Origin of the sequence: Leifsonia sp. 563, from assembly GCF_040545055.1 — a bacterium.
Taxonomy (GTDB): domain Bacteria; phylum Actinomycetota; class Actinomycetes; order Actinomycetales; family Microbacteriaceae; genus Leifsonia.
In genome coordinates this window covers 57,672-115,342 of the sequence record NZ_JBEPLE010000007.1, presented here as the reverse complement: position 1 = coordinate 115,342, position 57,671 = coordinate 57,672, and the positions used below count along the sequence as shown (strand labels likewise).

Genomic DNA, 57,671 nt, shown 5'->3' with positions numbered 1-57,671 from the left:
GCGGCCGCGCGGCGCTGGTAGCCCATGAACAGCCCGGCGGTGATCGTGCCGCCGGAGCGGGAGACGCCGGGGATGAGCGCGAGCGCCTGCGCGAGCCCGAAGATGATGCCGTCGCCCCAGGTCAGCTCGCGCAGCCGCTTGCGCTTCGACCCCACCCAGTCGGCGATGCCCAGCAGGATGCCGAACACGATGAGCGTCGTCGCGACGATCCACAGCGAGCGGAACGTCGTCTCGATCTGGTCCTGGAAGAACAGCCCGAGGACCACGATCGGGATGCTGCCCAGGATGACGAGCCACCCCATCCGTGCGTCGGGGTCGTTGCGCGGGATACGCCCGAACAGCGCGCGGAACCACTGCGCGATGATCCGTGTGATGTCGCGCCAGAAGTAGAGCAGCACCGCTGCTTCGGTGCCCAGCTGGATGATCGCGGTGAAGCGCGCCCCCGGGTCGGCACCGGTGCCCAGCAGTTCGCCGACGATGCGGATGTGCGCAGACGACGAGATGGGGAGGAACTCGGTGAGCCCCTGAACGAGGCCGAGGATCAGGGCGTTGATGAAGTCCATACGAAGCGTCGAATCCCGGGGTCAGTAGGCGCGGAGGAGGTCGCGGAGCACGGTCCTACCGAACACTAGCGCGTCGAGCGGGACCCGCTCGTCCACCCCGTGGAACATGCCGGGGAAGTCGAGATCGGCGGGCAGCCGGAGCGGCGCGAAGCCGTATCCCGTGATGCCGAGTCTGCTGAGCGCCTTGTTGTCGGTGCCACCCGAGAGGAGGTACGGCAGGACGGGCGCGCCCGGGTCGTGCTGCTGCAGTGTGCCGGTGATCGCCTCCACCAGGCCGCCGCCGAACTCGGCCTCGAGGCCGATGTCGCGATGCATGACCTGGATCTCGACGTCATCGCCGATCAGCTCGCGGACGCGCGCGAGCACGGCGTCCTCCTCGCCCGGCAGCGTGCGGATGTCGATCAGAGCCTCCGCGGTGTCCGGGATGACGTTGTGCTTGTAGCCGGCCTCGAGCAGGGTCGGGTTCGTCGTCGTCCGCAGGGTCGCCAGGATGAAGCCGGCGGCCGTGCCGGTGCGGATCACCACCTCGTCCGGTCCGATCCGCTGCGGGTCGACGTCGAGCAGCCGGCCGAGCTCGCCGATCAGCCGGGTCGTCGTGGCGGTCAGCTGGATCGGCCAGTCCTCCCGACCCAGGGCGACGACGGCCTCCGCCAGCCGCGTTATCGCGTTCTCGCGGATGAGCCGCGAACCGTGCGCGGCCCGGCCGCGTGCGATGAGCTTGATCCAGACAAGAGACTTCTCCCCCGTCTGCAGAAGGTACGCACGGCGGCCCGCGAGGTCGATCGAGTAGCCGCCGACCTCGCTGATCGCCTCCGTCGCGCCCGCGAACAGCTCCGGATGCGAGTCGACCAGGTGGTGGGATCCGCGACGGCCGCCGTCCTCCTCGTCGGCGAAGAACGCCACGACGAGGTCACGTGCCGGACGCTGCCCCGCACGCAGGATGTCGCCGATCGCGGTCAGGATCATCGCATCCATGTTCTTCATGTCGACGGCGCCGCGGCCCCAGAGCAGGCCGTCTTTGATCTCGCCGCCGAACGGGTCGACGGACCAGTTGCGCGGGTCGGCCGGAACGACATCGAGGTGACCGTGGACGACGAGGGCCGGCTTGCCCGGGTCGGCGCCCTCGACACGGGCCACCACGCTCGCGCGGCCCGGATCGGACTCGAACACCTGCGGCCGGAGGCCCAGCTCGGACAGCTTCGCCTCGACATAGGCGGCGGCCTCCGCCTCGCTGTTCGAGCGGCCCTCGCCGTAGTTCGTCGTGTCGAACCGGATGAGGTCCCGGGCGATGATCGCGGTCTCGTCGAGGTCGGGCTCGGTCGCGCGGAGTTCGTCGGTCATCCCTCCACGCTACCTGCCGAATCCGACGACCGCCCCGCCACGCCCGAGGTGTGTGGACGAGTGATCCTCTGTGGAGAATCCGTGCTATCGTCTTTCTTCGGCAGCCGGAGCAGTTCGGCGGTCATCTCACCTCGTCCGGGTGGCGGAAATGGCAGACGCGCTAGCTTGAGGTGCTAGTGCCCGTATAGGGCGTGGGGGTTCAAGTCCCCCCTCGGACACAGAACCGCGAAAGCGGACGGAAGGCCCCGGTCACAACGACCGGGGCCTTCTGCATTCCCGCTCTGCCGCAGGACTATGGTGTCGCCATGCCCCGCAGCAAACGATCCTCGAGTCTGTTCACGGTGCTGCTCGCCTTCGCAGCGAACATCCTCGTGGCGATCGCCAAGACCTTCGCCGCCATCCTCACCGGATCCGCCTCCCTGGTCGCCGAGGCCGCGCACTCGTGGGCGGACGCCGGCAACGAGATCTTCCTCATCCAGGCCGAGCGTTCCGCCGTGCGGCCGCGCGACGCGTCGCACCCCGGCGGGTACGGCCGCGACGCCTACGTCTGGAGCCTGTTCGCGGCCGTCGGGCTCTTCACCGCTGGGGCGGTGGTGTCCATCATGCACGGCGTCCAGGCGCTCGGCGCAGAAGAGGCGGACTCGGACTACCTCGTCGGCTACCTCGTCCTGGCGGCGGCCTTCGTCTTCGAGGGCATCTCGTTCATCCAGTCGTACCGGCAGGCGCACGCGAAGGCCGAGTCCTCGGGCACCGGCACGTTCGAGCACGTGTTCAGCACCTCGAATCCCACGCTGCGGGCCGTGTTCGCCGAGGACTCCGCGGCCCTCGTCGGCCTGGTGATCGCCTTCCTCGGCCTGCTGCTGCACGAGCTCACCGGCAACCCGTTCTGGGATGCGCTCGGCTCCATCCTGGTCGGTGTGCTCCTGGCGATCGTCGCGGTCGTGCTCATCGAGCGCAACCGGCGGTTCCTGGTCGGACAGCCCGGCTCGGACCGCGCCTCGGAGGCCGCCCTCGGCGCCCTGCTCGCGCATCCCGAGGTCGAGACGGTCACCTATCTGCACCTCGAGTACGTCGGTCCCGAGCGGTTCTACCTGGTGGCGGCCGTCGACCTCGTCGGCAACGACCGGGAGTCGGACGTCGCCGCCGACCTGCAGGCGGTCGAAGCCTCGCTCGAGGAGTCGGAGTGGATCACGGAGGCCGTGATCACGCTCTCGCGGCCCGGCGCCGCGCCCTTGCGTCCCGCCGCGAGCGGCTCGGGTCCGGAGGCTGCCGTACGCAGCTAGCGGTCAGTTTCCGACCGCAAGGATGTGCACAATGGATGCATGGCAAGTACCGGCTCCCGCTCGCTCCAGCTCCTCTCCCTCCTCCAGACGCACCGCTACTGGCCAGGACAGGAACTCGCCGACCGCCTCGGAGTCTCGCCGCGCACCCTCCGCCGTGACGTCGAACGACTGCGCGACCTCGGGTACCCGGTCGACGCCACCCGCGGGGTCTCGGGCGGCTACCAGCTGGCTGCCGGCGCCTCCCTCCCTCCCCTGGTCGTCGACGACGACGAGGCCGTCGCGCTCGCCGTCGGCCTCCGGACCGCGGCGCAGAGCGGCATTGCGGGCGTCGACGAGGCGTCCGTCCGGGCGCTCGCCAAGGTCGTCCAGGTGATGCCGCCCAGGCTCCGGCGCCGGGTCGACGCACTGCGGATGACGACGCTGTCCACCACGCTCGGGCCGACCCCGATGACCGATCCCGGCATCCTCACCGCCTTCGCCCAGGCGTGCCGCGACGAGGAGCGGATCGAATTCGCCTACGTGGCCCGCGACGGCCAGGCCTCCAACCGGACGGTCGAGCCGCACCGGCTGGTCTCCATCGAACGCCGCTGGTACCTCGTCGCCTACGACCTCACCCGGTTCGACTGGCGCAGCTTCCGCCTCGACCGCATCGCCGAGCCGCACCCCACCGGCGTGCGGTTCCGGCCGCGAGCGCTGCCCGCGGAGGACGCGGCGGAGTACGTGCGCGCGTCGCTGCACAGCGCGGTCGAGCCGATGGTCGTCGAGGCCGTCATCGAGGCGCCCAACGACCGGGTCGTCGAGGTGCTCGGACGCTGGGCGACGGTGGACGACCGCGGCGACGGCACGTGCGCGGTCCGGATCACGGCCGACAGTGCCGAGTGGGCGCTCTTCGGGCTCGCCGCTGTCGACGCGCCCTTCCGCATCCTCGGTCCGGAAGAGGCCATCGTCGCCGCCACCGAGTGGGGCGAGCGGTTCACCCGGTCGACCCTGGCCCTCGCGATTGAGGCCACCGCCCCGAGAGAGCCCGCCGCCACCTCATAGACTTGAGGGGATGACGACAGCAGCCCGAACCCCGAGCCCCGCCGACATCAGGCGGTGGCGTCGCTACCTGGCCGACGAGCGCGCTGAGGCCTCCGTGTACCGCGACCTCGCCGGCCGACGTGAGGGCGAGGAACGCGAGATCCTGCTCGCACTGGCCGAAGCCGAACGACGCCACGAACAGCACTGGGTCGATCTGCTCGGCGACCAGGCGGGCCGCCCCCTGAAGGGCGACGTCCGCACGCGCTTGCTCGGCTGGCTCGCACGGCGGTTCGGCTCGGTGTTCGTGCTCGCTCTCGCGCAGCGGGCCGAGGCCCGTTCCCCGTACGCTTCCGACTCCGACGCGACGCCGCAGATGGCGGCGGACGAACAGGTGCACGAAGAGGTCGTCCGAGCCCTTGCGGCCCGCGGGAGGCAGCGGCTCTCCGGCACCTTCCGCGCAGCGGTCTTCGGGGCGAACGACGGCCTCGTCAGCAACCTGGCGCTCGTCCTCGGCGTCAGCGCCAGCGGCGTCCCGACCCACGTGGTGCTGCTCACCGGCATCTCCGGACTCCTCGCCGGAGCCCTCAGCATGGGCGCGGGAGAGTACGTGTCGGTGCGGTCGCAGCGTGAACTGCTGGAGGCATCCACCCCCAACCCGGCCACCGGATCGGCGTTGCCGCACCTCGACGTCGACGCGAACGAGCTCACCCTGGTCTACCGCGCACGCGGAATGACGGCGGAGGAGGCGGCCGAGCACGCACGCGAGGTGCTCTCCGGCCTGCAGGCGGTGACTTCGCCCATCCCGATCACTCCCGCGGTCGCGGAGGACGAGCACGAGGCGATCGGGACCGGATGGAACGCCGCGATCTCGAGCTTCTGCTTCTTCGCCTCCGGTGCGCTCATCCCGATCCTGCCCTTCCTCTTCGGGCTGACCGGGACGGCCGCGATCATCGTCTCCGCCCTGTTGGTCGGGATCGTCCTGCTCGGCACGGGAGCCGTCGTCGGGCTGCTCTCCGGAGCATCACCGCTGAAGCGCGCCATCCGACAGCTGCTCATCGGATACGGAGCGGCGGCCGCCACGTACCTCCTCGGACTGCTGTTCGGCGCCACCGTCGGCTGAGGCTCGGCTCGGCGGCTCCGCGGCTAGCGCCGACGCCAGCCTTCGGTGCCGTATGCGATCGCGCCGACCAGCGGGATCAGCAGGAACCACAGCCACGAGTACTGGTATCCCCATGCCATCCCGGTCAGGAAGAACAGGATGACCGAGACGAACGGGATGATCGAGACCGCCAGGAGACCCCAGCGGGACGACGGCTCGCGACCCGTCACGCCCGCGCCGGCTGGAACGGAGGGCACCGCCTGGGGATGACCCGCGAGCTGCAGTCCGCCGGGGAGGTCCGTGAAGAGCGGTGCGAGATCTCCGCGTGTCACGGCGGATCGGGCCGCAGCCGACCGCGTCTGCAGCTCGACGTCGGTGAGCCGCCCCTCTGCGGCGTGCGACTGCAGAGCCGCGACCGCGCGTTCGCGCTCGTCGTTGCTGAGGCGCAGGGAGGCGCCGGAAGGGTCTGTGATGTCCGACATAGACGCCAGTATGGCAGCGGCCCGCGCGTGATCGCACTGGTTCGGATGCGCCTGGAGCGCACGCCTCGCATGGAAAGACCACCTTGCTTGCATTGGATCGCGCATCCCGTAACGAACGTCACCTCACCGTGTCCTCATAAATGAGGGCAACCGTGCTCTCGACCACGTGACCGGGGCTGACTCCTCCCGGCATGTCCTGAGAGGAAGTGCTGCACATGGCGCGTCGTTCCGGATCCGCTGCTCGCCGAGCCCGCCGCTGGCGAGTCGCGCTGTCATTCGGGGCGTGCGTGACCGTCGGCGCGCTCGTCGGCGTGCTCCTGCTGCCGCAGCACTACTCGGACGCCGCGACGACCGCCGTGTCGACGGTGTTCACCACCGGGAAGAACGCGGCCAACGGGTCCACTGCGGCCTCGGACGATGCTCCGGGCGGCCCCTCCACCGGCACTGCCCGACCGGGCGACGTGATCGACTGGGTCGTCGAGTCGCAGAACAACACCAGCGCCAACGCGGTCGTGGATCTCAAAGACGACATCAGCACGGCGGGCACGTACGTCCCCGGCTCGCTCCGGTTGCCCCCGAACCAGAACCCGGCCGGCTCGGTGACTCCCCAGTACCGCGCGGGCGGACCGGGCTGGGTCACCGGCACGCCCCCCGCCGACGCCACGGGAATCGGGTTCGTGGCGACACCCGTCCCGCAGGGCACACAGCAGCTCTCGCCGCCGTTCGTCGTGCCCCCGTCGAAGGTCATCGCCATGGGAGGCGGAGACGCGTACAACGTGGTCGCGCGGAAAGACCTCCTCTACGCGATCTACCACCACGCCAAGGGGGCGGTCGTCTTCTGCGCACAGCACGACGGGACGACCTGCCCGGGCTGGCCGACCGGCAGCAACGTCCAGACGTGGTCGTCGGTACCGGGCACACCGATCGGAACGGGCACGTCCTTCGCGGGGATCACCCCGCAGCAGGGCGGCACGTGGCTCGCGGGCGACAGGCTGTACTGGTACGCCGGACTCACCGACGGCAGCAGCAACGGCATCGCGTGCCTCGACCTGTCGACCAAGACGCCGAGCAGCTGCGGCTACACCGCCCGATCGGGAGCGGCCGTCAGCAACACCGCGTTCGCCGCCCAGATGAACGGGACCGGGCTTCCTTCCGATGACGGCAACACCTATAGCGTCGTCGTCAGCCGCAATCAGGCCGCCCTCGTCTGCACGACGCCCGACATGGGCTCGTGCCCGGGCGTCACCCTGATCGCGAGCGGCGTCACGACCACGTCGATCTACACCTCGTCGAGTTACGGCCCCTACGTCTTCGCGAGCATCCAGCAGACGTCGACCAGCGCATGGAAGAACTACTGCTACAACACCAACACCAAGGCGCTCTGCACCGGCAGCTGGCCTGTGAACGGATCGGCGGCGAACACCAAGGCCGGATCGCCGATGGCGCCCATCCTGTCCCGCACGGGCGCGGTCTCCGGTGTCTGCACCATCACGAACGGCCCCGGAACGGCCTCCAACTGCGTCACCGTCGCGGGCGCCGCTGCCGCCAACCCCTACGCAGGAACTGGCGCGAACTACGCCGCCGGCGGCAACGGCGCCGGCGAGGCCTACGTCATCGGCACCCGCGTGTACCTGTCGAACGGCAACCAGGTGATGTGTCGCGACTTCGGACAGTGGTCCGGAACCGGCACGGTCCCGCCGTGCGCCGGATTCAGCAACGTCAACAACGGCCTCAACTACACCATCCGGCCCGCGACGGATGTCGCGACGAACTGCCTGGTGGCCACGGGAGACGCCGCCCAGTTCGTGCTCTTCGACGCGACGACGGGCAAGGAATGCGCCGGACCGACGGAGCCGCGAGAGGTCACCGTCACGCCGAGCGGGTACTACTGCGGCACGGGAGCGACGTCCTTCCGCGGCTGGCGTGCGCTGACGCTTCCGGGGCTCACGGACGGCTCGTATGCGAACGCCACGGTGTCGCTGCGCGACCAGAACGACGCGGTCATCTCCGGGTTCGAAGCGGTCACGGTCAATCCCGGGGCGTCCGTCGACCTGTCGGGGATCCCGACGACGGTGACCTCCATCACCGCGACCGTCACGGTCAACGCCGTCACCGACCCCGCCGGTGTCGAAAGCGCGCAGGTGGGCATCACCTGGTCCGGCGACGCCCCCCAACTCTGCTTCCAGACCACGGCTCCCCCGGTGTCCTGCGACGCTCCGACGCCCCTGATCCTGACCAATACGGCGAACGCCGTCACGACCTCCCCCGCCGGGACCGACGCACCGAACGGCAACACGTCCGGCGGCGCGCGCTTCACCGTGGAGGCTGATCCCGCATCCTGTTCCCTCGCGATCACCAAGGACTCGTCGGTGCAATCGGCCCGACCAGGAGACACGGTGACCTACACGGTCACCGTCAAGAACACGGGCACGCAGGCGTACGACACCGCCTCGCTCACGGATGACCTGACCGACGTCCTCAAGGACGCCAACTACAACGGCGACGTGACCGCGTCGCAGGGTGCCGTCGCCTACACGGCCCCCACCCTGGCGTGGTCCGGTCCTCTCGCGCCCGGTGACACAGCGACGATCACCTACTCGGTGACGGTGAAGAATCCGACTCCCGGGGACCACTCCCTCCGCAACACCGTCGTGTCTCCCACCGTCGGGAGCAACTGTGCAGCCGGTTCGGCCGACGCGAAGTGCACGTCTACGGTGCCTGTATCCGATCTGACGGTCACCAAGGTGGCGGACGACTCAGCCGTGACGAAGCCGGCGAAGGTCGGCGACACGATCACGTACCGCTTCTCGGCGAAGAACACCGGCCAGACCACGTTGACGGGCGTCACCATCAGTGACCCCCACGTCGGACTGTCCCCGTTGACATACAGCTGGCCAGGTACCTCTGGAACTCTGCAGGTGGATGAGACGGTCACCGCGACAGCCACCTACAAGCTGACGCAGGCCGACATCGACAACGGGCTCGTGCCGAACACCGCGACCGCATCCGGCAACCCGCCCACAGGCCCGTCGGTGAGTACTCCTCCGGCCGCTGCCGATGTTCCGTTGACGCAGGGTCCGGATCTGACGTTCACGAAGGATGCGGTGAGTTCGGGGGTGTCGTCGCCGGCGAAGGTGGGTGATGTGATCACCTACGTGTTGAAGGCGAAGAACACCGGGAACACGACGTTGACCGGGGTGACGATCACGGATCCGAAGCCGGGTCTGTCGAACCTGGTGTACACCTGGCCGGGCGTGGCGGGGGTGTTGCAGCCGTCGCAGGAGGTCATCGCGCAGGCGCAGTATGTGCTGACGCAGGCGGACCTGAATGTGGGCATGGTGTCCAACATGGCCACCAGTTCCGGCAACCCGCCCACCGGTCCTCCGGTGACGCCGCCGCCGGCGACCACGGACACCCCGTTGACGCAGGGTCCGGGCCTGGCGTTGACCAAGGGCGTCAACAACTCCCAGGTGAAGATCCCGGCCGCGGTCGGGGATGTGATCACCTACACGTTCATCACCGAGAACACCGGCAATGTCACGATGACCGGGGTCACCATCACCGACCCCAAGCCGGGCCTGTCCGCGCTGACCTACACGTGGCCGGGCACCCCGGGCACCCTGCAGCCGAAGGAGAAGGTCACCGCGACCGCGAGCTACCGGCTCACCCAGGCCGACCTGGACGCCGGTGAGGTGAACAACCAGGCCACCACCTCCGGGAAGACCCCGGACGGGACCACCGTCACCCCACCCCCCGCCGCAACCGACACCCCGCTGGTGGCGAACCCCACCCTGAACCTGATCAAGACCGCGAACGCGTCCGCGGTGAAGAACCCGGCGACGGTCGGGGACACGATCACCTACACCTTCACCTCCACCAACACCGGCAACGTCACCCTCACCGGGGTGAGCATCACCGACCAGCTCCCGGGCCTGTCCGCGATCAGCTACACCTGGCCCGGAACCCCCGGCACCCTCACCCCCGGCCAGACCGTCACCGCGACCGCGACCTACCAGCTCACCCAGGCCGACATCAACACCGGCCAGGTCATCAACCAGGCCACCGCCACCGGCACACCACCCACCGGCCAAAACGTCACCACACCCCCCGCCACCGTCCCCGTCCCCCTCACCGCCGGCCCGAAACTCACCTCCACGAAGACGACCGATCCCCTGCCGGCCGGCACTGCCTCCACGGTGGGAGACACCCTCACCTACCGGTTCTCGGCGAAGAACGAGGGCAACGTCACCCTCACCGGTGTGACGATCACCGACACGCTCCCGGGACTGTCCGCGCTGGCGTACACCTGGCCGGGAACTCCGGGCACGCTGCTGCCCGGCGAGACGGTCACGGCGACGGCGACATACACGCTGACGCAAGCCGACATCGATACCGGCCACGTCGTCAACACGGCCACCACGCGCGGCACTCCCCCGGCCGGGCCCGATGTGACGCCGCCTCCCTCCGTGACCGACACACCACTCGTCGCCAACCCCGACATGACCCTGGTCAAGACGGCCGATCGTGATCGGCTCAACAGCCCTTCCCGTGTCGGCGACCAGATCACGTACCACTTCACGGCGCACAACTCCGGCAACGTGACGCTCACGAACGTCGACATCGTCGACCCGCTGCCCGGGCTTTCGCCACTGACCTATTCCTGGCCCGGAACTCCCGGCACGCTCCTTCCGGACCAGAAGGTCACGGCCACCGCCGTCTACACGCTCACCCAGGCAGACCTCAACACCGGTCACGTCGCCAATGCTGCGACAACCACCGGAACGCCGCCCACGGGTCCAGCGGTGGTTCCGCCACCTGCGCTCAACGACGTCCCGCTCACAACCGGCCCGGGACTCGACCTCACGAAGGTCGCTCTCACCGACGGCCTGTCCCGTCCCGCCCAGGTCGGCGACCTCGTCACCTTCCGCTTCGCTGCGCAGAACATCGGCAATGTGACCCTGACCGACGTCAGTATCGCCGACCCCATGCCCGGTCTATCCGCCCTCGCGTACACGTGGCCGGGAACTCCGGGAACGCTGCAGCCGAAGGAGACCGTCGTCGCGACCGCGACCTATCGCCTCACCCTGGCCGACCTCAACGCCGGGCACCTCGCCAACACGGCGACGGCGGTCGGAACGCCCCCATCAGGTCCGGCTGTGACGCCGCCGCCGGCGAACACCGACACCCCCTTGGGCTCCGCGCCGTCGATCAGCGTCGCGAAGTCCGCGACTCCCTCCGACGGTTCGCGCCTCTCGGTCGGGTCGACCATCACCTACACGTTCGTGGTCACCAACACCGGCAACGTCACTCTCTCGAACCCGCGGGTGGACGAGACGCGATTCACCGGCTCCGGCGCCTTGTCACCGGTCAGCTGCCCGCCGACCCCACGCCTGGACCCGGATGACGTCATGACGTGCACGGCCAGGTACGTCCTGACCCAGGCAGACGTCGACTCCGGTCGGCTGTCCAACGAGGCGACCGCGACCGGTACGCCGCCCACCGGGCCGGACACGACCTCTCCGCCTGCGGACGTCGACATCACCTTCCCGCCGGCTCCCGCGTTGAGCATCGTCAAAGCGGCCGACCTCACGACCGTCGCCACCCCGGCTCAGGTCGGAGACAACGTCACCTTCCACTTCGTAGCCAAGAACGACGGCAACGTGACGCTCACCGATGTCGCCATCACCGATCCACTGCCGGGGCTGTCTCCGATCACACATGCATGGCCGTCCGGAGGGACTCCGGGGACCCTGCACCCGAAGGAGGAGGTCCATGGAACCGCGACGTACCGCCTGACCCAGGCGGACCTCGACGGCGGACACCTGGCGAATACCGCGACGACACGTGGCACGCCTCCGTCCGGACCGCCGATCACGCCGCCGCCCTCCGGCACCGATTCGCCGCTGGTGGTCACGCCCTCGATCTCACTGGACAAGAAGGCCGACACCACCGCGATCAGCTCGCCCGCGGCGGCCGGCGATGTCGTCACCTACACCTTCGTGGCCAAGAACACGGGCACCACCACCCTGACCAACGTCTCGATCGCCGACCCCCTTCCCGGACTGTCCGCACTCACCTACACGTGGCCTGGGGTCCCCGGGATTCTTGCGCCATCGGACGTCGTGACCGCGACGGCGACCTACCGCCTCACCCAAACGGACCTCAACGCGGGCGCCGTCGTGAACACCGCCACCACCTCAGGAACGCCGCCCACCGGAACCCCGGTGACCGACGACGGGACCGCGACGGTGACACTTCCGCCGGAACCGAAGCTCGAATTCACCAAGGACGCCGACGCGACCGCGATCCAGTCCCCGGCTCAGGTCGGCGACACCGTCACCTTCGCCTTCGTCGCCCGCAACAGCGGCAACACCACTCTGACCGATGTCGAGATCACCGATCCGATGGCCGGTCTGTCCTCGCTGGCCTACGACTGGCCGGGAGTGCCGGGCACGCTGCAGCCGAAGGAGTTCGTCACCGCGACAGCGACGTACCAGCTCGCTCAGGCCGACATCGACGCCGGGCACGTGGGAAACACCGCCACGGCGACCGGCACCCCTCCGACCGGAACACAGGTGACCACCCCACCGGCGTCGACGGACACTCCGCTGGTCTCCACCTCCGCGATCGAGCTGGTCAAGTCGGCAGACACGAGCGCGGTCTCCTCCCCCGCTACGACCGGCGACATCGTCAGCTACACGTTCGTCGCGACGAACAACGGCACCACGACCCTGACGGACGTCTCGATCGTCGACCCGCTTCCTGGCCTGTCCGCGCTCACGTACACGTGGCCGGGAAATCCGGGGACACTCGCTCCGCGCGAGTCCGTCACCGCGACGGCGACCTACCGCCTCACTCAAGCGGACCTGGACGCAGGCACGGTGGTCAATACCGCGACGACCACGGGCACACCGCCGTCAGGCACGCCGGTGACCGACGACGGGACCGCAACGGTGACACTTCCGTCGGAACCAAAGCTCGAGCTCACGAAGGACGCCGACGCGACCGCGATCCAGTCCCCGGCTCAGGTCGGCGATACCGTCACCTTCTCCTTCGTCGCCCGGAACACCGGGAACGTGACGATGACCGGTGTCACCATCACCGATCCCCTGACCGGCTTGTCCGCGCTCGTCTACGACTGGCCGGGAACCCCCGGCACCCTCCAGCCGAAGGAGTTCGTCACTGCGACCGCGACGTACCAGCTCGTTCAGGCGGACATCGACGCCGGGCATGTGGCGAACACGGCGACCTCCACGGGCATCCCGCCGACCGGAACCAGAGTGACCACCCCACCCGCGTCGACAGACACCCCGCTCGGAGTCGCCCCCGCGATCGAACTCGTGAAGAAGGCGGACACCAGCGCCGTCAGGACTCCGGCGCATGCCGGCGACACCGTGACGTTCACATTCGCGTCCCAGAACACCGGGAACGTCACGCTGACCGACGTCGTTATAGACGACCCCCTCCCCGGTCTGTCAGCACTGACCTACTCCTGGCCGGGCAGCCCGGGCACTCTGACCCCGGGCCAGAAGGTCATGGCGACAGCGACCTACCAGCTCACCCAGGCCGACATCGACGCCGGGACGGTCGTCAACACGGCCACCACGATCGGAAAGCCGCCCGTGGGCACCCCGGTGAGCGATGAGGGAACTGCCACAGTCGACCTTCCGCCGGCGCCGAGCATCGATCTCACGAAGCTGGCCGATCCGTCGACGGTGCAGACCCCGCCACAGGCAGGCGACACCGTCACGTACACCTTCGTGGCGGAGAACACCGGCAACGTGACACTGACCGGCGTCAGCATCACCGACCCGTTGCCCGGCCTGTCCGCTCTGACCTACACCTGGCCGGGTACCCCGGGCACGCTGGCTCCGAAGGAGAAGGTCACCGCCACGGCCACGTACCAGCTGACGCAGGCGGACATCGACTCCGGGCACGTGGCCAACACCGCAGGCACCGAGGGCACCCCGCCCACCGGCACGAAGGTCACCGACGGAGCATCGGCGGACCTGCCGCTGGTGACGGTCCCGAGCATCGACTTGGTCAAGGCGGCCGACCTCGCCGCCGTCCAGTCGCCGCCCCGGGCGGGTGACACCGTCACCTACACGTTCGTGGCGGAGAACACCGGCAACGTCACTCTCACCGGTGTCACGATCACCGACCCGAAGCCGGGCCTGTCCGCCCTGACCTACACCTGGCCGGGCACCCCGGGCACGCTGGCACCGAAACAGAAGGTCACCGCCACCGCGACATACCAGCTGACCCAGGCGGACATCGACTCCGGACACCTGGCCAACACCGCAGGCACCGAGGGCACCGCACCCACCGGCACCAAGGTCACCGACCAAGCCTCCGTCGACATCCCGCTCACCACGGAGCCCGGCATCCGGCTCGTGAAGAAGGCGGATACCGCACTCGTCCAATCACCGGCCGAGAGCGGCGACACGGTCACCTTCACGTTCGCGTCTCAGAACATCGGAAACGTCACCCTGACGAACGTGGTCATCCAGGACCCCCTGCCGGGCTTGTCATCACTCACGTACACGTGGCCGGGTTCACCGGGAGTGCTCGCGCCGGGTGAGACCGTCACCGCCACGGCGACCTATCGTCTGACGCAGGCGGACCTCGACGCCGAAGAGCTGGTCAACACCGCAACCACGACCGGGACCCCGCCGTCCGGAGACGACGTGACAGACGTGGCCACCGTCACGATCCCTCTCCCCGCCGATCCCGCACTGACCGTCGTGAAGTCTGCAAGCACCATGGGGATACAGACTCCGACCGGCGCCGGCACCACGATCACGTACACGTTCACGGTGACCAACACGGGGAACGTGACGATGGCCCGAGTGAGCGTCGCCGACCCGATGGTCGGCCTCTCACCGCTCACCTACGCCTGGCCCGGCGCGCCGGGAACACTGGCGCCACGGGAGACCGTGATCGCCACGGCCACCTACGTGTTGACCCAGGCCGACATCGACGCGGGGCACGTGGCGAATACGGCACGGGCAACGGGAACGCCGCCGTCCGGAGTCGTCGTCACGCCGCCGCCCGCGAGTACCGACACGCCACTGGCTCCCTTCCCCTCGATCGAGCTGGTCAAGACCGCCGACGCGGCGGCCGTGCACTCGCCTGCTCGACCCGGTGATGTGGTCACCTACACGTTCCGATCGAAGAACGACGGGAACGTCACCCTGACCGGAGTGACCATCACGGATCCGCTCGCCGGGCTCTCCGAGCTCGTGTACTCGTGGCCAGGAGCGCCGGGAGTCCTCGCCCCCGACGAGAGCGTCACCGCGACCGCGACCTACCTGCTCACCCAGGCGGACATCGATTCCGGCCACATCGCGAACACGGCGTCGACCGCGGGAACGCCGCCCTCGGGCGTCGCCGTCACGGACGAAGCGTCGGCAGAAGTGCCGCTGGCGGCCGATCCTCGGCTCACGCTGATCAAGACGGCCGATGCCGGCCGGGTGCAGTCCCCCGCGATGGTCGGCGACACCGTCACGTATCGCTTCGTCGTGAGCAATACGGGGAACGTGACGATCGACGGAGTGTCGGTCGCAGATCCTCTCGCCGGGCTGTCGTCGCTGACATACGCGTGGCCCGGCGTTGCCGGGCGGCTGGAACCGGGGCAATCGGTGACGGCGACGGCCGACTATCGACTCACGAACGCCGACCTCGCTGCGGGCCATGTCCAGAACACCGCCGTCGCGGTGGGTACTCCTCCGTCCGGTGAGAGGACCACCACTCCGCCCGCTTCGGTCGACACTCCACTCTCGCGACAGTCACTCCCCGCGGTGTCCGGATGAGCATGCGGAGTCGGCGACGAACGATGACAGGAGGTGTGATGTCGCGAGGTAGAGGTACACTCTCGTTCGAACATACGTTCGACAGACGAGGTGAGCAGCATGACCGAGATCGACGAGACCGTCGCCGTCTGGACGACCGACGAGGGCGTCCCCATCCGGCTCGTGTGGAGATCCACTCGATACCGGGTGTCCGACACCCCGACCGTCTGGGCGGAGGTCTGCGCCTGGTGGCGCCCCTTCGGCGAGCATCGCTACCCCATCGGCAGCGTCCCCCGGTCGATCGGCGGTTGGCGATTCCAGGGGACCAGCGAAGACGGCGAGGCCCACGTCTTCGACGTCCGGCACGACGCGAGCGCCCGATCGTGGCGGCTGGTCCGCGTTTTCGACTGACCGCAGCGTGGCTCACCCGCGCCGCGCATCCCGTCGCATAGCCTCCATCGGGTGATGGACGACCGCTACGGAACCGATGTGCTCGCCGGCGACTGGAGAAGCGCCGGCAAGAAGCCCGTCCCCACCGTCGAAGCTGTACGAGACCTCGTCCTCGAGGACGCAGCATCCGGCTTCTGCGGCGCGATCACGCGACTCGAGGCGCAGACGGTCGAACTCGAGGACTACTTCGGCAAGAAGCGCGTCTTCCCACTGACAGGCTCGTTCCTCATCGACGGAGAGCCGGTACGCCTGGTCGTCCCGTCCCGCACCCCGGCCGGCCCCACGCGGACCGCATCCGGATCGTTCGCCGTCGGCGACCAGAAGGCACGCGTCGCCCGCGCCAGCCGCATCTTCGTGGAGGGTCGCCACGACGCCGAACTGGTCGAGCGAGTCTGGGGCGACGACCTGCGCGTCGAAGGCGTCGTCGTCGAATACCTCGAAGGCGTCGACGACCTCGACGCGATCGTCCGCGAGTTCCAGCCGGACCGCGGACGGCGCATCGGCGTCCTCGTCGACCACCTCGTCCCCGGGTCCAAAGAGTGCCGGATCGCCGAGCAGGTGGCGCGCGGGCCGTACGGCGCGCACGTCCTCGTCGTCGGCCACCCCTACATCGACATCTGGCAGGCGGTGAAGCCGCAGCGGGTCGGCCTCGACGCCTGGCCGAGCATCCCCCGCTCGATCTCCTGGAAGCACGGCATCTGCGCCGCCCTCGGCCTCCCCCACGAGACGCAGGCCGACATCGCACGCGCCTGGAAGCGCATCCTCGGCCAGGTCCGCTCCTACACCGATCTCGAGCCCGAGCTGCTCGGCCGGGTCGAGCAGCTGATCGACTTCGTCACCGAACCCCAAGCGCGGTAGACGCGGCCTGGCTGGCGACGCTCACCAGCCGTATTCGGTGTACGACTCGCCCCGTTCGAGCGCCTCTATGCCATGCCGGATCACCGGGATGACATCGCCCGGGAGCGCGCGCAGCGGCGCCCAGACCAGCTCGGAAGCCTTCTCCGGCTCCCCGAGCACGGGAACCGCACCCGCGGGGAGTGCGGCAGCGAAGAAGAAGTCGATGTAGGCGTCACCGTCCGCGCGACCATGCTGGACCAGGGCGAGCCGCACCTGATCGGGACCGAGCGCGAGGCCGATCTCCTCCCGCGCCTCACGGAGCAGCGCGGCCGTGGCCGACTCCCCCGGCTCGATGTGTCCGGCGGGGAGCGACAGCTCGCCGTCCCGATACCCCGTCCCCGCGCGGCGTTGCAGCAGGATGCGGTCGCCGTCGAACAGGCACAGGTACACGGCGGCGGGATAGGTCGGGCGCACGCGTCCATTGTGCGCCGACGACTGTCGGTCGGGTGGCGTACTGTTCTTCTCCACACGGGGCGGTTGTCCACAGCGTCGAAATTCCATTTGCGTTGTTCGAACATACGTTCGAAAATGGACTCATGTCCCTCGCAGCTCCACACCTCGATGAACCGGTCGCCGACCGGGCGCAGGTGCACGAGCTGCAGACCCGCATCCGGCAGATGCAGGCGACCAAGCTCGAGAGCCGGACCCTGCAGACGCATCCAGCACTCTCGCCCCTCCTGCCAGGAGGTTCGCTCAAGGCAGGAGCGGCGTACTCGGTCCGCGGTTCCACGACACTGCTGATGGCCATGCTGGCCGGTCCGAGCGCGGCCGGGGCATGGTGCGGTGTGATCGGGATGCCCGACTTCGGGGCAGAGGCCGCCGGGCGGTTCGGCATCGACCTCGAGCGGCTCGTGCTGGTGCCCCATCCCGGCGACCATTGGCTCACCGTGACCGCGGCGGTCGTCGATGTGCTCAGCGTGGTGGTCGTCGCGCCGCCCGCCCGCGCGAAAGACGGCGACGTCGCCCGGCTCACCGCCCGGCTGCGGCAACGCGAAGCGACTCTCATCGTCGCCGGCGACTGGCCACAGGTGGAAGCGACGCTCACCGTCGCGCGCAGCGGGTGGGACGGCCTCGGCACCGGGAACGGCTACCTGTCGTCCCGGCGCGTCACCGTGGAGTCGGCGCCCCGTGGCGGGACGGGGCCACGCCGCACCGCCGAGCTGTGGCTGCCGGCCGTCGACGAGAGCTTCCGCGCCTCCGGGCCCACGCGGCTCGAGGCGGTGAGCTAGATGACGAACGGAACACGCGAAGCCGTCGTCACCCGAGCGATCGTGCTCTGGTGCCCCGACTGGCCGGTCATCGCTGCGCAGCAGGCGCTCGACCTGCCACCCGACGAGCCTCTCGCCCTGGTCGAGAAGGGCGTCGTGTTCGCCTGCTCCCCGGCCGCTCGAGCCGACGGGGTAAAGCGCGGGCTGCGGATGCGCGAGGCGCAGGCGCGCTGCCCCCAGCTGAACGTGCTGCCGTACGATCCGGTGCTCGATGCCCGGGCGTTCGAGCCGGTGCTCGCCGCGATCGAGGAGATCACCCCCGGCGTACAGCCGGTCCGCCCCGGCACCTGCGTGCTCCGGGCGCGCGGACCCGCGCGCTACTACGGCGGCGAGGAGCAGGCGGCCGCCGAACTGCTGCGCTGTCTGGAAGGGCTGGGCCTGCCGGATGCCCGGGTCGGGATCGCCGACGGTCCCTTCGCCGCCGAGCAGGCCGCGCGCTCGACGGGAGCCGCCCGGCCGCTCAGCAGCGCCACCCCCACCGGGACGACGTCGACCGATGCCGCCGCGTCGACCGATGCCACCACCGGTCGCGCCGCTGATCCCCCCGCCCCGCACTTCTGGACCCGCAGCCGTGTGCGCATCATCCCGTCCGGCGGCTCCCCGCGGTTCCTGGCACCGCTCCCGGTCGCCCACCTGGGCTTCGCCGAGCTCACGCCGCTGCTGCGCCGGTTGGGGCTGCATACCCTCGGCGACATCGCCGCGCTCTCGCGCGTGGACATGCGGGAGCGGTTCGGCGAGCGGGGCGAGCTCGCGCACACCCTCGCCAGCGGACTCGACGGCACGGCGGTGGTGCCCCGGACCCCGCCGAAGCAGCTCGACCGCTCCATCGAGTTCGAACCTCCCCTCGACCGTGTCGACCAGGTGACCTTCGCCGTGCGCGGCACGGCCGAGCAGTTCATCGGCGGGCTCACCAAGGCCGGGCTCGTGTGCACGTCACTGCGGGTGGAGGTCACCGACGAGTCCGGGCGGGTCAGCGAGCGCACCTGGCTCCACCCCCGCTTGTTCTCTCCGCCCGACGTGGTCGACCGCGTCCGCTGGCAGCTGCAGGGCTCCGGTGCGATCGACTCCGGGCTGGCGTCCCCGATCTCCCGGGTGGTGCTCGAGCCGGAGGCGGTCGACGACATCGGCCACCACGAAGACGGACTGTGGGGCGGCGGTGCCGACGAGCGCATCCACCACGGCCTCACCCGGGTGCAGAGCATGCTCGGGCACGAAGCGGTGGTCACGGCCACGATCGGCGGTGGCCGCGCGCCCGGTGAACGGCAGGTGCTGGTGCCGTGGGGCGACCGGCCTGTGGGGGTGGCCCGCGCCGACCAGCCGTGGCCCGGATCGCTGCCGGCACCTGCGCCGTCGACCGTGTTCGAGGTCCCGCGTCCCGTCGCGGTGCTCACCGAGGAGGGTGCGCCGGTCGAAGTGACCGATCGCGGAGACGTGACCGCGCCGATCGCCCGCTTCTCCGCCACCGGCCAGGCACGGGACGCCCGGCCGGTCGACTCCTGGGCCGGGCCCTGGCCCGTGCGGGAGCGGTGGTGGGACGCCACCCTCTCCCGGGCGATGCACCGCTTCCAGCTGGTCGACGCCGACGGCACCGCCTGGCTGCTCGCACTGGCCGGCTCCGGCTGGTTCGCGGAGGCGCGCTATGACTGAGCGAGGCGATGTCTGATGGGGTGGAACAATCCGCCGATCCCGTGGGCCGAGTTCGAGCGGCGGCTCTCCGGACGACGCACAGGACAGCAGGCAGACGAACGTCCGTCGTCGCGTAAGCGGCAGAAATACGTGCCGCAGGCAATCCCGGAGACGCCCGAGGACGCGGTCCCGTACGCCGAGCTCCACGCGCACAGCAACTTCAGCTTCCTCGACGGCGCGTCCTCCCCGGAGGAACTGCTCGAAGAGGCCACCCGGCTGAACCTGCACGCGCTCGCCCTCACCGACCACGACGGCATGTACGGGGTCGTGCACCTGGCCGAAGCGGCAGAGGCGTACGACCGGGTGAAGACCGTCTTCGGCGCCGAGCTGTCGCTGTCGCTCACCAAACCGCAGAACGGCGAGCCCGATCCAGAGGGCAGCCACCTGGTCGTGCTCGGCCGCCGGCAGGGCGGCTACCATCGGCTCGCCGCCGCGATCACCGCGGGGCAGCTCGCCGGAGAAGAGAAGGGGCGGCCGGTATACCGGCTCGACGAGCTCGCCGAGCAGTCGGGCGGCGAATGGATGGTGCTGACCGGATGCCGGAAGGGCGACGTCCGGCTGGCCCTCGCCGAGCACGGCGAACGTGCGGCGGAGCGGGAGGTCGCGCGGCTCGCCGACCTGTTCGGGCACGACAACGTGCTCGTCGAGCTGATCGATCAGGGCGCCCCGCGCGACTCGACCGACAACGACATCCTCACCCGTATCGCCGGCCGGCTCGGGCTGCCGACCGTTGCGACCAACAACGTCCACTATGCGAGCCCGGCGCAATACCCCCTGGCGACCGCCGTCGCCGCCGTGCGCGCCCGCCGCAGCCTCGACGAACTCGACGGCTGGCTGCCCGCCGCCGGAGCGGCCCACCTGCGCAGCGGCGCCGAGATGGCCCGCAGGTTCGCGCGCTACCCCGGCGCCGTCGAACGGACCGTCGAGATCGCCGACGACCTCTCCTTCCGTCTCCGCAGCGCACGCCCCCGGCTGCCGAAACAGGACGTCCCTGAGGGCCACACGCCGATGAGCTGGCTGCGCGAGCTCACCTGGCAGGGCGCCGCCGAACGGTATCCCGACCTCGACAGCAACCCGGCGAAACGCGAGCGCATCGAACGCGAGCTGGATGTGATCGAGGCGAAGGACTTCCCCGGCTACTTCCTCATCGTCCACGACATCGTCCGGTTCGCCCGCAGCCGCGGCATCCTCTGCCAGGGTCGCGGATCCGCGGCGAACTCGGCCGTCGTCTACCTGCTCGGGATCACCGCCGTCGACTCGATCAAGTACGACCTGCCGTTCGAGCGGTTCCTCTCCAGCATGCGCGAGGAGGAGCCCGACATCGACGTCGACTTCGACTCCGATCGCCGGGAGGAGGTCATCCAGTACGTCTACGCCAAGTACGGCAGGCACAACGCGGCGCAGGTCGCCAACGTGATCACCTACCGCCCCAAGAACGCCGTGCGCGACATGGCGAAGGCGCTCGGCTACTCCACCGGCCAGCAGGACGCGTGGAGCAAGCAGATCGACTCGTGGGGCACCGTCCAGACCAGCGACGACCACGACATCCCGGACGACGTGGTGGGTCTCGCGCAACAGGTGCTCAAGTTCCCGCGGCACCTCGGCATCCACTCGGGCGGGATGGTCCTCACCGACCGGCCCGTCGGCGAGGTGTGCCCGATCGAGCACGCCCGCATGGAGGGCCGCACCGTCCTGCAGTGGGACAAAGACGACTGCGCGTGGATGGGGCTGGTCAAGTTCGACCTCCTCGGCCTCGGGATGCTGTCGGCGCTCGACTACTCGATGCGCACCATCGAGGCGTCACTCGGCGAGAAGTGGACGCTCGACAGCATCCCGAAGGAGGAGCAGGGCGTCTACGACATGCTCTGCCGTGCCGACTCGATCGGCGTCTTCCAGGTGGAGAGCCGCGCCCAGATCGGCACCCTGCCGCGACTTCAGCCCCGCAGCTTCTACGACCTCGTGATCGAGATCGCGCTCATCCGGCCCGGTCCCATCCAAGGTGGGGCGGTGCATCCGTACATCCGCCGGAAGCTCGGCAAAGAACCGGTCACCTACCTGCACCCCTCGCTCGTGCCGGTGCTGGAGCGCACGATGGGTGTCCCACTGTTCCAGGAGCAGCTGATGCAGATGGCGGTCGCGGTCGGCGACTGCACGGCGGAGGACGCCGACCTGCTGCGCCGGGCCATGGGCTCCAAGCGCGGAGTGGAGAAGATCGAGGCGCTCAAAGCGAAGCTGTACGACGGGATGGCGAACAACGGCATCACCGGAGCCGACGCCGACGCCATCTACGAGAAGATCGAGGCGTTCGCCAACTTCGGCTTCGCGGAGAGCCACGCGATCAGCTTCGCGCTACTCGTCTACGTCAGTTCGTGGATGAAGCTGCACTACCCGGGCGCGTTCCTCGCCGGACTGCTGCGCGCCCAGCCCATGGGCTTCTACTCACCGCGCACCCTCACCGCCGACGCACGCCGGCACGGCGTGACCGTGCACCGCCCCGACATCCAGCGCTCCGGCGTCTTCCCGCTCCTCGAGCCGCTCGACGATCCGGACGCCCAGCGCGGGCCGACCGGATCCGATCCGTGCCTGCAGACCGATCAGCCGCCGATAGACCCCTTCGATCCCGCGGTCCCGCTCGACTTCGCCGCGCACCGTCGCGACGCCGGTCACGCGGTACGCCTCGGCCTCGCGGCGGTCACCTCGATCGGTGAGAAGGTCGCGGAGCGCATCGTCGCCGAGCGCGAAGCGTACGGCCCCTACCGCGACCTCGGCGACCTTGCCCGGCGCACCGGACTCAACACCGGTCAGCTGGAGGCGCTCGCCGCCGCCGGCACGTTCGACGGCTTCGACCTGAGCAGGCGGCAGGCGATCTGGGAGGCCGGCAACGCCGCCCAGGAGCGACCGGAGTACCTCGCCGGCACGGCGATCACCGTGCAGCCGCCCCTGCTGCCGATGCTCTCCCCCGCCGAACAGCTCGCCAGCGACCTGTGGGCGACCGGGATCTCGACCGACGACCATCCCATCCGCTTCCTGCGCCCGGCGCTCGCCGCCCGCGGCGTCCGCCCGGCCGACACGCTCGCCGCGGGCGAATCCGGCCGGCGCATCGAGGTGGGCGGCGTGGTGACGCATCGACAGCGTCCGGCGACGGCGGCGGGAGTCACGTTCCTCAACATCGAGGACGAGACCGGGATGGTGAACGTCATCTGCCCGGTCGGGGTGTGGAATCGCTATCGCCGGGTCGCCCGCCAGGCACCGGCGATGATCGTCCGCGGCATCCTGGAGCGCAGCGAGGACGGCGTCGTCAATGTGCTCGCCGACCGGCTCGAAGCACTCGATACCGGCATCCGAACCGTCTCGAGGGACTTCCGATGAGCCGCCTCAGGCCGCAGCGCGTCCCGTCACTCCTCGAACCGCAGGTGCCGCACACTGCGACCGTTCCTGCGCACCAGACGGAGCGCCTCCACGCCGATCCGGATGTGACGCTCGACGAAATCGCGCGTCACTCCGAGATCGCTCTCCGCCGTCTTCACGCCCTCCGGCGTCATCGGCTGATCCGAGATGAGCAGCAGCGCCCCGCTCGGGATGCGGTTGGCGAAACCCGCCGCGAACACCGTCGCCGTCTCCATGTCGACAGCCATGCACCGCGTCCGCTTCAGGTACTCCTTGAAGGTGTCGTCGTGCTCCCAAACTCGGCGGTTCGTCGTGAAGACGGTGCCTGTCCAGTAGTCCTGCTGGAAGTCGCGGATGGTGGACGACACGGCGCGCTGCAGCTGGAACGCCGGGAGCGCTGGGACCTCGGGAGGCAGGTAGTCGTTCGACGTGCCCTCGCCGCGGATCGCCGCAATCGGCAGCACGAGGTCGCCGAGCTTGTTCTTGCGCTTCACCCCGCCGCACTTGCCCAGAAACAGGGCGGCTTTCGGACACACAGCGGTCAGCAGGTCCATGATCGTCGCCGCGTTCGGGCTGCCCATCCCGAAGTCGACCATCGTGATCCCGTCCGCCGTCGCATTCGGCATCGAGCGATCCAGCCCGCGCACCTCGGCGCCGTACCAATCGGCGAAGCGCTGCACGTAGTCGCCGAAGTTGGTCAGCAGGATGTACTCGCCGAACTCCTCCAACGGAGTGCCGGTGTAGCGCGGGAGCCAGTCGCGGACGATGGCCTCCTTGTCCTTCATGCCGCCCTCGCTGGGCATCACATTCACCGCGGCCTCGCGGTCCTGCGCATCCACCATCCTGCGTCTCCCTTTCTCGTCCGCCGCCGGTCAGCCGGCGACGGTGGTGCCGAGCAGAGACCCGACGATGAACGTCGCAGCCAGCGCCAACGCGCCGCCCACCACCACTCGTACCATGGCACGACCGCGGGAGCTGCCCCCGATCCACGCCGCGACGTAGCCGGTGACGGCGAGGGCGACGAGCACCGCGACGAACGTGACCGGGATGCGGAACGCAGCGGGAAGCAGGATGGTCAGCATCGGGAGCACGGCGCCGCACGTGAACGCGACGGCCGATGCGAGCGCGGCGTGCCACGGGCTGACGACGTCGTCCTGGTCGATCCCGAGCTCCGCCAACAGGTGCGCGGCGAGGGCGTCGTGCGCGGTGAGCTCCACGGCGACCTGTCGGGCCGTGGCCGGCGTCAGCCCCCGCTGCTCGTACAGACCCGTCAGCTCGTCCAGTTCCTCCTCCGGCATCTCCGCAAGTTCGCGGCGCTCCTTCGCGATCAGCGATCGTTCGCTGTCACGCTGGCTGCTCACCGAGACGTACTCGCCCAGAGCCATCGAGATCGCCCCACCCACGAGTGCCGCCAGCCCTGCCGTCACGATCGCCGCAACAGAGGCCGTCGCCCCCGCCACGCCGACCACGACGGCGGCGACCGAGACGATGCCGTCGTTCGCCCCGAGGACGCCGGCGCGCAGCCAGTTCAGGCGCTGCGCCAAGCCACCGCGGTGCGGTTCGTCCGGGTGCGGCCCGCTCGCCGCCTCGTCGGCCGCCGCGCGGTCCGGTGCCGCACGATCCGCCGCCGCGCGATCCGCCGCCGCCCCGCTCGCCGTCAGGTCATCCGATCCAGTGTCGCCCATGCGCCCAGCCTAAGAACCACGCCGATCGCCCGCCAGCAAGGTTCGGCGACCCTAATGACTGCCGAGCCGCTTGCGCAGGAAGTCGATGCGCGCCTGCAGCTGCGTCACGCTGGCCTGCGCCACCGCCGGGCCCCCGCACACCCGGCGAAGCTCGGCGTGGATGAGGCCGTGCGGCTCCCCCGAGTTCTTCGAATACAACCCCACCAGGCTGTTCAGCAACTGGCGCTGCTCCTTCAGCGTGCGGTGCAGCGGAGCAGGGGGATGCCCCTCCGCCGTCGTCGGCCGCGAGGAGTGCCGGCGCGCCTGCCGCTGCTGCCGCTGCAGCAACAGCTCGTGCACCTGCTCCGGCTCCAAGATCCCCGGCAGGCCGATGAAGTCCAGCTCCTCGTCCGTTCCGGGCACCGCGAAGCTGCCGAACTCCTTCCCGTCGTACAGCACACGGTCGAAGTTCGCCTCCGACCCCAGCGCCTCGAACGCGAACTCCTCCGTCAGCGCCTCGGACGCGCGCTCCTCGCGGTTCGCCTCGGCCATCATCGCGTCCTCGGGGTTCCACAGGTCGCCCTCGACGTTCTCCTCGACGCGGTCGAGCGCGTGATCGCGCTCCAGCTCCATCGCGTTCGCCAGCGCCATCAGCGTCGGCACGTTCGGCAGGAACACCGACGCCGTTTCGCCGCGGCGACGCGCACGGACGAAACGGCCGATCGCCTGGGCAAAGAACAGCGGTGTGGATGCGCTGGTCGCGTATACGCCGACGGACAGCCGCGGCACGTCCACGCCCTCCGACACCATCCGCACCGCGACCATCCACCGCAAGTCGCCCTGCGAGAACTCCGCGATCCGGTCGCTCGCCTCCTTCTCGTCCGACAGCACGACCGTGGCCGGCTCTCCACTGATCTGGTGCAGCAGGTCCGCGTAGGCACGGGCGGCGTAGTGGTCCGTCGCGATCACCAGACCGCCGGCGTCGGGGATCGAGTTGCGCACCTCGGTGAGGCGGCGGTCGGCGGCGGCAAGCACAGCGGGAATCCACTCGCCGCGAGGATCGAGGGCCGTCCGCCACGCCTGCGACGTGATGTCCTTCGTGTTGCCCTCGCCGAGACGTGCCTCCATCTCGTCGCCGGTCTTGGTCCGCCACCGCATGTGGCCGGCGTAGACCATGAAGATCACAGGACGGACGACGCCGTCCTCGAGCGCCCGGCCGTAGCCGTAGTTGTAGTCCGTGACCGAGGTGCGGATGCCCTGCCTGTCCGGCAGGTACGTCACGAACGGGATCGGCGCCGTGTCGGAGCGGAACGGCGTACCCGTCAACGACAGCCGTCGGGTCGCGCGCTCGAAGGCGTCCCGGATGCCGTCGCCCCAGCTGAGCGCGTCGCCGCCGTGATGCACCTCGTCCAGGATCACCAGCGTCTTGTACGCCTCCGTGATGTCCTTGTGCAGGCTCGGGCGCATCGCCACCTGCGCATAGGTGACCGCCGCACCGCGATAGTGCCGCGCGTAGCGCCCGTCGGAGTTCTTGAAGTCCGGATCGAGGTGCAGACCGACCCGAGCGGCGGCCTCCGCCCACTGGCGCTTGAGGTGCTCGGTCGGCGCGACGACGGTCACGCGCTCGACAACGCGCCGAGACAGCAGTTCGGTCGCAAGCCTCAGAGCGAACGTCGTCTTACCGGCGCCGGGCGTCGCCGCCGCGAGGAAGTCGCGGGGTTCGTCGACGAAGTACGCGTCGAGCGCCTCGGCCTGCCAGGCACGCAGTTTGCCCGCGGTCCCCCAGGCCGCGCGCTCCGGGAAGGACGGCGAGAGATGCTCGGCCGCGAAGCTTCCCGCGTGCACGCCGGGACGCTCGAGACCACTGAGTTCGGGGTCACCGGGGGCCTCTTCCGGCTCGGGTGTTGCTGACGTCTCCACTTGGATCAAATCTACCGGAGCCCGCCGACAGCGGAGTCCGATGCAGAATGGAGCAATGGCAGAAGCACGGCATCCCTGGTCCCGCTACGTCGCCCTCGGAGACTCGTTCACCGAAGGCATCGGCGATCCGGAGCCTGGCAGCCCCGGAGGCCACCGCGGCTGGGCCGACCGTGTCGCCGAAGTCCTCAGCCAGCAGACCGACGACTTCGCGTACGCGAACCTCGCTGTGCGCGGCAAGCTGATCCGCCAGATCCTGGACGAGCAAGTGGATGCGGCGGTCGCCCTCCGCCCCGACCTCATCACCATCTCGGCGGGTGGCAACGATGTGATCCGCCCCGGCACCGATCCCGACCAGATCGCGCTGCTGTTCGACGAGGCCGTCTCGCGGCTCAGCGTCGACGGCGCGACGATCGTCGTGTTCACCGGCGTCGACGTCGGCTTCTCGCCGGTCTTCCGCGGCATCCGCGGCAAGGTCGCGATCTACAACGAGAACGTGCGCGCGATCGCCGCCCGCTACGACTGCATCGTCGCCGACCAGTGGTCGCTGACCGAGATCCAGGACCAGCGGATGTGGGCTCCCGACCGCCTGCACCTCGCGCCCCTCGGCCACCACACCGTCGCGCGGATGGTCCTCGCCGCACTCAACGTCGACAACGACCTGCAGCCGCTCCAGCCCGAGCCGCTCCCTCCGCGCACCTGGCGTCGCGCCCGCGCCGAGGACCTCTCCTGGGCTCGCGAGTACCTCGTGCCGTGGGTGATCCGCCGCATCCGCCACCAGTCCTCGGGAGACCACGTCACCCCGAAGCGACCGCAGGCCGGCCCGTTCCTCCTCAGCCGCGACTAGCGCGCCAGCGCCAACACCCGCAGCGACCACCTCCATGGGTCGCAACACGCCGCTACGGTCACCCCATAACGGCGAGTCGCGTCCCACAGACGCGCGACGCTACGTCCCGAGCCCGCCCGGATGCGCCAGCCGCCACCCGAATCCTGGGTCGGGCACGTCCCGCGCGAGTGCCAACGGCACCGTCGCGGTCGTCCCGTTGAGCGTGAACGTCCCCTGACCGAGGATGTCGCCCTTGAACCCGGACGACAGCGGTCGCGTCTGCAGATCCACGGTGATCGGCGTGTCCGACCACACCAGGAACGACTTCGTCTCGGTCGCGATGAGCTTCGACGACGCTCCCCACGCGGTCGTGTAGGTGCCGAACACCTGACCCTTCTCGACCGGCGTCACCTGGTGGAACCCGCTCTTCATGCTGGTCATCAGCGCCTGAACCCCCGCCCACAGATCGTCGTGGGTCGGCGCACCCAGCACCACGCCGAGCACCCGCACCTTCGTCGACCCGACCGGCAGCTCCGCCGAGAACAGCAGGCAGTTGCCGGCCTCGTCGGTGTTCCCGGTCTTGATCCCGTCCATGCCCTCGAACCCGAGGAGCGTGTTGGTGTTGTCCTGCGACCCGGCGCCGGGGAGGGTGGCGTTCTTCTGCGACACGATCGACGACAGCGCGGGCGACGCGAGCACGAGCTTTCCGATGCCGATCAGGTCCTTCGTCGTGCTCACGTTCCCCGGGTCGAGGCCGTCGGGCGTTGTGATCTTCGTGCCGGTGAACCCGTTCTTCGCCAGCCAGTCGTTGGCGGCCGACACGTAGGCGCTCGTCGACCCGTACGCCCAGTTCGCCAGCGAGATCGCGTAGTTGTTCGCCGACGGCAGCAGCATGGCCTCCAGCGCCTGCTTCTCGGTCATGGAGGTGCCCGCGACCACCGGCGCCCACGACCCGCCCGCCGCGACGACGTCGTTCCAGATGTCCACATCCCGCTGCGTGAACGAGATGTCCGGCCCCTGATCGTTGCCGTTCAGCGGCTTCTTCTCCAGCACGACGAGCGCTGTGATCGTCTTCGTGATGCTCGCGATCGGCACGCTGGCGTCGCTCCCGTGCGACGCCGACGCTCCCGGATAGTCGGGCGCGACGATCGCGGCCGAGCCGTATCCTGGCCAGGCCAGCTGCACGGCCGGCTGCACGAGCTGCTTGCCGTGCGCCGTGACCGCTGCGGTCGCCGGGACCGGCGCGACCAGCGACCCCACCACATAGACGAAGGCGACGAGGATGGCGATCAGCGTCCCGAAAACCACGATGCGGCGCCGGCGGTACACCTTCCGGGAGACACGGCGCGGCGGATCGACGAGAACTTGCTGGGGCACCCTCGGATTTTAGCGGCGGCTATCCCTGCGACGGCTGAGAACGCGCGCGGAGCGCCCACAACGCGACAGCGGACGCGGAGGCCACGTTGAGCGAGTCGACGCCGTGCAGCATCGGGATGGTTACCACCGTGTCCGCCGCAGTCAGCGCGCGCCTGCTGAGCCCGTCTCCCTCCGCTCCGAACACCATGGCCACGCGCTCCGGCGGGTCGGCCGCGTACGCGTCGAGCGTCACGGCCTCGTCGGAGAGCGCGAGCGCGGCGATGTCGAACCCCGCGCCGTGGAGCAACGGCACGGCCTCATCCCACTCCGGAAGTCGGGTCCACGGCACCTGGAGCACGGTGCCCATGGAGACGCGGACGCTGCGCCGGTAGAGCGGGTCGGCGCACCGCGGCGTGACGAGCACGGCGTCCGCGCCGAGGCCGGCGACCGCGCGGAAGATCGCCCCGACGTTGGTGTGGTCGACGATGTCCTCCAGCACGACCACGCGCCGCGCATCCCGCAGCAGTTCAGCGGGATCGGGCAGCTCGGGGCGGTGCATCGCCGCCAGCGCGCCCCGGTGCAGGTGGTACCCGGTGAGCCGCTCGAGCACTGCCGCGTCGCCGACGAAGACGGGGACGTCGGGATACGGCTCCAGCAGCGGCTCGATGTCCGGGAGCCACTGCTCCTGGAGCAGCACGGAGCGCGGCCGGTGACCGGCGGCCAGGGCGCGTGTGATCACCTTCGTCGACTCGGCGATGTACAGCCCGCCCGCCGGTTCGGTCACCCGCCGGAGCGCCACGTCGGTCAGGCGCGAGTAGTCGGCGAGGCCTTCGGCCTCCAGGTCGTCGATGCGGTGCAGGAGCATGACGTCAACACTGCCAGCCGCACGAAACAAATCGGAAAACTGGGGTGTTTAGACTCAGAGAGGATCTGGAGGTGCCTGTGACCACGCTGACGACCGAGCTCCCGCCGGAACTCGCCCGCGGGATCGACCAGACCGTCGAGCTGCTCTCCGGCCGCCGCTTCGCCGTTCTGACCGGCGCTGGCGTGTCCACCGACTCCGGCATCCCGGACTACCGCGGCGAAGGCGCCCCGAAGCGCACCCCGATGACGTTCCAGCAGTTCCTCTCCGACGACCGCTTCCGCAAGCGCTACTGGGCCGGCAGCCACCTGGGCTACCGCCGGTTCGCGGCAGCGCATCCCAACGACGGCCACCGTGCTCTGGCGGCGCTGGAGGCCGCGGGCGCCGCCAACGGCGTCATCACCCAGAACGTGGACGGGCTGCACAAGCAGGCCGGGTCGCGCAAGGTCGTCGACCTCCACGGCGCCATGGACCGCGTCCTCTGCCTCGTCTGCGGCCAGATCTTCGCCCGCGAGGCGATCACCGCGCGCATCGACGCCGCGAACCCGTGGCTCGACACCGAGGGCGCCGTCGAGATCGCCCCGGACGGCGACGCCATCGTGACCGACATCGACGCCTTCGTCGTCCCGGACTGCACCGTCTGCGGCGGCCATCTGAAGCCGGATGTGGTCTTCTTCGGCGAATTCGTGCCCGCCGAGAAGTACCGCGAGGCCAGCGCGCTGGTCCGTTCGGCCGACGCCCTGGTGATCGCCGGTTCGTCGCTGGTGGTCAACTCCGGCATCCGGCTCCTCGAGGAGGCCCGGCGCCGCCGGCTGCCCATCGTCATCGTCAACCGGGGCGCGACCAAGGGCGACGGTCGCGCGACCATTAAGCTGGACGGTGGGACGACGGAGACACTGGTCGAGTTGGCCGAACGGTTGGCCTGACCCGACCGCCCACGCGTCCCGGTGACGAAAGGACGCGTGTGACCTTCATCTCGCTGGTGCGGCACGGCCAGACCGACTGGAACCTCGCGAAACGCATCCAAGGCTCCAGCGACATCCCGCTCAATGCGACCGGCCGCGACCAGGCGGAGGCGACGGGACGCGCGCTCGCGGGCGGACGGTTCGACGCGATCTACGCCAGCCCGCTGTCACGCGCTCTCGACACCGCACGGATCATCGCCGGTCATGTCGGGCTGGGCGAGCCGGAGCGCCTTCCGGCGGTCGCCGAGCGGCAGTACGGCGAGGCCGAGGGGCTGACCGGCGAGCAGATCCTGGCCCGCTGGCCGGACGGGATGCCGGTGCCCGGTCGCGAGACCCGCGACGAGGTCGTCGCGCGCGCCCTTCCCGCGCTCCGTGACCTCGGCGAGCGGCATCCCGGTGAGAACGTCATCGTCGTCAGCCACGGCGGCGTCATCTCGTCGCTGGTACGCCACGTCACCGATCACGCGCTCCCGGGGCCGGGCGAGCTGATCCCGAACGGGTCCGTCCACCGCTTCCGCTACGACGACGGCGACCTCACGCTGGACCGATTCAACCTCGGCCCGGAGGACCGCGACCTGTTCACCGCCTCCGTGATGTGACGGAACGTCACCCCGCCGCATCCAGGGGTCGCAACACGCCGTTACGGCCCGCCGATAACGGCGAGTCGCGACCCACAGATGGTCGTCAGCGCGACGCGACGCCCTCGAGCACCGCGAGCAGCCGCTCCGCCGAGCCGTCCCAGGTGTACCGCGCCGCCTGAGCACGCGCGGCCGCCGACCGGGCCGCCCACACGCCGTCCTCCTCCAGGTGCCGGACCCGCGCCGCCACCTGCTCCGGCACATCCGCGTCGAAGTACAGTGCGGCCTCCCCGCCGATCTCCCGGAAGATCGGGATGTCGCTGACGACCACAGGCGTGCCGAGCGTTATCGACTCCACCAGCGGGATGCCGAACCCTTCGTCGTGCGACGCCGTCACCAGGGCGGTCGCCGCGGCGAGCGTCTCCGCGTACTCCTCGTCGCTGGCGCCGTCGTGGAAGACGATGCGCGCACCCGGCGCGAGTTCCGTCAGGCGCTGCCGCTCCGCAGCCGATACCCGGCTCATCAGGTGGAGCGTGTACTCCGGCAGCAGCGCGGCCGCACGCACCAGCGTGTCCACGTTCTTGTACGGCATGAACGAGCCCATGTAGACGAGGCTCTTGCTCTCCGCCGCGGTGCGCTCAGCCCGGCCGGGTGCGAGCTCGGGCATGTCGGCCGCATTGGGCACGACGTGCACCGGCCGCTTGGTCAGGCGGTGCTCGGCGATGAGCCCCTTCGTCGTCTCCGACACGGTCACGACCGCGTCCGAGCGGTTGAGCAGCAGTCGCTGCGGCCACCACGCCAGGTGGTACAGCCGCCACAGCCCCCGCACGAACGCCGGTAGGTCGCGCGGCGGCGTCGGGTGACGGTAGTAGATGAGGTCGTGGACGGTCAGCACGAGCCGGTACTTCCGCCCGAAGCCGCCCATCGTCTGCATCGGCGTGAACACGACGTCGGGCTTGAGGCGGTTGACCGTCCGAGCGACCCACGGCTCTCCCATCGACGTGGGCGACGGAATGAGCTCCCACGGCAGGTCGGGCAGCAGTTCGAGCTGTCGGTGGTCGCTGATCAGCATGGTCACCGGGTGCCGCTTCGCGAGGGCGGTGACGAGGCCGGCCGTGTAGCGGCTGATGCCGTCGTGCCGGCCGATCCGCGTATAACGGCAGTCGAACAGGATCCTCACGCGCGCTCCCCCGGCAGCTCCGCGACGAAGCGCTGGATGGCACGGGCCGCCGCCGCCGGCGTCTCGTAGTGGATGAGGTGGCCGACGTCCGGGATCACGACGAGCTCCGCATCCGGGAACAGCGTCTGCAGGCGGTACTCGGCCGCGATGGGCGTGATGTCGTCCTTCTCGGCGGCGACGAGCAGCGTGCGCTCCGGGAGGCGTCCCGCGTACTCGCTGACGTCGTGCGACACCGAGGCGCGGAACGCCTCCAGCACGACCTGCCGATCGCTGAACGCCGAGAAATAGCGGTCATGCTGGTCGTGGATCCAGCGGCGCAGCGCCGGCTCCTTCGTCTTCGCCATGGCCATGCTCATCACGCGCACGATCACCCGGTTGCGGAGCAGCGCGAACCCGAGCCGCTCCGGGAGCACCGCTGCGAGCCAGTAGTAGAAAATCGCAAGCCGGGTGAACACCCCACGCGGACCCTCCAGCGCGGGCTGGCCGATCGGGTTGACGAGCACGACCCCGGCCGGCCGTTCGGCCGCGCTGTCCGCGCCGCCCCCGCCGTCCGCCTCCGCCAGCGCACCGGACACCACGATCGACCCGAACGAGTGCCCGAGCAGCACCACCCGGCCGGTCAGCCCGAGCCCATCGACGAACGCGCGCAGCCAGCGGCCGTAGCCGACGATGTCGTGCGCCGCCTCGGTCATCGGCGTCGATGCGCCGAAGCCCGGGAGGTCCGGCGAGATCATGCGGATGCCGTCCAGCTGGGCCACCACCGGCTCCAGGCCGTGGTGGTCGCCGCGGAAGCCGTGCACGAGCACCAGAGTGGTCGTCGCATCCCGGTCGCCGTAGTCCCAATACCGGGTGGTCGAGCCCAGGACAGCGACCGCCTCTTCGCGCACGGGCACCCGCCCCAGGGCGGCGGCGTAGGGTGAGGAGACAGTCATCGATCCCCAGTCTAGGCAGGACTGGACAGGGCACCGCCCGCACACCCTAGACTTCTCTGGATGTAATCGCTTGCACCGGATGCCGCTCCCCCGGCGGCCGCCGCGCACCACCCCGCTTCATCCCGCTCCCGGCACCACCCCCGATCCACCCGCTGAAGGAGAACCGTGAGTTTCACCGCGCCCATCACGCTGCCCGGGCTCGCCCTCGATCCCCAGTGGTACCGCCGGTCGGTCTTCTACGAGGTCATGGTCCGATCCTTCGTCGACAGCAACGGCGACGGTTCCGGCGACATCGCCGGCCTCACCTCCAAGCTCGACTACCTGCAGTGGCTCGGCATCGACGCCCTCTGGCTCCCGCCGTTCTTCCGGTCGCCCCTGCGCGACGGCGGCTACGACGTCTCCGACTTCACGTCGATCCTCCCCGAGTTCGGGACGATCGACGAGTTCCGCGAGCTCGTCACCAAGGCGCACGAGCGCAACATGCGCATCATCATCGACCTGCCGATCAACCACACCTCCGATCAGCACGAGTGGTTCCAGCAGTCGCGTTCCGACCCGGAGGGCCCGTACGGCGACTTCTACGTGTGGAACGACACGGACGACAAGTGGCCGGACATCCGCATCATCTTCGTCGACACCGAGGACTCCAATTGGGCCTTCGACGAGGCACGGCGCCAGTTCTACTTCCACCGCTTCTTCTCGCACCAGCCGGACCTCAACTTCGAGAACCCGGCCGTGCACGAGGCCATGTACGACGTCGTCCGGTTCTGGCTCGACCTGGGCGTTGACGGCTTCCGGCTCGACGCCATCCCGTACCTCTACGAGTCCGACGAGGGCAACGGCGAGGGCGAGCCGAAGACCCACGAGTTCATCATCAAGCTGCGCGAGTGGGTGGACCGCGAGTACCCCGGCCGCATCATGATCGCCGAGGCCAACCAGTGGCCGCGCGAGGTCGCGGCGTTCTTCGGCAGCGAGGAGGAGCCGGAGTGCCACATGGCCTTCGACTTCCCGGTGATGCCGCGCATCTTCTACGCGCTCCGGTCGCAGCAGGCGAGCGAACTCGTGCGGGTGCTCTCCGAGACCACGGACGTGCCCGACGGCGCCGCCTGGGGCGTGTTCCTCCGCAACCACGACGAGCTGACGCTCGAGATGGTGAGCGAGGAGTACCGGCAGGCGATGTACGGCTGGTACGCCTACGACCCGCGCATGCGCGCCAACATCGGCATCCGGCGCCGCCTGGCCCCGCTGCTCGACAACTCCCGTGCCGAGCTGGAGCTCGCCCACGCGCTCCTTTTCTCGCTTCCCGGCAGCCCATTCCTGTACTACGGCGACGAGATCGGGATGGGCGACAACATCTGGCTGCCCGACCGCGACAGCTCCCGCACGCCGATGCAGTGGACGCCGGACCGCAACGCCGGCTTCTCCAGCGCCGACCCCGGCAAGCTCTACCTGCCCGTCGTGCAGTCGCTGGTGTTCCACTACAACCAGGTGAACGTGGAGGCGCAGCTCGCGCAGTCGCGGTCGCTGCTGCACTGGATCCGCAACGTCATCCACGTGCGGAAGGCGCATCCCGTGTTCGGGCTGGGCGACATCCGCGTGCTGCCGACCGATCACGAATCCGTCCTGGCGTTCGTGCGCTCGTATGCGGGCAGTGGCACGCATTTCGGCGACCAGCCGGAGGACGTGCTGTGCGTGTTCTCGTTCGCGCACAACCCCGTGTCGGTCACGCTGGAGGCACCGGAGTTCGCCGGCCGTACCCTGTACGACCTGTTCGGCGGCGCGGAGTTCCCGACCGTCGCCGACGACGGGCGCTTCACGCTCACCCTGGGCACGCAGAACTTCTACTGGCTGCACATGGAGCCGCGCCGCGACTGAGCCGCGGTTCCCCGGTTCGCCGAGGTGCACCTTGTTGCGCCCTCCCCCGGCGTGTCACGCGCAACTACGTGCACCTCGGCGTGCCGTTCCCGGGGGATGACGGTGGGTCGGCTTAGCGTGAGGACATGAGCACGTGGCACCAGCGACTCGGGGTGTTCGACCTCGAGACCACCGGAATCGACGTCGAATCGGCCCGGATCGTCACCGCCCACGTCGGCCTCCTCGACGAGACCGGTGAGGTGCTGCACCGCCGCGACTGGCTGATCGACCCGCAGGTCGACATCCCCTCCGAGGCGACCGCGGTGCACGGCATCACAACCGAGCGCGCCCGCGAGCACGGGATGGATGCGGCCAGAGCGGTCGCCGCGATCGTCGCGCAGCTGCGCAGTCTGTTCGATCGCGGCATCCCCGTCGTGGCCTACAACGCGCCGTACGACTTCACGCTCCTCGACCGCGAGGCCCGCCGCCACGGCGTCGCACCCCTCGTCTCCCCCGGCCCGATCATCGATCCGCTCGTGATCGACAAGGCGGTGGACAAGTACCGCCGCGGCAAGCGCACGCTCACAGTCACCGCCACCCACTACGGCGTCGACCTCCTCGCCGCACATGACGCGGGAGCCGACGCCATCGCTGCCGGCCGGGTCGCGCAGGCGCTCGCGCGCATCCACGCAGAGGCTCTGGCGTTGGAGGCCGCCGAACTGCACCGCCGACAGGTCGACTGGTGCCGCGAGCAGGCCGCCGACTTCCAGGAGTACATGCGGCGCGAGCGCGACCCGGAGTTCACGACGTCGGGCGCCTGGCCCATCCGCTGACCGGGTCTCGCACCCGCCCCCGCATGCGGGGGCTACTGCTCCGGGCGCTGGCCCGCTAGATTGTGGCGCATGAGCGACTCCAACCTGAACCCGCAGCCCCTCCCGCCGCAGCAGCAGCCCGCCGGCTACCAGCAGCAGTATCAGGGCGCGCAGCCCGGCTGGAACACCATGTCGATCGTGGCTTTCATCCTGTCCTTCATCGTCAACATCGTGGGCATCATCCTCGGCTTCATCGCCCTCAACCAGATCAAGCGCACCGGCGAGCAGGGTCGCGGCCTCGCGATCGCGGCCATCATCATCGGCTTCGTGTCGGTCGCTTTCAGCATCATCTTCAGCATCATCTTCTTCGCGTCGCTCGGCGCCGCGATGAGCAACTACAACTACAACTGAGTCCGCCCACGAACGCCGAAGGCCCCCGTCCACCGGACGGGGGCCTTCGTGTTTCGGCCGGCATGACAAAGGCCCCCGCCGGATCGACGGGGGCCTTCGTGGAGCGGCTTACTTGCCGAAGCTCTTGTAGCGCGAGTTGAACTTCTCGACGCGGCCGGCCGAGTCCATGATGCGCTGCTTGCCCGTGTAGAACGGGTGCGACTCGGACGAGATCTCGACGTCGATCACCGGGTAGGTGTTGCCGTCCTCCCACTCGATGGTCTTGTCGCTCGAGACGGTGGAGCGGGTGAGGAACGTCGCACCCGAGGCCAGGTCGCGGAAAACCACCGGGGCGTAGTCGGGGTGGATGCCAGTCTTCATCAGGACTTCCTTGTTGCAGCTAGTAGTCGGTTCGGTCGTGTCCGCGCAGACCGCGTGGACGGGAAGCTTCAGACCCGAGAGCCGTGGATCGTAGCCGGAAAGGCAGGATCGGTTCGGGGGCCAGCTATCGAGTCTAGCAGATCGACAGCGGCCGATCAGCCCTCGACGCCCTGGCGCGCCCGGGCGGTGTACCGGCCGTCGGACTCGGTGATCTCGACGTCGATGTCGAAGGTGGCACTGAGGTTCTCGCTCGTCAGGACCTCTTCGATGGCGCCCTGGGCGGTGATCTCGCCGTCCTTCAGCAGCAGCGCACGGTTGAACGCCTGCGGGATCTCCTCGACGTGGTGGGTGACCATGACGATCGCGGGCGACTTCGGGTCGCTGGCGTACCCGCCGAGCAGCTGCAGCAGCTCCTCGCGGCCGCCGAGGTCGAGGCTGGCCGCCGGCTCGTCGAGCAGCAGGATCTCGGGATCGGTCATCACCGAGCGGGCGATCTGAACGCGCTTCTGCTCGCCGTCGGACAGGCTGCCGAACGTGCGGTCGGCGAGGTGGTCGAGGTGCCACTCGGAGAGCACGCGGTGCGCGCGGCGCTCGTCGATGTCCTCGTAGAGCTCGTTCCAGCGACCCGTCACGGCGTAGGCGGCCGTCATCACCACATCCAGCACGCGCTCATTGCGCGGGATGCGGCGGGCGAGCGCGCTCGACGCGAAGCCGAGCAGCGGACGCAGCTCGGCGAGGTCGGTGTGGCCGACCGACTCGCCCAGCACGACGGCCTCGCCGGAACTCGGGTGCAGGGCCGCCGCGGCGATCTGCAGCAGGGTCGTCTTCCCGGCGCCGTTCCGGCCCAGGATGACCCACCGCTCGTCCGGTTCGACCGCCCAGTCGATACCCTTCAGGACGGGGTTGCCGTCCCGCACAACGGACACGTCGGAAAGTCGGAGAACGCTGTCGGCCATGCGTTCCAGCCTACCGTCGCCGGACACAGGTCAGTGACGACCGGCGAGCGAGCGGTACACGTCCCGCGTCTGCTCCGCGATGGCCGTCCAGCTGAACGAGGTCTCCGCACGCTCACGCCCGGCGCGGCCCATCTCGGCCGCCCGCTCGGGGTCTCCGGCCACCTCGGTGAGGGCCGCGGCGAGGTCTGCGACGAACTTCTCCGGGTCGATCGGGGTGCCCGTGCCGTCCTGCAGCTGCTGGATCGGGACGAGCCGTCCGGTGACCCCGTCCACGATCACCTCGGGGATGCCGCCGGTCGCCGTCCCGACCACGGGCAGCCCGCACGCCATCGCCTCGAGGTTGACGATCCCGAGCGGCTCGTAGATCGAGGGGCAGACGAAGACGGTGGATGCGGTCAGCGCGATGCGCAGCTCGTCGTTCGGGAGCAGGCGGTCGATCCAGACCACGCCGTCCCGCTCCGCCTGCAGCTCCTCGACGAGTCCGCTCACCTCGGCCAGGATCTCCGGCGTGTCCGGCGCCCCGGCACAGAGGATGACCTGCACCTCGGGCGGCAGCATTCGGGCCGCGCGCAGCAGGTACGGAAGCCCCTTCTGGCGGGTGATGCGACCGACGAAGATGACCGCCGGACGCCCGGGGTCGATCCCCAGGGCGCGGGCGCGCTCGTCGTCGCGCAGCGGCTGCCAGCGCTCCAAGTCGATGCCGTTGTATATCGTCACGACCTTCGTCGGGTCGAGCTCCGGGTACGACGCGAGGATGTCGCGACGCATCCCGTCGCTGACCGCGATCACGGTGTCGGCGGCCTCGAACGCGGTCTTCTCGATCCAGCTCGACACGCGGTAGCCGCCGCCCAGCTGCTCGGCCTTCCAGGGGCGGAGGGGCTCCAGGCTGTGCGCCGTGACGACGTGCGGAACGCCGTGCAGCAGCTTGGCCAGGTGGCCGGCGCCGTTCGCATACCAGGTGTGCGAATGGACGACATCCGCTCCCCCGCAGTCCTGCGCCATCTGCAGGTCGACGCCCAGAGTGGCGATCGCCCCGTTGGCGTCCGCAAGCTCCGCGGGAACGCGGTACGACGCGGTATCCGGCTCGTCCCGGGGCTCGCCGAAGGCCCGGACGATCACTTCGGTGTCGGTCCGCAGGGCCTTCACGAGCTCGGTCACATGGACCCCGGCCCCGCCGTAGATGTCCGGCGGATACTCCCGGGTGAGCAGATCGACGCGCATGACCGAAACGCTAGTACAGCGATCAGTTCGCCTCTACTGTTGTGGTCATGGCATCAGGCAAGAAGATCTTCGGCATCGTCCTCGCGGGCGGAGAGGGAAAGCGGCTGATGCCGTTGACGGCGGACCGGGCGAAGCCCGCCGTCCCGTTCGGCGGTCAGTACCGTCTCATCGACTTCGCCCTGTCGAACCTGATCAACTCGCAACTGCGCCAGATCGTCGTCCTCACCCAGTACAAGTCGCACAGCCTCGACCGTCACGTGTCCCAGACCTGGCGGCTCGACGGCATCACGAGCTCCTACGTCGCCTCCGTCCCCGCCCAGCAGCGCCTCGGCAAGCGCTGGTTCTCCGGGTCGGCTGACGCCATCCTGCAGAGCCTCAACCTGCTCCGGGATGAGAAGCCGGACATCGTCGTCGTCGTGGGTGCCGACCACGTGTACCGGATGGACTTCGGCCAGATGATCGAGGCGCATATCGCCTCGGGGGCTCCCGCCACGGTGGCCGCAATTCGCCAGCCCATCGGGCTCGCGGACCAGTTCGGCGTCATCGAAGTCGAGCCCGAGCGCCCGGACCGCATCGGCGCGTTCCGCGAGAAGCCGCGCGACCCCATCGGTCTGCCCGACTCCCCGAACGAGGTCCTCGCCTCTATGGGCAACTACGTCTTCGACGCCGACGCGCTCATCGACGCCGTGGTGCGGGACGGCGACCGTCCCGACTCCAACCACGACATGGGCGGTGACATCATCCCGGACTTCGTGGCCCGCGGCGAGGCGGCCGTGTACGACTTCAACAACAACGACGTCCCCGGCTCGACCGACCGCGACCGCTACTACTGGCGCGACGTCGGAACCATCGACTCGTTCTTCGAGGCGCACCAAGACCTCATCTCCACGCTGCCGGTGTTCAACCTCTACAACCGCTCGTGGCCGATCTTCAGCCAGGTGCTCAACTCGCCGCCGGCGAAGATCGTGCGCGACGGCCGCGGCGCGCTCGGCACGACCATCGACTCCATCGTCTCCCTCGGCTCGGTGATCTCGGGCGCCCACCTCGAGCGCAGCGTCCTCGGGCCGTGGGCCAAGGTCGACTCCGGTGCGAAGGTCGTCGACTCCGTCGTCTTCGAGCGCGCGATCATCGAGCCGAACGCGTTCGTCGGCCGCGCCATCCTGGACAAGGATGTCGTTGTGGCCGAGGGTGCCCAGATCGGCGTCGACCCGGACCGGGACCGTGCACGGGGCTTCACCGTGACCGACTCGGGCATCACCGTGGTCGGCAAGGGTGTGCACGTCGTTCCATGACGACCACCGCACAGCACACCGGGTCCGCCTCCGTCCTCGTCGTCCTCGACGCCGACTCCACGCTGCTCCAGGACGAGGTCATCGAACTGCTCGCCGACGAGGCGGGGTCGCGTCCGGAGGTCGCCGAGATCACCGAGCGCGCCATGCGCGGCGAGCTCGACTTCGAGGAGAGCCTCCGCGAACGCGTCCGAACCCTCGCCGGGCTCCCCGCATCCGTGTTCCAGCACGTGGGCGAGCGCATCCGGGTGACCGAGGGCGTCCCCGAGCTCATCGCCGGAGTGCACGCGGCCGGTGGGGTCGTCGGTGTGGTCTCCGGCGGCTTCCACGAGCTGCTCGACCCGATCGGCGAACGCCTCGGCCTCGATCACTGGCGCGCCAACCGGCTGGTCGTCGACGGCGGCCGGCTGACCGGCGAGGTCGACGGACCGGTCGTGGATGCGGCCGCCAAGGCTCAGGCGCTGCTGTTCTGGGCCGCCGACGCCGGAGTCCACCTGCGCCAGACGGTGGCCATCGGCGACGGAGCGAACGACCTGCGGATGATGGCGGAGGCCGGCCTGTCCGTCGCCTTCAACGCGAAGCCGCGCGTGCGCGCCGAGGCCGACCTGGTCATCGACCGGCCGGACCTCTCGCAGGTGCTCCCGCTCCTCGGCCTCCGCGGCTGAGCCCCCAGCCGACAGCTCCTGAGTTTTTCGGCCGGACACGCCGATGTTGGGCCGAAAAACTCAGGAGCTGTGTGCGTGGGTCAGTGCCCCATCCCGAGGCCGCCGTCGACCGGGATGACCGCGCCGGAGATGTAACCGGCGTCGTCCCCGGCGATCCACGTCACGACCTTCGCGACCTCGGACGCCGACGCGAACCGCCCGGCCGGGATGCTCTTCTTGTACTCGGCCTGCTGCGCCTCCGGCAGCGCCGCCGTCATATCGGTCTCGATGAAGCCGGGAGCGACGACGTTCGCGGTGATGCCGCGCGCGCCCAGCTCCCGCGTGATGGATCGCGCCATGCCGACGAGTCCGGCCTTCGACGACGCGTAGTTGACCTGCCCCGCTCCGCCGAACAGACCGACCACGCTCGAGATCAGGACGATACGGCCGAACCGCGCCTTCAGCATCCCCTTGTTCGCGCGCTTCACGACGCGGAAGGCGCCGCCCAGGTTCGTCTCGATGACCGAGTCGAACTCCTCGTCGGTCATCCGCATCAGGAGGGTGTCCTTGGTGATGCCCGCATTCGCGACGACGACCTCCACCGGCCCGAGCTTCTCCTCGACCTCGGTGAACGCGGCGTCGACCGAGGCGGAGTCCGTGACATCCGCCCGCACCGTCAGCGCGCCCTCCGGGCCCTCTCCCGACCGCGCGGTGACCGCGACCCGGTGGCCCTGGGCGACGAACTCCTCGGCGATGGCGAAGCCGATCCCTCGGTTGCCTCCGGTGACGAGGACGGTGCGTGGCGTGGTCATGCGATTCCCTTCAGGAAGACGGCTTTCTGCAGATTCGACCCCAGCAGGGCCGAACCCAAGTTTATGGACGTACGCTGGACTCAACGCACATGAAGAAGCCCTCAGCACCGTCGATCACGAGTCTCCCCCTCTCTCCCGATGAGGAGCGACGGCACCGGATGATCAAGTATTCGGTCGCCATGGGCGTACGTGTGCTCTGCCTCATCGCCGCGGTGATCGTCCCTGGCTGGTGGGCCGCCATCCCGCTCGTCGGAGCGATCTTCCTCCCGTACTTCGCGGTCGTCATCGCCAACGTCTCGGTGGAGCAGGGTCGAGTGGATGTTCAGCGTCCAGGCAGTATCGTTCCAGTTGCGCCGCCTCCGCAGGCGCCGAAGGACGAGCCTCGGGAGGGCCAGTGATCGGGATGGGCGAGCCGGAGCCGCTGACGTGTTCGCGCGCCGGCTGCCGGGACACCGCATCCTGGCGCATCGAGTGGCGCAACCCGCGCATCCACTCGGCCGACCGGGTGAAGGTCTGGCTGGCGTGCGACGAGCACGTCGACTTCCTGCGCGAGTTCCTGGCCGCCCGCGACTTCCCGCTGCGCGTCGTGCCGGCGGCCGAGGTCGCCGCCGGGGGGCCGATCGCGTGACCGGATCGACGACCGACGGGTGGCGTTTCGCGTTCTCCCGCCGCTGGCTGGGGTATCTCGCCTTCGCGATCGTGTTCGCGATCGCCTGCGGCTTCCTCTCCAACTGGCAGCTCGCCCGCAGCAAGGAGGCCGCGGCCGCGAACGCCCTGGTGACGGCGAACTTCGACCAGTCCCCCGTCCCGCTCGCCGATGAGCTGCCGACTCTCGGCGCGTACTCACCGAAGCAGGAGTGGAAGCGCGTCACGGTGACCGGGACGTACGAGCGCGACAAGCAGCTGCTCGTCCGCAACCGCCCGTTCAACGGCAGCCCCGGGTTCGAGGTGCTCACCCCGCTGCGTACGGCCGACGGCTCGCTGTTCATCGTGGATCGCGGCTGGGTCCCGACCGGCAACACCACCGACTCCCCCGACCACGTGCCGGCCGCGCCCGCCGGAACGGTGACGGTCGTCGCGCGTCTGAAGGCGAGTGAGCCGGCCATCGCCGGACGCACGGCGACGGGTGATCAGGTGGGCACCATCCAGCTTTCGGTGGTGAAGGAGAAGCTCGGCGGCGCCGACGTCTACACGGGCGCGTACGGGCTGCTCGCCAGCGAGGACCCGGCGCCAGCCACCGCGCCGACGCCGACCGTGACCAGCCCGCCGACGCAGGATGAGGGGCTGCACTGGTCGTACATGATCCAGTGGATCATCTTCGCCCTGATCGGCTTCTTCGGCCTCGGCTACGCGCTCGTCACGGAATACCGCAAGCGCAACTCGGACGACCCCGCGGAGCGTGAGCGCGCCGCCGCGCGCGAGCGTCGCCGCCGCGCCAAGCGCACAGACGCCGACGTCGAGGACGAACTCCTCGACGCCGCCCGCTGACCCCCCTCGCCGCACCCCAGTCCGTGGCGAGATTTGCGCCAAATCGCGGTTTTGACCGCCCCATAACCGAGATTTGGCGCAAATCGTGCCCGGGGCGGAGGGGCTAGGCGAGGGAGATGAGGTCGAGGTAGTCGCGCGACCAGTGGTCCTCGACGCCGTCGGGGAGGATGAGGACGCGCTCCGGGTTCAGCGCCTCGACCGCGCCCTCGTCGTGGCTGACCAGCACGACGGCGCCCTCGTAGTGCGCCAGCGCATCCAGGATCTCCTCGCGGCTGGCCGGGTCGAGGTTGTTGGTGGGCTCGTCGAGCAGCAGGACGTTCGCTCCCGACACCACGATCATCGCCAGCGCGAGCCGGGTCTTCTCGCCGCCGGAGAGCACGCCGGCCGGCTTGTGCGCGTCGTCGCCCGTGAACAGGAACGAACCGAGCACCCTGCGGGCCTCGGTCTCGGTCAGTGACGGCGAGGACGACACCATGTTCTGGAGCACGCTGCGCTCGACGTCGATCGTCTCGTGCTCCTGCGCGTAGTACCCGATCCGCAGGCCGTGGCCGGGCTCGACCTGGCCGGTGTCCGGCTTGTCGACGCCCGCGAGCATCCGCAGCAGCGTGGTCTTGCCCGCACCGTTCAGCCCGAGCACGACGACCTTCGAGCCGCGGTCGATCGCGAGGTCGACGGCGGTGAAGATCTCGAGCGAGCCGTAGCTCTTGGAGAGGTCGCTCGCCTGCAGCGGCGTGCGTCCGCACGGCGCCGGCGTCGGGAACCGCAGCTTCGCGACCCGGTCGACCTGGCGCACCTCCTCGAGCCCGGCGAGAAGCTTCTCGGCGCGCGCGACCATCTGGTGCGCCGCGGCCGCCTTCGTCGCCTTCGCGCCGAATTTCGCGGCCTGCAGCTGCAGGGCGCCCGCCTTCTTCTCGGCGTTGGCGCGCTCCTTCTTGCGGCGCTCCTCGTCGGCGGCGCGCTGGCGCTGGTAGTTCTTCCAGCCCATGTTGTAGATGTCGATGACCTGGCGGTTCGCATCCAGGTAGAAGACGCGGTTGACCGTCTCACCGACCAGCTCCACGTCGTGCGAGATGACGATGAAGCCGCCGGTGTAGTTCTTCAGGAACTCGCGCAGCCAGATGACCGAGTCCGCATCCAGGTGGTTCGTCGGCTCGTCGAGGATCATCGTGCGGGCGTCGGAGAAGAGGATGCGCGCCAGCTCGATCCGGCGGCGCTGACCGCCGGAGAGGGTCTTCAGCGGCTGGTCGAGGATACGATCCGGCAGGTTCAGGTTGGACGCGATGGATGCGGCCTCGGCCTCGGCCGCGTACCCGCCGAGCAGGTGGAAGCGCTCCTCCAGCCGGCCGTACTTCTTCATCGCGGCCTCGGACACGGCGGAGTCGGTGCTCGCCATGTCGACGGTCGCCTGCTGCATCCCGAGCACGATCGAGCCGAGGCCCCGGGCGTCGAGGATGCGCGTGCGCGCCAGGTCGTCCAGGTTGCCGGAGCGGGGGTCCTGCGGAAGGTAGCCGAGGTCGCCGGAGCGGTCGACCTTGCCGGCCGTCGGGAGCAGGTCGCCGGCGAGGACCTTGGTGAGTGTCGTCTTGCCGGCGCCGTTGCGGCCGACGAGTCCGATCTTGTCCCCGTCGGCGACGCGGAAGCTCACGTCCTCCATCAGAAGGCGTGCGCCAACGCGCAGCTCCAGCCCCTGCACGGCAAGCACGTCGATCTCTTCTCTACTCGGTTCTCAGCAAACAGTTCCGGACTTTTTCGGCCCGACACGCCACGGCGCGGTCGAAAAAGTCCGGAACTGTTGGAGGGGATGTCTTAGATTGCGAAGCCGAGGGCGCGCATCATGTCGCGGCCGTCGTCGGTGATCCGCTCGGGACCCCACGGCGGCATCCACACCCAGTTGATGCGGAATGCCTCGACGATGCCGTCGAGCGCCTCGGCGGTCTGCTCTTCGAGCACGTCGGTCAGCGGGCAGCCGGCACTGGTGAGCGTCATCGAGATGATGAGCGCGTTGTTCTCGTCATCCCAGGCCAGGTCGTAGATGAGGCCCAGGTCGACGACGTTGATCCCGAGTTCGGGATCCATGACGTCCTTCAGCGCCTCCTCGACCTGGTCGAAGAGCGCTGGGCTCAAAGTGGCGGGCATGTGAGGATTCTACCTCTCTCAGGATCCGGCGACTTCGGCCGCCGAGGCGGCTGCGGGCTCGGGGGCGTCGACGTAGCGGTCGTAGCCCTCCTCCTCCAGGCGGTCCGCGAGCTCCGGTCCGCCCTGCTCGGCCACGCGGCCGGCGACGAACACGTGCACGAAGTCCGGCTTGATGTAGCGGAGGATGCGCGTGTAGTGCGTGATCAGCAGGATGCCGAGGCCGGTGTTGGCCTTCGCCCGGTTGACGCCCTCGGAGACGATCTTGAGCGCGTCCACGTCGAGGCCGGAGTCGGTCTCGTCGAGCACGGCGAACTTCGGCTTGAGCAGCTCCAGCTGGAGGATCTCGTTGCGCTTCTTCTCGCCGCCCGAGAAGCCCTCGTTCACGTTGCGCTCGGCGAACGACGAGTCCATGCGCAGGGCGCCCATCGACTCCCGGACGTCCTTCACCCAGGTGCGGATGGACGGCGCCTGGCCGTCGATCGCCGTCTTGGCGGTGCGGAGGAAGTTGGTGTTGGTGACACCGGGGATCTCGACCGGGTACTGCATGGCGAGGAAGAGGCCGGCACGCGCACGCTCGTCGACGGTCATCGCGAGGACGTCCTCGCCGTCGAGCGTGATCGAGCCCTGGGTCACGGTGTACTTCGGATGACCGGCGATCGTGTAGGCGAGGGTGGACTTGCCGGAGCCGTTCGGGCCCATGATCGCGTGGATCTCACCCTCGTTGATGGTGAGGTCGACGCCGTTCAGGATGGGCTTGGTGCCCTGGTCCGTCTCGACGGTGACGTGGAGGTCGCGGATCTCGAGGACTGACATGGTTAGTTGTTCACTTTCGGGGCGCTGGGGTCGATGAAGACGTCTCCGTCGATGATCTCGACGGGAAACACGGGGACCGGCTCGTAAGCCGGGAGGTTGAGGGGCTTGCCGGTCACGAGGGAGAACTGGGAGCCGTGCGCCCAGCACTCCAGGGTCTCGTCCTCGACGAAACCCTCGGACAGCGAGATCTCGCCGTGGGTGCAGGTGTCGCCGATGGCGTGCACCGCACCGGACGAGTCCTTGACGACGGCGATGGGGACGCCGTCGAGCACGACGCGGGTGGCCTGGTTCTCGACCAGCTCCGCGACGGCCGCGACGCGCTGGCCCGCCATCAGTTCTCGGCCCCGGCGGCCGGCGCGGAGGGCGCCGACGCTGTGACCGACGCCGATTCCAGCTCGTCCTCGATCTTGGCCTGCAGGCGCTCCTGGAGCGCCGGGGAGCCGATCTGCTGGACGATCTCGGCGAGGAAGCCGCGCACGACCAGGCGGCGCGCCTCCTCCTCCGGGATCCCGCGGGACTGGAGGTAGAAGAGCTGCTCGTCGTCGAAACGGCCGGTGGCGCTCGCGTGACCGGCGCCGACGATGTCGCCGGTCTCGATCTCGAGGTTCGGCACGGAGTCGGCGCGGGCCCCGTCGGTGAGGACGAGGTTGCGGTTCTGCTCGTAGGTGTCGGTGCCGACGGCCTTCGGGCCGATGAGCACGTCGCCGATCCACACCGTGCGCGCGCCCTGGCCCTGCAGCGCGCCCTTGTAGGTCACGCGGCTGCGGGTCTCGGGGCCGTCGTGGTGGACGTACACCTGCTGCTCGAGGTGCTGGCTGGCGTCGGCGAAGTAGGCGCCGAGCAGCTCGGCGTCCGCTCGCGCGCCGGCCAGGTGGGCCGACGGGTTGAGCCGGACGACTCCGCCGCCGAGCGTGACGGCGACGTGCTTGATGCGTGCGCCCTCGCCGAGCTCGGCGAAGTGGGCGGCGACGTGGAGCGCCTCGTCGTCCCACTCCTGGAGCGACACGACCGTGAGGTCGGCGTCCTTACCCAGGAGGAACTCGACGTTCTCGGTCAGGTGCGCCGATCCGGTGTTCTGCAGGATGAGCGTCGCCACGGCGCCCGGGGCGACCTCGACGACCGTGTGCGCGGCACGCGCCGGTCCGCCGAGGGCGGAGCGGGTCAGCGTGACCTCGGGACGGTCTCCGCTGAGGTCGGCGCCGATGGTCACGAGCAGCGCCTGCTCGAAGGCCGTCCAGGCATTGGCGGAGGCGCGGTCCTCGGGCTTTCCTGCCGCACCGATGCGGGCATCGTCACGGCCGATCCACGCGGTGGTCACACCGGGGGCGGTCGTGGCGTCGTACACGTACGGCGAGCCGTCCAGGTCGCCCGTGATGAGCTCCTGGATGCGCGCCACCGGCGTGTACTTCCACATCGCCTCGCGGCCGGTGACCGCAGGGAAGTCCGACACCTCGGTCGAGGTGAACCGCTCGGCGCGGCTCTGCACCGGGACAGGTGCTCGCATGTGGGTCGGGGCGGGCGCGGTGGTCTGCGTCGTCTCGATCTGCGTCATCCGACAGAGCCTTCCATGCCCATCTCGATGAGCTTGTTGAGTTCCAGTGCGTACTCCATGGGGAGTTCGCGGGCGATCGGCTCGATGAAGCCGCGGACGATCATCGCCATGGCCTCGTCCTCCGGGAGCCCGCGCGACATGAGGTAGAACAGCTGCTCCTCGCTCACGCGTGACACGGTCGCCTCGTGGCCGAGCTGCACGTCGTCGACGCGGATGTCGATCGCCGGATACGTGTCGGACCGCGAGATCGTGTCGACGAGCAGCGCGTCGCAGCGGACGGTGTTGGCGGAGTGGTGCGCGTTCGCATCCATACGCACCTCGCCGCGGTAGCCGGCACGGCCGCCGCCACGCGCGATCGACTTGGAGACGATCGACGACTGCGTGTACGGCGCCATGTGGATCATCTTGGCGCCGGCGTCCTGGTGCTGGCCGGGGCCGGCGAAGGCGACGGACAGGGTCTCGCCCTTGGCGTGCTCCCCCATCAGGTAGATCGACGGGTACTTCATCGTCACCTTGGAGCCGATGTTGCCGTCGATCCACTCCATCGTCGCGCCCTCGGCCGCGGTGGCCCGCTTGGTGACGAGGTTGTAGACGTTGTTGGACCAGTTCTGGATGGTCGTGTACCGCACGCGGGCGTTCTTCTTGACGATGATCTCGACGACCGCGGAGTGCAGCGAGTCCGACTTGTAGATCGGAGCGGTGCAGCCCTCGATGTAGTGGACGTAGCTGCCCTCGTCGGCGATGATCAGCGTCCGCTCGAACTGGCCCATGTTCTCGGTGTTGATGCGGAAGTAAGCCTGCAGCGGGATCTCGACGTGGACGCCCTTGGGGACGTAGACGAACGATCCGCCCGACCACACGGCGGTGTTCAGCGCGGCGAACTTGTTGTCGCCGGCCGGGATCACCGTTCCGAAGTACTCCTCGAAGATCTCGGGGTGCTCGCGGAGCGCGGTGTCGGTGTCGAGGAAGATGACGCCCTGCTGCTCCAGGTCTTCACGGATCTGGTGGTAGACGACCTCGGACTCGTACTGCGCGGCGACGCCGGCGACGAGACGCTGACGCTCCGCCTCCGGGATGCCGAGCTTCTCGTACGTGTTCCGGATGTCCTCCGGCAGGTCTTCCCAGCTCTGCGCCTGCTTCTCGGTGGAGCGGACGAAGTACTTGATGTTGTCGAAGTCGATCTCCGACAGGTCGGCGCCCCAGGTCGGCATGGGCTTGCGCTCGAACAGCTGAAGGGCCTTGAGGCGGCGCTGCAGCATCCACTCGGGCTCCTTCTTCAGGGCCGAGATGTCTTTCACCACCTCGGGTGAGAGACCGCGACGGGCGATGGAACCCGCGGCGTCGGAATCCGCCCAGCCGAACTCGTACTGCCCCAAAGAGGCGAGCTCAGGCCGATCGATCAGGATGTCTGACATATCTACCTCGTTTCCTTCCACTCGTAACCGGATATCAGTCCGGCTCATTCCCCTCGGCAAGCACGGCTTTCGCCGGTCGCTGCTGAGCGTCCTGATTGTGCGGGTGGCGGTGACTGCGTACCAACACGTGCGTACCTAGACTGTTCGTGGAGACGGGCCACGATGCCCCGGCCACGGACGGAGAAACCGGCCGCGCGCACGCGCTGGATTGCGCGTTCCTCGAACCCACCAATTCTACAGGTGCGGCGCGGTATTAGTAGAGGCGCGCCTGCGCATTGCCCGAGTATCCGCATCCGGCCCCGCCGATCCGACCGAGAAAGCCCCCGAACCATGAAGCGCATCATCGCCTGGCTGCCGGACCGCGTGGACACTCGGCTGAAGGTGATCGCGTGGGTCTACCTGGTGGGGCAGGTCGTCCTGGTCGGCACGGGCGGCCTGGTGCGGCTCACGGCCAGCGGTCTCGGCTGCCCGACCTGGCCGAAGTGCACGGCCGACTCGCTGGTCAACACGCCCGAGATGGGCGTCCACGGCTTCATCGAGTTCGGCAACCGTGTGCTCAGCGCCCTTCTCGCGGTCGTGGCCATCGTGGCGTTCCTCGCCATCCTCCGGATGCGCAAGCAGCGCCCGGATCTGTTCTGGCTGACCCTGATCGCCGGCCTCGCCATCCCGGCGCAGGCCGTGATCGGCGGCCTCAGCGTCCTGAGCGGCCTCAACCCGTACGTTGTCGGTCTGCACTTCGTCGTGTCGATCGCCCTCGTCGCCACCTGCACGGCGTTCGTCTTCCGCGTCTACGCCGTCCCCGGCCCGCGCGTCCGCGCCGTCCCCGGCTGGTTCGCGGGTGTCGCCCATGTCACCAGCGCCGTCGTCGCCATCACGATCCTGGTCGGCATCCTCACCACGGGCAGCGGACCGCACGCGGGTGACGCGAACGCCCCGCGCAACGGCCTGAATCCCGAGATCCTGCAGCACGTCCACGCGATCCCCGCGTACGTCACGTTCGCGCTGACCCTCGTCCTCGTCGTCGGATCCCTGCGCTACCGCACGACGGCGGTGCGCCGTTTCACGCAGTACCTGCTGGCGGTCGAGCTGCTGCAGATCGTCGTCGGTCTGATCCAGGCGAACACCGGCCTCCCGGGCATCCTCGTGGGCATCCACATGACCCTCGCGGCGCTCCTGGCCTCCGCGATGACCGCGGTCATCCTCTCGCTCAAGGCCCCTGCGGCTGCGCTGGACGCGCGAGAGGATTCAGCCGCGGACGTCGTCGCGGCCTAGCCGGCCGACGCGCGCCTCGCGCGTCTCTCCGTGCAGGCTGACGACCGTGCGCATCCCGTCGCCGAAGCCGAAACCCGCAGCCTCCGCCAGACGCCTGCTGGACTCATTGCCGGGCACGTATTCCCAGTTCAGCCGGTCGAATCCCAGCCCATCGGGGTCGAGCGCGTAGCGGGCGACGGCTCCGAGCGCCTCCCGCATGTAGCCCTGCCCGCGCGCCCAGGGGCCGGACCAGCAGCCGAGGGAGGCCGACCCGGCGCGCTCGTCCTTGCGGACCTCCAGCGCTCCGACGAGGCGGCCGCCGCTACGCGCGTGCAACGCCCAGACCGTGTACCGGCGGCTCGCCAGGCCGTGCGGGCAGTAGCTGCGCACGAAGAACTCCGCGCTCTCACGCGTGTACGGCGACGGGAGGGGCACCCACCGCTGCGTCTCGACGTCCTGGCAGGCTTCCAGCACGTCCGGGATGTCGTCGTCCGTCGGCACGTCCAGCACGAGGCGGGGCGTCGTCAGACGCAGGGTCAGCACCGGTGCCGTCATGCGCACATGGTAGAGCCGGAGAGGGGCTCGTGGCACGACTTTTCGGGCCGAACGCGTGTCCGGCCGACGATCAGAACGGCAGCAGCGGGTCGATCGCGACGGCGAGGAAGATCAGTGTCAGGTACGCGATCGATCCGTGGAACACGCGCATCGGCGACACCGTCTCGTGACGGATCGCCAGGTTGTACAGGCGGTGCGACTCGTAGATGAACCAGCCGCCGGCCACCAAGGAGACGGCCGTGTACAGCAGCCCCATGTGCGCGACCGGGATCAGCAGCAGCGAGCACGCGACCATCGCCCAGGCGTACAGGATGACCTGCAGGCCGACGACGGCACGACCGCGGACCACCGCGAGCATCGGGACACCGGCCTCCTGGTAGTCCGAGCGGTACTTCATCGACAGCGGCCAGTAGTGCGGCGGCGTCCACAGGAAGATGATGCCGAACAGGATGAACGGCGCCCAGTCGAGGGACCCGGTCACGGCCGCCCAGCCGATCAGCACGGGCATGCAGCCGGCGACGCCGCCCCAGACGATGTTCTGCGGGGTCCGGCGCTTCAGGATCAGCGTGTAGAAGACGACGTAGAGCAGGATGGCCGCGACCGACAGCGCGGCGGCGAGCCAGTTGGTGAAGAAGCCCAGCACCACCACGGAGGCGATGCCCAGAGCCCAGGCGAAGACCAGCGCCTCGCGGTCGGACAGCTCGCCGGTGACGAGAGGACGATTCTTCGTCCGCCGCATCACGCGGTCGATGTCGCGGTCGATGTAGCAGTTGAACGCGCCGGCGGAGCCCGCGCTCATGTAGCCGCCGACGACCGTGGCGAGCACCAGCCACAGGTTCGGGATGCCGTTCGCCGCGAGGATCATCGTCGGGACCGTGGTGACCAGCAGGAGCTCGACCACCCGCGGTTTGGTGAGGGCGACGTACGCCTTCACCTTACGAGCGACGCCGATGCGGCCCGGTTCGACACGGCTCTCTACAGCGACGTCCATTGCTCCTCGTGATGTGTCGGCGATGTACTCAGACGGTATCCGATTCTACGTCACGTCGAGGACCGGGCCACCCGACTACCCCGTGTCCGCCTGTGACACAACCGTCTGAGGGAACACCCCATGTTTCTTGCGCGTTACCTATACTTGGAGATGCTCGCCAGCCGAAGCCCTGTTCCGGCCGCACTCTTTGTAGGACGGTGACGGAGGAATGGCTCGGCGCCGATGACGTCCACGGCGCGCACTACCTCAACCGGTGCGGGTTCCACGACGACCCTCACCACATCTACGAAGGGTCAGTTTTCACGTGGCAGCACTGCAGTGGGATCCCATTGACAACAAGGCAGTAGACACGGCTCGCGTTCTCGCGGCCGACGCGGTGGAGAAGGTGGGCAACGGGCATCCCGGCACCGCCATGAGCCTCGCCCCCGCGGCCTACCTGCTGTTCCAGAAGGTGATGCGCCGCGACCCGCGCGACCAGCACTGGCTCGGTCGCGACCGCTTCATCCTCTCGGCGGGCCACTCGTCCCTGACCCAGTACGTCCAGCTCTATCTGGGCGGCTACGGTCTCGAGCTCGACGACCTCAAGAAGCTGCGCACGTGGGGCTCCCTCACCCCCGGCCACCCCGAGTACGGACACACCGACGGCGTGGAGATCACCACCGGCCCCCTGGGCCAGGGCATCTCCTCCGCCGTCGGTTTCGCTTATGCGCAGCGTTTCGAGCGCGGCCTGTTCGATCCGGACGCGGCCCCCGGCACCAGCCCGTTCGACCACCACATCTACGTGATCGCCTCCGACGGCGACCTCGAGGAGGGCGTCAGCTCCGAGGCCTCGTCGCTCGCCGGCCACCAGGAGCTCGGCAACCTGATCGCGATCTACGACAGCAACCAGATCTCGATCGAGGACGACACCGACATCGCCTTCACCGAGGACGTGAAGGCGCGCTACGAGGCGTACCACTGGGACGTGCAGGTCGTCGACTGGAAGAAGACCGGCGTCTACCAGGAGGACGTCGAGGAGCTCTACCAGGCGATCGAGAACGCGAAGGCCGTCACCGACAAGCCGTCGCTGATCATCCTCAAGACCATCATCGGCTGGCCGGCCCCGAAGAAGCAGAACACCGGCAAGATCCACGGCTCCGCCCTGGGTGCCGACGAGCTCCGCGCCGTCAAGGAGGTGCTCGGCTTCGACCCCGAGCAGACCTTCGAGGTCGCCGACGAGGTCATCGAGCACACGCGCAAGGCCATCGAGCGCGGTGCCGAGGAGCGCGCCGAGTGGCAGAAGGGCTTCGACGCCTGGGCCGAGGCGAACCCCGAGCGCAAGCAGCTGCTCGACCGCCTGCTGAGCGGCGCCGCCCCGGAGGAGCTGGAGAGCGCGCTCCCCGTGTTCGAGCCGGGCAAGGACGTCTCCACCCGCGCCGCGAGCGGCAAGGTGCTCAACGCCATCGCGCCGGTCATGCCGGAGCTGTGGGGCGGCTCGGCCGACCTCGCGGAGTCGAACAACACGACCATCGAGAGCGCAGCATCGTTCGTGCCCACCGAGCGCTCGACGCACGAGTGGACCGGCAACCCGTACGGACGCGTGCTGCACTTCGGCATCCGCGAGCACGCCATGGCGGCCATCCTGAACGGCATCGTGCTGCACGGACCGACCCGTCCGTTCGGCGGCACGTTCCTGATCTTCAGCGACTACCAGCGGCCGTCCCTCCGCCTGTCCGCTCTCATGAACATCCCGTCGATCTTCGTCTGGACGCACGACTCCGTCGCGCTGGGCGAGGACGGCCCCACCCACCAGCCGATCGAGCAGCTCTCGACGCTGCGCGCCATCCCCAACTTCACGGTCGTCCGCCCCGGCGACGCCAATGAGGTCGCCTGGGCCTGGAAGACCATGCTGGAGCGCCGCAACGGCCCGGCCGGCATCGCACTGACCCGCCAGAACATCCCGGTGTTCGAGCGCGGAGACGGCGACGCCGAGGGCGACACCCTCGCGTCGGCCAAGAACGTCGCGAAGGGCGCATACATCCTGGCCGAGGCGCCGGGCGGCACGCCGGACGTGATCTTCATCGCGACCGGCTCCGAGGTGCAGATCGCGCTGGAGGCCCGCGAGGAGCTGCGCGGCGAGGGCATCAACGCCCGCGTCGTCTCCGCCCCGAGCCTCGAGTGGTTCGCCGAGCAGCCCGCCGAGTACCGCGAGAAGGTGCTCCCCGCGGCCGTCAAGGCCCGCGTCTCGATCGAGGCCGGCGCGGCGCTCGCCTGGGACAAGATCGTCGGCGACCACGGCCGGAGCGTCTCGATCGAGCACTTCGGTGCCTCGGCCGACTACAAGACGCTGTTCCGCGAGTTCGGTATGACCACCGAGCACGCCGTGTCCGCAGCGAAGGAATCGCTCGCGTCGCTCTGAGCGCGGGCACAAGAGGAGATAAGAGAAAATGACCGACACAACCGCCACCGCCGCGACCCCCACGGCCGCACTGTCCGCAGCGGGCGTCAGCATCTGGCTGGACGACCTGTCGCGTGAGCGCATCAACACGGGCAACCTCGAGAAGCTGATCGCCGAGAAGAACGTGGTCGGCGTGACCACGAACCCGACGATCTTCGCCGCCGCCCTCGCCAAGGGCGAGGCCTACGACGAGCAGGTCCGCCAGCTCGCCGCCGCCGGTGTGGACGTCGACGACGCGATCTTCGAGATCACCACCGACGACGTCGCCAAGGCGAGCGACATCTTCCACAGCGTCTACGAGCGCTCGAACGGCGTCGACGGCCGCGTGTCCATCGAGGTCGCCCCGGGGCTCGCCCGCGACACGAAGGCCACCATCGAGGCCGCGAAGAAGCTCGCGGACAAGATCCAGAAGCCGAACGTCATGATCAAGATCCCGGCGACGGTCGAGGGCCTCGAGGCCATCACGGAGACCATCGCGGCCGGCATCAGCGTCAACGTGACGCTGATCTTCAGCCTCGAGCGCTACCGCGAGGTCATCAACGCCTACCTCACCGGCCTCGAGAAGGCCAAGGCGGCGGGCATCGACCTCTCCGGCATCCACTCGGTCGCCTCGTTCTTCGTCTCGCGCGTCGACACCGAGGTGGACAAGCGCCTCAGCGCGATCGGCACGGACGAGGCCGAGGGCCTCAAGAGCAAGGCCGGCATCGCCAACGCTCGCCTCGCCTACGAGGTGTACGAGCAGCAGTTCGCCACCGAGCGCGCGAAGCTCCTCGTCGAGGCCGGCGCCAACGAGCAGCGCCCGCTGTGGGCCTCCACCGGTGTGAAGGACCCGAGCCTGCCCGACACGCTGTACGTCGAGGCGCTCGTCGCCCCGAACGTCGTCAACACGATGCCCGAGAAGACGCTCGACGCGACCTTCGACCACGGCCACATCACCGGTGACACCGTCACCGGCACCTACGCCGAGTCGAACGACGTGCTCAACAAGCTGGCCGACCTCGGCATCAGCTACGACGACGTGACCGAGACCCTCGAGCGCGAAGGCGTCGAGAAGTTCAACGTCTCGTGGGGCGAGCTCGTCGAGACCGTGAAGAACGCCCTCGAGGGAGCCGCCAAGTGACGTTCCGCATCCACGTCACCGGTGCGGCGGCCGACGCCGTCCGCACCGTGGTGCCGCAGCTCGTCGCCGACAAGGTGGCATCCGGCATCACCGCCCAGGACCCGGCCCTCTGGGGCCCGGCCGCCGAGGCCGAGGCGAGCAAGCGCCTCGGCTGGACCGAAGCGGTCGCCATCTCGCGCCCGCTCGTGCCCGAGATCGTCGCGCTGCGCGACGAGCTGCACGCCAAGGGCGTGAACCACATCGTCCTCGGCGGCATGGGCGGCTCGTCGCTCGCGCCGGAGGTCATCACCCGGACGGCGGAGGCCGAGCTCACTGTGCTCGACTCCACCGACCCGGGTCAGGTGCTCTCGGCTCTCCGCGACCGGCTGGAGGCCACCGCGGTGGTCATCTCGTCCAAGTCGGGCTCGACGCTCGAGACGGACAGCCAGAAGCGCGTCTACGAGAAGTGGTTCCAGGACGCCGGCATCGACCCGCGCGAGCGGATCGTCGTCGTCACCGACCCGGGCTCGCCGCTCGACCAGTCCGCCCGTGAGGCCGGCTACCGCGTGTTCAACGCCGACCCGAACGTCGGCGGCCGCTACTCGGCCCTCACCGCGTTCGGGCTCGTCCCCTCCGGCCTCGCCGGCGTCGACATCTCCGAGCTCCTCGACGAGGCGGACGCCACGTCCATCGAGCTCGCGGTCGACAACGAGCAGAACCCGGGCCTCGTTCTCGGCGCCGCGATCGCCGGAACCAGCCCGCTGAAGGACAAGCTGGGCATCGTCTCCGACGGCACCCACATCGTGGGCTTCGCCGACTGGGCCGAGCAGCTGATCGCCGAGTCCACCGGTAAGGAGGGCACCGGCCTGCTTCCGGTCGTGCTCGACAAGCTCGCCCCCGAGCTCGAGTCGAAGCCGGCCGACCTCCAGGTCGTCCGCCTCGTCGCGAACGCCGAGGCGCACCACCTGTTCCCGGCCGATCGTCACGAGGGCGAGATCCTCGTCTCCGGCAGCCTCGGCGCCCAGCTCATCGTCTGGGAGTACGCGGTCGCGGTCGCCGGACGCCTGCTCGGGATCAACCCGTTCGACCAGCCGGATGTGGAGGCCGCCAAGGTCGCCGCCCGCTCGCTGCTCGACAACCGGCCGGAGCCCGTCACCCCCGCGTTCACCGCGGGCGGCATCGAGGTGCGCACCACCGGGTCCTTCCTCGGCGACGCGAGCACCCTCGACGCCGCCGTGGACGCCCTGCTCGCCCAGCTCGGACCCGACGGCTACGTCGCGGTCCAGGCCTACGTGGACCGCCTCGCGCTCCCCCAGCTCGCGGGCATCCGCGACCTGCTGGCGGCGAAGGCGAACCGCCCGGTCACCTTCGGCTGGGGACCGCGCTTCCTGCACTCGACGGGTCAGTTCCACAAGGGCGGTCCGGCGGTCGGCGTGTTCCTGCAGATCACGGCGACGCCCTCCGAGGATCTCGAGATCCCCGGCCGTCCCTTCACCTTCGGGCAGCTCATCCAGGCCCAGGCCGCCGGCGACGCCAGCGTCCTCGGCGAGCACGGCCGCCCAGTGCTGACGTTGACCCTCACGAACCCCGAGGCGGATGTCGTCTCGCTGTTCGAGGCCGTCAACTGAGCCGTCGATAAAGGAGATCACCCACGTGTCACCGGTGGAAATCACCCCGGAGTTCAACCCGTTGCGGTTGCCCTCCGACCGCCGTCTGAATCGCATCGCGGGGCCCAGCAGCCTCATCATCTTCGGAGTGACAGGCGACCTGTCGCGCAAGAAGTTGATGCCCGCGGTGTACGACCTCGCGAACCGCGGCCTCCTGCCGCCCGGGTTCTCTCTCGTCGGCTTCGCCCGGCGTGACTGGGAGGACCAGGACTTCGAGAAGGTCGTCTACGACGCGGTCAAGCAGTACGCCCGCACGCCTTTCGACGACGACGTGTGGCAGCAGCTCGCACAGGGCATCCGCTTCGTCCCGGGAGAGTTCGACGACGACGAGGCGTTCCAGCGCCTCAAGCAGACCGTCGAA

Annotated in this window: 48 protein-coding genes and 1 tRNA gene (2 of these 49 cut by a window edge); 26 read left to right on the top strand and 23 right to left on the bottom strand. The window is 69.4% G+C overall.

Going from position 1 to position 57,671, the window contains the following annotated elements:
- Together ABIC47_RS17205 and ABIC47_RS17200 are read right to left on the bottom strand one after the other, a co-directional pair.
- Positions 1–563, bottom strand: the 5' portion of a protein-coding gene (locus tag ABIC47_RS17205) for an undecaprenyl-diphosphate phosphatase (protein WP_018191087.1). The gene continues 301 nt to the left of window position 1, outside the view; 563 of the gene's 864 nt are visible here — the first part of the coding sequence; it begins with the start codon at positions 561–563; its stop codon lies off the left edge, out of view.
- 21 nt (positions 564–584) lie between these two features.
- Entirely contained in the window at positions 585–1,904 is a 1,320-nt protein-coding gene (locus tag ABIC47_RS17200; protein WP_354482307.1) for a M20/M25/M40 family metallo-hydrolase, read from the bottom strand.
- A gap of 133 nt (positions 1,905–2,037) precedes the next feature.
- On the opposite strand from ABIC47_RS17200, the gene ABIC47_RS17195 reads away from it, so the two are divergent.
- The 4 genes from ABIC47_RS17195 (at position 2,038) to ABIC47_RS17180 (ending at position 5,327) form a co-directional block, all read left to right on the top strand.
- Positions 2,038–2,122, top strand: a tRNA-Leu gene (locus ABIC47_RS17195).
- An 87-nt stretch (positions 2,123–2,209) separates the two neighbouring features.
- On the top strand, positions 2,210–3,187 hold the full coding sequence (locus tag ABIC47_RS17190) for a cation diffusion facilitator family transporter (RefSeq protein ID WP_354482304.1): 978 nt from the start codon (positions 2,210–2,212) through the stop codon (positions 3,185–3,187).
- Between the two features lie 39 nt (positions 3,188–3,226).
- A complete protein-coding gene (locus tag ABIC47_RS17185; protein ID WP_354482301.1) occupies positions 3,227–4,228 on the top strand; it encodes a helix-turn-helix transcriptional regulator in 1,002 nt (333 codons plus the stop codon).
- A gap of 10 nt (positions 4,229–4,238) precedes the next feature.
- On the top strand, positions 4,239–5,327 hold the full coding sequence (locus ABIC47_RS17180; protein ID WP_354482298.1) for a VIT1/CCC1 transporter family protein: 1,089 nt from the start codon (positions 4,239–4,241) through the stop codon (positions 5,325–5,327).
- A gap of 23 nt (positions 5,328–5,350) precedes the next feature.
- On the opposite strand, the gene ABIC47_RS17175 is transcribed toward ABIC47_RS17180, so the two are convergent.
- Entirely contained in the window at positions 5,351–5,788 is a 438-nt protein-coding gene (locus ABIC47_RS17175) for a DUF1707 SHOCT-like domain-containing protein (RefSeq protein ID WP_354482295.1), read from the bottom strand.
- A 287-nt stretch (positions 5,789–6,075) separates the two neighbouring features.
- Between ABIC47_RS17175 and ABIC47_RS17170 the strand changes: the two genes are divergently transcribed.
- From ABIC47_RS17170 to ABIC47_RS17160, 3 genes are all read left to right on the top strand, one after another.
- Complete coding sequence (locus ABIC47_RS17170; RefSeq protein WP_354482292.1) at positions 6,076–15,600, top strand: CLIPPER-2 domain-containing protein; 9,525 nt, start codon at positions 6,076–6,078, stop codon at positions 15,598–15,600.
- 99 nt (positions 15,601–15,699) lie between these two features.
- The gene (locus tag ABIC47_RS17165) at positions 15,700–15,990 is read left to right on the top strand and encodes a DUF6504 family protein (protein ID WP_018191094.1); all 291 of its coding nucleotides are present in this window, start codon (positions 15,700–15,702) and stop codon (positions 15,988–15,990) included.
- A gap of 54 nt (positions 15,991–16,044) precedes the next feature.
- Positions 16,045–16,887 carry a DUF3097 domain-containing protein gene (locus ABIC47_RS17160; RefSeq protein ID WP_354482289.1) on the top strand — a complete coding sequence of 281 codons (843 nt, stop codon included), beginning with the start codon at positions 16,045–16,047 and terminating at the stop codon, positions 16,885–16,887.
- A gap of 21 nt (positions 16,888–16,908) precedes the next feature.
- Here ABIC47_RS17160 and ABIC47_RS17155 read toward each other — a convergent pair whose 3' ends face one another.
- A complete protein-coding gene (locus tag ABIC47_RS17155) occupies positions 16,909–17,340 on the bottom strand; it encodes an NUDIX hydrolase (RefSeq protein ID WP_354482286.1) in 432 nt (143 codons plus the stop codon).
- A 122-nt stretch (positions 17,341–17,462) separates the two neighbouring features.
- Between ABIC47_RS17155 and imuA' the strand changes: the two genes are divergently transcribed.
- From imuA' to ABIC47_RS17140, 3 genes are read left to right on the top strand one after another with little or no spacing between them, the layout of a single operon-like run.
- Complete coding sequence (gene imuA', locus ABIC47_RS17150) at positions 17,463–18,155, top strand: DnaE2-dependent mutagenesis accessory factor ImuA' (protein ID WP_020077558.1); 693 nt, start codon at positions 17,463–17,465, stop codon at positions 18,153–18,155.
- Entirely contained in the window at positions 18,156–19,841 is a 1,686-nt protein-coding gene (locus tag ABIC47_RS17145) for a DNA polymerase Y family protein (protein ID WP_354482283.1), read from the top strand.
- 15 nt (positions 19,842–19,856) lie between these two features.
- Positions 19,857–23,249: an error-prone DNA polymerase gene (locus ABIC47_RS17140; RefSeq protein ID WP_354482281.1), complete on the top strand. Its 3,393-nt coding sequence runs from the start codon at positions 19,857–19,859 to the stop codon at positions 23,247–23,249.
- 26 nt (positions 23,250–23,275) lie between these two features.
- On the opposite strand, the gene ABIC47_RS17135 is transcribed toward ABIC47_RS17140, so the two are convergent.
- The 3 genes from ABIC47_RS17135 to ABIC47_RS17125 are packed head-to-tail and all read right to left on the bottom strand — an operon-like array spanning position 23,276 to position 26,776.
- The gene (locus ABIC47_RS17135) at positions 23,276–24,109 is read right to left on the bottom strand and encodes an AMP nucleosidase (protein ID WP_020077555.1); all 834 of its coding nucleotides are present in this window, start codon (positions 24,107–24,109) and stop codon (positions 23,276–23,278) included.
- 30 nt (positions 24,110–24,139) lie between these two features.
- Entirely contained in the window at positions 24,140–24,952 is an 813-nt protein-coding gene (locus ABIC47_RS17130) for a VIT1/CCC1 transporter family protein (protein ID WP_354482278.1), read from the bottom strand.
- A 51-nt stretch (positions 24,953–25,003) separates the two neighbouring features.
- Positions 25,004–26,776, bottom strand: a complete 1,773-nt coding sequence (locus ABIC47_RS17125) for a DEAD/DEAH box helicase (protein ID WP_354482653.1) — start codon at positions 26,774–26,776, stop codon at positions 25,004–25,006.
- 130 nt (positions 26,777–26,906) lie between these two features.
- Between ABIC47_RS17125 and ABIC47_RS17120 the strand changes: the two genes are divergently transcribed.
- Entirely contained in the window at positions 26,907–27,695 is a 789-nt protein-coding gene (locus ABIC47_RS17120; RefSeq protein ID WP_354482275.1) for an SGNH/GDSL hydrolase family protein, read from the top strand.
- A 99-nt stretch (positions 27,696–27,794) separates the two neighbouring features.
- Here the strand turns inward: ABIC47_RS17120 and ABIC47_RS17115 are convergent, their stop codons facing one another.
- Both ABIC47_RS17115 and ABIC47_RS17110 read right to left on the bottom strand, forming a co-directional pair.
- Entirely contained in the window at positions 27,795–29,051 is a 1,257-nt protein-coding gene (locus ABIC47_RS17115; protein WP_354482272.1) for a D-alanyl-D-alanine carboxypeptidase family protein, read from the bottom strand.
- Between the two features lie 19 nt (positions 29,052–29,070).
- Positions 29,071–29,895 (bottom strand): TrmH family RNA methyltransferase, encoded by an 825-nt coding sequence (locus ABIC47_RS17110; protein ID WP_354482269.1) that lies wholly within the window; start codon positions 29,893–29,895, stop codon positions 29,071–29,073.
- Positions 29,896–29,972: 77 nt separating this feature from the next.
- Between ABIC47_RS17110 and ABIC47_RS17105 the strand changes: the two genes are divergently transcribed.
- Entirely contained in the window at positions 29,973–30,818 is an 846-nt protein-coding gene (locus ABIC47_RS17105) for a Sir2 family NAD-dependent protein deacetylase (protein WP_018191106.1), read from the top strand.
- A gap of 38 nt (positions 30,819–30,856) precedes the next feature.
- Positions 30,857–31,456, top strand: coding sequence for a histidine phosphatase family protein (locus ABIC47_RS17100; protein ID WP_018191107.1), 600 nt, complete (start codon positions 30,857–30,859; stop codon positions 31,454–31,456).
- 85 nt (positions 31,457–31,541) lie between these two features.
- Here ABIC47_RS17100 and ABIC47_RS17095 read toward each other — a convergent pair whose 3' ends face one another.
- Positions 31,542–32,615 (bottom strand): glycosyltransferase family 4 protein, encoded by a 1,074-nt coding sequence (locus tag ABIC47_RS17095; protein WP_354482266.1) that lies wholly within the window; start codon positions 32,613–32,615, stop codon positions 31,542–31,544.
- Positions 32,612–33,547 carry an alpha/beta fold hydrolase gene (locus tag ABIC47_RS17090; protein WP_354482263.1) on the bottom strand — a complete coding sequence of 312 codons (936 nt, stop codon included), beginning with the start codon at positions 33,545–33,547 and terminating at the stop codon, positions 32,612–32,614. Before ABIC47_RS17090 ends, ABIC47_RS17095 begins: the two co-directional genes overlap by 4 nt.
- Positions 33,548–33,712: 165 nt before the next feature.
- Here ABIC47_RS17090 and treS point away from each other — a divergent pair, with 165 nt between their 5' ends.
- The 3 genes from treS (at position 33,713) to ABIC47_RS17075 (ending at position 36,624) form a co-directional block, all read left to right on the top strand.
- A complete protein-coding gene (gene treS / locus ABIC47_RS17085; RefSeq protein WP_018191110.1) occupies positions 33,713–35,422 on the top strand; it encodes a maltose alpha-D-glucosyltransferase in 1,710 nt (569 codons plus the stop codon).
- 125 nt (positions 35,423–35,547) lie between these two features.
- Entirely contained in the window at positions 35,548–36,234 is a 687-nt protein-coding gene (locus tag ABIC47_RS17080) for an exonuclease domain-containing protein (RefSeq protein WP_354482260.1), read from the top strand.
- 69 nt (positions 36,235–36,303) lie between these two features.
- A complete protein-coding gene (locus ABIC47_RS17075; RefSeq protein ID WP_018191112.1) occupies positions 36,304–36,624 on the top strand; it encodes a DUF4190 domain-containing protein in 321 nt (106 codons plus the stop codon).
- A 108-nt stretch (positions 36,625–36,732) separates the two neighbouring features.
- Here the strand turns inward: ABIC47_RS17075 and ABIC47_RS17070 are convergent, their stop codons facing one another.
- From ABIC47_RS17070 to glgA, 3 genes are all read right to left on the bottom strand, one after another.
- Positions 36,733–36,984, bottom strand: a complete 252-nt coding sequence (locus tag ABIC47_RS17070; RefSeq protein ID WP_018191113.1) for a type B 50S ribosomal protein L31 — start codon at positions 36,982–36,984, stop codon at positions 36,733–36,735.
- A 155-nt stretch (positions 36,985–37,139) separates the two neighbouring features.
- Positions 37,140–37,940, bottom strand: a complete 801-nt coding sequence (locus ABIC47_RS17065) for an ABC transporter ATP-binding protein (RefSeq protein WP_089876009.1) — start codon at positions 37,938–37,940, stop codon at positions 37,140–37,142.
- A 30-nt stretch (positions 37,941–37,970) separates the two neighbouring features.
- A complete protein-coding gene (gene glgA, locus ABIC47_RS17060) occupies positions 37,971–39,161 on the bottom strand; it encodes a glycogen synthase (protein WP_354482256.1) in 1,191 nt (396 codons plus the stop codon).
- Positions 39,162–39,208: 47 nt separating this feature from the next.
- On the opposite strand from glgA, the gene ABIC47_RS17055 reads away from it, so the two are divergent.
- Both ABIC47_RS17055 and serB read left to right on the top strand, forming a co-directional pair.
- The gene (locus tag ABIC47_RS17055; RefSeq protein WP_026307182.1) at positions 39,209–40,453 is read left to right on the top strand and encodes a glucose-1-phosphate adenylyltransferase; all 1,245 of its coding nucleotides are present in this window, start codon (positions 39,209–39,211) and stop codon (positions 40,451–40,453) included.
- Positions 40,450–41,115 (top strand): phosphoserine phosphatase SerB, encoded by a 666-nt coding sequence (gene serB / locus ABIC47_RS17050; protein ID WP_354482253.1) that lies wholly within the window; start codon positions 40,450–40,452, stop codon positions 41,113–41,115. Before ABIC47_RS17055 ends, serB begins: the two co-directional genes overlap by 4 nt.
- 80 nt (positions 41,116–41,195) lie before the next feature.
- Here the strand turns inward: serB and fabG are convergent, their stop codons facing one another.
- Entirely contained in the window at positions 41,196–41,906 is a 711-nt protein-coding gene (gene fabG / locus ABIC47_RS17045) for a 3-oxoacyl-ACP reductase FabG (protein ID WP_018191118.1), read from the bottom strand.
- Positions 41,907–41,995: 89 nt separating this feature from the next.
- Between fabG and ABIC47_RS17040 the strand changes: the two genes are divergently transcribed.
- The 3 genes from ABIC47_RS17040 to ABIC47_RS17030 are packed head-to-tail and all read left to right on the top strand — an operon-like array spanning position 41,996 to position 43,394.
- Positions 41,996–42,304 carry a DUF3099 domain-containing protein gene (locus ABIC47_RS17040; protein WP_029043034.1) on the top strand — a complete coding sequence of 103 codons (309 nt, stop codon included), beginning with the start codon at positions 41,996–41,998 and terminating at the stop codon, positions 42,302–42,304.
- Between the two features lie 5 nt (positions 42,305–42,309).
- On the top strand, positions 42,310–42,534 hold the full coding sequence (locus ABIC47_RS17035; protein WP_172823194.1) for a hypothetical protein: 225 nt from the start codon (positions 42,310–42,312) through the stop codon (positions 42,532–42,534).
- Positions 42,531–43,394 (top strand): SURF1 family cytochrome oxidase biogenesis protein, encoded by an 864-nt coding sequence (locus ABIC47_RS17030; RefSeq protein WP_018191121.1) that lies wholly within the window; start codon positions 42,531–42,533, stop codon positions 43,392–43,394. Before ABIC47_RS17035 ends, ABIC47_RS17030 begins: the two co-directional genes overlap by 4 nt.
- Positions 43,395–43,497: 103 nt before the next feature.
- Here ABIC47_RS17030 and ABIC47_RS17025 read toward each other — a convergent pair whose 3' ends face one another.
- The 6 genes from ABIC47_RS17025 to sufB form a co-directional block, all read right to left on the bottom strand.
- Positions 43,498–45,096 (bottom strand): ABC-F family ATP-binding cassette domain-containing protein, encoded by a 1,599-nt coding sequence (locus ABIC47_RS17025; RefSeq protein WP_029043033.1) that lies wholly within the window; start codon positions 45,094–45,096, stop codon positions 43,498–43,500.
- Between the two features lie 104 nt (positions 45,097–45,200).
- On the bottom strand, positions 45,201–45,530 hold the full coding sequence (locus ABIC47_RS17020; protein WP_018191123.1) for a metal-sulfur cluster assembly factor: 330 nt from the start codon (positions 45,528–45,530) through the stop codon (positions 45,201–45,203).
- An 18-nt stretch (positions 45,531–45,548) separates the two neighbouring features.
- On the bottom strand, positions 45,549–46,343 hold the full coding sequence (gene sufC, locus ABIC47_RS17015) for a Fe-S cluster assembly ATPase SufC (protein WP_018191124.1): 795 nt from the start codon (positions 46,341–46,343) through the stop codon (positions 45,549–45,551).
- 2 nt (positions 46,344–46,345) lie between these two features.
- Complete coding sequence (locus tag ABIC47_RS17010; protein WP_018191125.1) at positions 46,346–46,675, bottom strand: non-heme iron oxygenase ferredoxin subunit; 330 nt, start codon at positions 46,673–46,675, stop codon at positions 46,346–46,348.
- Positions 46,675–47,895 (bottom strand): Fe-S cluster assembly protein SufD, encoded by a 1,221-nt coding sequence (gene sufD, locus ABIC47_RS17005; protein WP_354482246.1) that lies wholly within the window; start codon positions 47,893–47,895, stop codon positions 46,675–46,677. Before sufD ends, ABIC47_RS17010 begins: the two co-directional genes overlap by 1 nt.
- Positions 47,892–49,310, bottom strand: coding sequence for a Fe-S cluster assembly protein SufB (gene sufB, locus ABIC47_RS17000; RefSeq protein WP_018191127.1), 1,419 nt, complete (start codon positions 49,308–49,310; stop codon positions 47,892–47,894). The genes sufD and sufB overlap by 4 nt, the downstream gene beginning before the upstream one ends.
- A gap of 330 nt (positions 49,311–49,640) precedes the next feature.
- Here sufB and ABIC47_RS16995 point away from each other — a divergent pair, with 330 nt between their 5' ends.
- The gene (locus ABIC47_RS16995; protein WP_018191128.1) at positions 49,641–50,582 is read left to right on the top strand and encodes a COX15/CtaA family protein; all 942 of its coding nucleotides are present in this window, start codon (positions 49,641–49,643) and stop codon (positions 50,580–50,582) included.
- Here the strand turns inward: ABIC47_RS16995 and ABIC47_RS16990 are convergent.
- Complete coding sequence (locus ABIC47_RS16990) at positions 50,556–51,116, bottom strand: GNAT family N-acetyltransferase (protein ID WP_354482243.1); 561 nt, start codon at positions 51,114–51,116, stop codon at positions 50,556–50,558. The genes ABIC47_RS16995 and ABIC47_RS16990 overlap by 27 nt on opposite strands.
- A 70-nt stretch (positions 51,117–51,186) precedes the next feature.
- The gene (locus ABIC47_RS16985) at positions 51,187–52,107 is read right to left on the bottom strand and encodes a heme o synthase (protein WP_018191130.1); all 921 of its coding nucleotides are present in this window, start codon (positions 52,105–52,107) and stop codon (positions 51,187–51,189) included.
- 304 nt (positions 52,108–52,411) lie between these two features.
- Between ABIC47_RS16985 and tkt the strand changes: the two genes are divergently transcribed.
- The 4 genes in view from tkt to zwf are tightly spaced (at most 28 nt apart) and all read left to right on the top strand, a layout consistent with a single transcriptional unit that may run on beyond the window.
- The gene (gene tkt, locus ABIC47_RS16980) at positions 52,412–54,505 is read left to right on the top strand and encodes a transketolase (protein WP_020077540.1); all 2,094 of its coding nucleotides are present in this window, start codon (positions 52,412–52,414) and stop codon (positions 54,503–54,505) included.
- A gap of 28 nt (positions 54,506–54,533) precedes the next feature.
- Complete coding sequence (gene tal / locus ABIC47_RS16975; protein ID WP_018191132.1) at positions 54,534–55,664, top strand: transaldolase; 1,131 nt, start codon at positions 54,534–54,536, stop codon at positions 55,662–55,664.
- Entirely contained in the window at positions 55,661–57,271 is a 1,611-nt protein-coding gene (locus ABIC47_RS16970) for a phosphoglucose isomerase-related protein (RefSeq protein ID WP_018191133.1), read from the top strand. Before tal ends, ABIC47_RS16970 begins: the two co-directional genes overlap by 4 nt.
- 25 nt (positions 57,272–57,296) lie before the next feature.
- Positions 57,297–57,671: the 5' portion of a glucose-6-phosphate dehydrogenase gene (gene zwf / locus ABIC47_RS16965; protein WP_089876038.1), read on the top strand. It continues 1,167 nt past the right edge of the window; only the first 375 of its 1,542 coding nucleotides appear in the window; its start codon is at positions 57,297–57,299; the stop codon falls past the right edge of the window.

What these genes read in the sequence shown, in the direction of transcription:
- ABIC47_RS17040 (WP_029043034.1), top strand. Translation starts at nt 41,996, where the DNA reads ATGAAGAAGCCCTCAGCACCGTCGATCACGAGTCTCCCCCTCTCTCCC.
- ABIC47_RS17145 (WP_354482283.1), top strand. Translation starts at nt 18,156, where the DNA reads ATGACGAACGGAACACGCGAAGCCGTCGTCACCCGAGCGATCGTGCTC.
- ABIC47_RS17080 (WP_354482260.1), top strand. Translation starts at nt 35,548, where the DNA reads ATGAGCACGTGGCACCAGCGACTCGGGGTGTTCGACCTCGAGACCACC.
- ABIC47_RS17065 (WP_089876009.1), bottom strand. Translation starts at nt 37,940, where the DNA reads ATGGCCGACAGCGTTCTCCGACTTTCCGACGTGTCCGTTGTGCGGGAC.
- ABIC47_RS17035 (WP_172823194.1), top strand. Translation starts at nt 42,310, where the DNA reads ATGGGCGAGCCGGAGCCGCTGACGTGTTCGCGCGCCGGCTGCCGGGAC.
- imuA' (WP_020077558.1), top strand. Translation starts at nt 17,463, where the DNA reads ATGTCCCTCGCAGCTCCACACCTCGATGAACCGGTCGCCGACCGGGCG.
- ABIC47_RS17110 (WP_354482269.1), bottom strand. Translation starts at nt 29,895, where the DNA reads ATGCTCCTGCACCGCATCGACGACCTGGAGGCCGAAGGCCTCGCCGAC.
- ABIC47_RS17140 (WP_354482281.1), top strand. Translation starts at nt 19,857, where the DNA reads ATGGGGTGGAACAATCCGCCGATCCCGTGGGCCGAGTTCGAGCGGCGG.
- ABIC47_RS17180 (WP_354482298.1), top strand. Translation starts at nt 4,239, where the DNA reads ATGACGACAGCAGCCCGAACCCCGAGCCCCGCCGACATCAGGCGGTGG.
- sufC (WP_018191124.1), bottom strand. Translation starts at nt 46,343, where the DNA reads ATGTCAGTCCTCGAGATCCGCGACCTCCACGTCACCGTCGAGACGGAC.
- serB (WP_354482253.1), top strand. Translation starts at nt 40,450, where the DNA reads ATGACGACCACCGCACAGCACACCGGGTCCGCCTCCGTCCTCGTCGTC.
- ABIC47_RS17120 (WP_354482275.1), top strand. Translation starts at nt 26,907, where the DNA reads ATGGCAGAAGCACGGCATCCCTGGTCCCGCTACGTCGCCCTCGGAGAC.
- ABIC47_RS17190 (WP_354482304.1), top strand. Translation starts at nt 2,210, where the DNA reads ATGCCCCGCAGCAAACGATCCTCGAGTCTGTTCACGGTGCTGCTCGCC.
- ABIC47_RS17020 (WP_018191123.1), bottom strand. Translation starts at nt 45,530, where the DNA reads ATGCCCGCCACTTTGAGCCCAGCGCTCTTCGACCAGGTCGAGGAGGCG.
- ABIC47_RS17090 (WP_354482263.1), bottom strand. Translation starts at nt 33,547, where the DNA reads ATGACTGTCTCCTCACCCTACGCCGCCGCCCTGGGGCGGGTGCCCGTG.
- ABIC47_RS16995 (WP_018191128.1), top strand. Translation starts at nt 49,641, where the DNA reads ATGAAGCGCATCATCGCCTGGCTGCCGGACCGCGTGGACACTCGGCTG.
- ABIC47_RS17185 (WP_354482301.1), top strand. Translation starts at nt 3,227, where the DNA reads ATGGCAAGTACCGGCTCCCGCTCGCTCCAGCTCCTCTCCCTCCTCCAG.
- ABIC47_RS17130 (WP_354482278.1), bottom strand. Translation starts at nt 24,952, where the DNA reads ATGGGCGACACTGGATCGGATGACCTGACGGCGAGCGGGGCGGCGGCG.
- ABIC47_RS16990 (WP_354482243.1), bottom strand. Translation starts at nt 51,116, where the DNA reads ATGACGGCACCGGTGCTGACCCTGCGTCTGACGACGCCCCGCCTCGTG.
- ABIC47_RS17075 (WP_018191112.1), top strand. Translation starts at nt 36,304, where the DNA reads ATGAGCGACTCCAACCTGAACCCGCAGCCCCTCCCGCCGCAGCAGCAG.
- tal (WP_018191132.1), top strand. Translation starts at nt 54,534, where the DNA reads ATGACCGACACAACCGCCACCGCCGCGACCCCCACGGCCGCACTGTCC.
- ABIC47_RS17200 (WP_354482307.1), bottom strand. Translation starts at nt 1,904, where the DNA reads ATGACCGACGAACTCCGCGCGACCGAGCCCGACCTCGACGAGACCGCG.
- ABIC47_RS17160 (WP_354482289.1), top strand. Translation starts at nt 16,045, where the DNA reads ATGGACGACCGCTACGGAACCGATGTGCTCGCCGGCGACTGGAGAAGC.
- ABIC47_RS16985 (WP_018191130.1), bottom strand. Translation starts at nt 52,107, where the DNA reads ATGGACGTCGCTGTAGAGAGCCGTGTCGAACCGGGCCGCATCGGCGTC.
- fabG (WP_018191118.1), bottom strand. Translation starts at nt 41,906, where the DNA reads ATGACCACGCCACGCACCGTCCTCGTCACCGGAGGCAACCGAGGGATC.
- ABIC47_RS17055 (WP_026307182.1), top strand. Translation starts at nt 39,209, where the DNA reads ATGGCATCAGGCAAGAAGATCTTCGGCATCGTCCTCGCGGGCGGAGAG.
- sufB (WP_018191127.1), bottom strand. Translation starts at nt 49,310, where the DNA reads ATGTCAGACATCCTGATCGATCGGCCTGAGCTCGCCTCTTTGGGGCAG.
- ABIC47_RS17070 (WP_018191113.1), bottom strand. Translation starts at nt 36,984, where the DNA reads ATGAAGACTGGCATCCACCCCGACTACGCCCCGGTGGTTTTCCGCGAC.
- ABIC47_RS17175 (WP_354482295.1), bottom strand. Translation starts at nt 5,788, where the DNA reads ATGTCGGACATCACAGACCCTTCCGGCGCCTCCCTGCGCCTCAGCAAC.
- ABIC47_RS17135 (WP_020077555.1), bottom strand. Translation starts at nt 24,109, where the DNA reads ATGGTGGATGCGCAGGACCGCGAGGCCGCGGTGAATGTGATGCCCAGC.
- ABIC47_RS17010 (WP_018191125.1), bottom strand. Translation starts at nt 46,675, where the DNA reads ATGGCGGGCCAGCGCGTCGCGGCCGTCGCGGAGCTGGTCGAGAACCAG.
- sufD (WP_354482246.1), bottom strand. Translation starts at nt 47,895, where the DNA reads ATGACGCAGATCGAGACGACGCAGACCACCGCGCCCGCCCCGACCCAC.
- glgA (WP_354482256.1), bottom strand. Translation starts at nt 39,161, where the DNA reads ATGCGCGTCGATCTGCTCACCCGGGAGTATCCGCCGGACATCTACGGC.
- ABIC47_RS17165 (WP_018191094.1), top strand. Translation starts at nt 15,700, where the DNA reads ATGACCGAGATCGACGAGACCGTCGCCGTCTGGACGACCGACGAGGGC.